Raw genomic sequence first — 57671 nt, forward strand, 5'->3', positions numbered from 1 at the left:
ATTTTGCCATATGCTTTAAGGCGAACGAGACGGGCGCACTGATTCGTAAGATACCTTTAGGGAGCTGCTGTAAACCGCCCAATTGCGCTTCCATTTCATCAATACTCAATAAAATCTGCTGCGCATGGATAAAATACTGGCTGCCAGCTTCAGTCACGCTTACTTTACGAGTCGTACGATTGAGCAGGCGAGTATGTAACTGCTCCTCTAGTTTTGCAATATATTTGCTGACCAGTTGTGGTGAGAGCTGTGTCGTAGTTGCGGCCTTACTAAAGCTGCCCTCATTCACCACCGCTACAAAGGTACGCATCGCATCGATTCTGTCCATATTACTTCCTATTACTAGTTAGTCGTCAAATAAATTATAAACGTTTTGTTGTTAATTATTCAATATTATCTATCTTACTCTTTTGATTTATTGATAGTAAAGTGTGTTCATTCCAATAGATCGAATAACTTTAAATAATAAACATGATGGAGTAATCATTAGTGAAAACGTCAATAATACATAAAGCTTTACTATCGAATGCTGGTGCAGCTGCTCTAATATTACGTATACCAATAGGTTTGATTTTGGCCGCCCATGGTGCGCAAAAGCTATTTGGTTGGTTCGGTGGCAATGGGCTAGCAGGCACTGCGCAATGGCTGAGTAGTATGGGTATGGAGCCTGGTTTGCTAATGGCGATATTGGCAGGCGGCGCTGAGTTCTTTGGTGGTCTTGCCTTAGTCTTGGGCTTACTCACACGACCTGCCGCACTGGTTGCTGCATTTACGATGTTAGTTGCGATCTTCTCTGTACATATCAGTAATGGTTTATTTGCCGCTGATGGTGGTTATGAATACGCCTTAGTCTTGATGGTCGCTTTGCTTGCTTTAGCCGTACAAGGTGGCGGTTCTCTTAGTCTGGATAAAGCATTATCAGAGAAAATAGGGTCGGTTAAATAACGATCGAAGATAAAACCTGCGAAAAATTGTGCTTTTTGAATCTCAATGTTGACACGTACCAGCGCTTTATTTGTCATTGAAATAAAGAGCAATGGGGTAATAGCTAATGGGTAATCAGTCACAGCCAATCAGCCCGTATTGTTTAATAGATAAAAAGGCTATCATAGGGCTCTTTAAATATTTGGGAATCAACGATGAAAAACATTTTTATTATTGGGTTGGCCACTATAGCCCTAGCAGGATGTAGTTTATTAAAGAGCGAAGCTATATCTGCTCCTCAAGTAAAAAATGAAGTGGCGACATCGGGACAGATAGAAACAGTTATCGGTTTGCCTATTCGGCCAGGAAATGTCATGGCTACTAGCGATGGTCGGGTGTTTTCTACCGTGCATCCGAACGATGGTGAACAGGGAGTGCAGTTATTTGAAGTGACTGGCGCCAACAGTTATGAGCCTTGGCCTTCAAGTAAATTTCAGTCACCTAAAGGTCAGTATGGTGAAGCGACCATTGATACGCCACTAGGTATCACCAAAGATGATGCAGGTGGGTTATGGATTGTTGATATGGGTCAGCACATCGGTAAAACTCGTGTTTGGGGCTTTGATATTAAAACCGGTGCATTAATTAGCAAAATCGATATACCTACAGATATCGCACCAAAAAATAGCTTTGTGCAAGATTTAGTGGTTGATAGAAAGAACGGATGGATTTATTTGGCTGATATTCCCAATCCAGCTATTATTGCGATTGATATGAATACCAATGAAATACGTCGTTTTGGCAATCACGTCGCTTTACAACCCGAAGCTGACGCAAAAATGGTAATCAATGGCGTGGATATCATGCTAGGTGGGAAGCCAACAAATAATGGTATCAACCCAATCACGATGTCCGCCGATAATAATACGATTTATTTTGGCGCGATGAATGGTAAGTCTTGGTATAGCTTAGACGCGACCTTATTTAGAGCGAAAGCCAGTGACGAGCAGATCGGCAATAGCATTACCCGTGTTGGTGACAAACCCGTTTCAGATGGTGCCACTACAGACAGTCATGGAAATCACTACTTTACCAACTTAAACGATAATGGCTTAGATGTGCTTGATAATAAAGGACAGCTGACCTCGTTGGTGCGAGACAGTCGATTCGATTGGCCTGACAATGTGTCTTTAGATGCAAATGGATGGTTATATGTTGCAGTAAATCAATTACACAAAACACCACAGTTCACTGGCACTGTCGATCAAGGTCAGCCACCTTACTATATCTACAGAGTGTGGGTAGGTCGGTAATGTAAATACAGGTTATCTTGTTTAGGGAGTGTCCTCAATCTGAACGAAAGCGACTAAATGGGCTAAATCTTGCCAAACTGCATCAAATAGTGCAGATAATGTTGGGATATTATCTGCACTATTTGATGCAGTTTGGCTGCAATTTATCTCATTTTTATCACCATTTTCAAAATGAAGACACACCCTAGTAAACTAAATCATTTATTTTTGATGATATATCAAAAACTATGCTGCGGAGAGAAAAGAAAGTTATTACTGATAAGCCAGCTTGCAGAGCAAGACAAACTGGTGAGTAAAAGCCGACTTTATAGTCTATTTGTCATTTTAAAAAGTCAGGATTCATAAAGGCAGGGTTTGGATAAGTATAAAATCCTTCGCCAGTCGCAGCACCCAGTTTATTTTGATCGATCAACTGCTCTTTTAGATACTTAGCGGCCTTGAATCTGACTGGGTTTTGAGTCGTTTCAGCGGCTAGCTTAGTGATGTTGTAGGCCGTATTGATACCTATCGTATCCAATATGCCAAATGGCCCTACAGGCGCGCCAGTCACTATCATCCACGTCTTATCTATTGTATGCGGATCGGCAACTTCTTTGGCTAGTAATTGCAGGCCTGCGTCTATGAAAGGCGCTAATAAACTGTTCATTATATAGCCGGGTTGCTCCTTATCCAGCGGTAGTGCCACCATGCCAATCGCGGTAGCAAAAGCAACAACATCATCAAATACTTTAGGATCTGTGCCAGGATGTCCCATGATTTCAGCGACATTATGCATCCAAATTTTATTGGCAAAATGTAGGGCTAAAAACTGAGCAGGTCGTCCCGTTGATTCGGCAAACTGGCTAGGAAGTAAGGTTGAGGTATTGGTGGCAAATATCGTTTTCTCTGGCGCTAGTTTGGCAAGCTTTTCATAGAATTCGATTTTAATTTTAGGGATTTCGGGAATAGCTTCAATCATTAGATCGGCATCTTTGACCGCTTCTGCTAAGTCTGAGGTATAGCTAAGATTGTCAAAGGTCTTGTCCAACTGCTCTTGCGTTGCTCCCAAATCTTTTCGAAAAGCCTTGCTCATCAATGGAAACTTTGACTTTGCTTTTTCTAATACCTCATCATTGATGTCATAGACACTGACATTAAAGCCATGGAATGCGGCTTGAAAAGCAATTTGATAGCCTAGGATGCCGCTTCCAGCGACCGTTACATTTTTATACGTCATTGTATTCATTTCCTAAAAGTAGTGGATATAAGTCGCTAGATAAATGTCTAAAACTTATAGACCTATTATTAAGTCAATTTACTTTATTATTCAACCTTCATTTCTATAAAAATATTAGGGTCGGTCCTCAATTAGTTGACCATTACATCTTAGTGATGGTTGAGTTTATTTATGATAATTAATTCTTTCCGGTAATATTTGATAATAATCAAATTTAGCAGGTGCTACACTTAGATAGCTCTTTACTATGAACTGGAGAAACTCATTGCGCGCTATTCCTTATAAATCTATTGTTAGCGCACTATTACTTATAGCTGTCGCAGGTTTTTTAGTGTTTCGCTGGTGGCAAGGACCGCTGTTACCAAGCTATCAAGTATCTTCTATGCCTTTGGTACAGACGGTAGTAGCGACTGGACGTATCGTTGCAGTCTCACGTACTGAGATTGGTAGTGAAGTGGCTGGTGTGGTATTAGAACGACTGGTGCAGGAAGGTCAGCAAGTAGCAGCTGGTGATTTATTGCTAGTTCTTAGCGCCGATGAAATTACCGCTCAAGTGCGTCAAGCAGAAGCAGAACTGGCAGAGCTGGTCAGTAGTAACCGTCCACAGGCAGCAGTGGATTTGGCCAATGCCGAAGTCGCATTGGCGCAAGCTAGCCGTAATGTCGAGCGGAGGCGTGAGTTAGCGGCCATCTCGGCCATTTCTGATGAAGAAATGGAACAGGCAATCCAAGTACAAAAACAAGCCCGTAATGACCTTGAAAACGCCCGCCTCAAAGCAAAGGCATTATCCACTGGTGGTGTAGAGGAGGACTTATTACGTGCCCGTATCGCAGCATTGCAGGCGCAGCTCAATAAAACGCAAGTACGTAGCAAAGTATCCGGCACTATCTTGACTCGTAATGTTGAGATAGGGGAGTTAGTACAGCCGGGTCAGAGCTTATTCACTATCGCTCTCGATGGTAATACTGAGATACGAGTACCGCTTGATGAGCGTAATTTATCAAGCCTAGAAGTTGAGCAACAAGCGGTCGCTATTGCTGATGCTTATCCTGATAAGCCATTCCCAGTACATATCAGCTTTATTGCGCCAAGTATAGATCCACAGCGTGGTACGGTAGAAGTGAGATTGGCTGTCGATCCTATACCTGAGTTTTTGCGTCAAGATATGACGGTATCAGTAAATATCGAAACGGATCGACGTGCAAAAGCCTTGGTGGTTCCTAATGATGCGTTAGCCAATGTCAAAAAAGACAATGCTGACGTTTTGCTATTACGCAATGGTCAAGTACAACGCCAGCAAGTGAGATTAGGATTGCGTGGGTTGTCAGCATCAGAGGTGCTCTCAGGTTTAAGCGCAGGCGATGAGATCTTGGTTGATGCCACTGCCTCACTAGCTGATGGCGCACGAGTTAGAACCATTCAGCAAGCAGCCCCTTTTGCTACTACTGATGCTGACAAGATAACGACGGCAAATGATAAGAGCCAATCAGTGGAGACAGTCAATTGACGGCTTTTTTTGGTAGATTTTGGATTGATGCAAACATTGCCATCAGTTTTTTGCGCGAGGGACGAATACAGTCACTGATGATTACGTTGGGAGTGGCAATAGGTGTTGCGGTTATTATATTTATTACCGCATTGATTCAAGGGTTGCAGACCAACCTTATTGATAGCACCCTTGGTAGTCAGGCACATATTCGCTTAGTATCGCCAGATGAAGTCAACCTAATAGCGCCGCCTGTTGATGATACGCTACAACTGATACAAGAGGACAAGCGTCCGCAGCGCCTGCGTTCAATCAATAATTGGCAGCAAATCACTGATACTTTAGATCAGCTGCCTCTCTTAACAGCAGTGTCACCAAACGTATCTGGGCCTGGTTTCGTACGGCGTGGTGAGGCATTAGAGTCAGTGATACTAGTCGGTACTGATCTGGAGCGCTATCAAAAAATCATACCACTCAGTGAGTATTTAATCAGTGGCGAGCTACGAGTGAGCGCAGATAATGTATTGATTGGCAGTGAGTTGGCTAAAAACTTGGGTGTAGAAGTCGGTAGCAAACTGCGCTTAGATAGCGGTCAAGACGATGATGATAATAGTCGCGATAATAATCTCAATAACAACAGCGCTGTAGTCAATATCGCTGGTATATTCGAGCTTGGCGTACGAGAGCTCGATGCACGCTACGTTTATCTAGACCTAAAACAAGCGCAGTCCTTACTAAACTTGCCGGGTGGTATCACCGTTATTGATCTGACTGTTGAAGACATCTTTGAAGCAGAGGAGATCGCTGCGCAAGTTGGACGTTTGACCTCGCTGCAAGCAGAAAGCTGGATAAAGACCAATGCCCAACTGCTGAGTGGTCTCACTGCTCAAAGCCTATCTAGCAATATGATCGTAGGTTTTGTAGCGATTTCGGTGGCTTTTGGCATTGCCAGTGTGTTGTCGGTCAGTGTGGTTCAGCGTACGCGAGAGATTGGTATCCTACGAGCAATGGGCGCGACCCGACAGCAAATTTTGCGAATATTCTTGATTCAAGGGGCTGTATTTGGTTTGTTAGGCTCGATTATCGGTAGTGGCGTAAGCTATGTATTGGTATGGTCTTTTAATACCTTTGGACCCAATATATTTACGATTCCAATATCGATAAACTTGATCTTAGTGACTATGTCGTTAGCAACGCTAACCGGTATTATAGCCGCCGCTATTCCAGCGCGGCGAGCAGCGGCACTTGATCCCGTGGTGGCTATTCGCTATGTCTAATAATGATTCCACAGACACCCTTAACAGCCGTTCTACTAATTTTCTTAATAAGACGTCAACCCTTATGTCCAGACAATCTCACGAAGTTTTGCGTTTAGAGGCGCTCAAAAAGTCTTATAACATCGGTCAGCCTAATGAGATTGAGGTGCTTCACGGTATTGACTTAACTATTGGTACTGATGATTTTGCAGCCCTGATTGGTCCTTCAGGCTCAGGTAAAAGTACTTTATTAAATGTGCTAGGGTTATTGGATCAGCCAACTAGCGGCGAGCTGTATCTGTTGGGTCAAGCAACCAGTGCTATGAATGATGCCGGTCGCACCGCTTTACGCGGCAGTAGTATCGGCTTCGTGTTTCAGTTTCATCATTTAATTCAAGCTTTCAGTGCCTTAGATAATATCTTGATGCCTCTAACGTTAACACAGGGTCGTCCAGATAAATTCGCTATTCAAAAAGCGCGCGAGCTGCTAGCAGCGGTTGGTCTAGAGCGCTTTGCTGACAGCAAACCTAACGAGCTCTCAGGTGGACAGCAACAGCGTATCGCCATTGCTAGAGCGCTTATAACTGAGCCTGCATTATTGTTAGCCGATGAGCCTACGGGTAATCTGGATACCGTTACGGCCGGAGAAGTGTTCGAGCTATTCCGAAAAGTCCATCAGGAACGTGATTGTGCAGTATTGCTGGTTACTCATGATCCGCGCTTGTCAGCATCCTGTGATCGAACGATTAATTTGGTTGATGGTCGTATTGATAGTGATACGTTGAATAATTAAAAAATGTAGGGTCTGTTCCATATTTGAATGTTCAACAGACCCTAATATTAGCGGCGTGTTTGATTAGATAAGTAACTGCTCATCATTACAATTATAGAGAAGAAAATTTAACCAATTTTATCCTACTATCACAGAGGAAGTTTTTATAAAGTTACAATACGAAAACTTCCCAAGTTAATGTCTACGGATTTGAAAGCATAGGTCAATGTTATCGAAGACTATTATGATAGATCATTAGCATGGATAAGCGATGTTTAATAAAGCTGCTAATATTCTGCCAGAACTAACTCAACAGCACACCGCATAAACCGACAACAGCTATAACACGTTGAATAATCAAGCTGTCTTGCAGATGAGTGTTTTGATAGGTAGCAACACCTTTGCCGACAGTATATAGACTTAGCATGGCAACAATCATACCGATAAAGAAGCCAGCAGTACTACTGTTGGCAGGAACTTCAATGGCATGTGCCGCACCATGGAACATAGCGAGTGCACCAAAGCCAACGATGGCTAAATTATGCCATGTGTTTACTGATGCCTCGTTGCTTTGATTCGGTGCATGGTTAAAGTAGCGGCTCATAAGTGCTAGGGTTAATAATACGATAGACAGTAGGATACCGAATTCAATAAACGTGCTGTTAAGGCTCACACTTAAACTCAAGGCAAATCCTGCTACCAAACCAATGACTAATGAGGCAAAGCCTTTTTTAGAGCTGTGCATTTGGGTAAATAGCAAGCCCATGCCCAGTGCTAGCATCAGATGGTCGAACCCAGTCAAAGGATGCAACATACCAGACAATATTGAAAGGCTAAATGAGCCATCTGCTGCCATCAAATCATGTCCTGGGTGAGCAAATGCCAGTGTCGGTAGCGTTGCCAACCATGTTAGCAGTGCTAAGCCACTGGCATTTGTCGTTTTGTTAGTCAGGTTTTTGCGTGTCATGGTTTGTGAGGTTTTTATGGTCATGATAAATCCTTAATGTGTAAGCCAATCAATATGATCACTGTCTGATAGCCTGCTTATCATTCAGTAGTTTTAAGAGCACCTATTTATGCCATAGCATGTGGCATTATGGACACAGTCTTACGCTATGCTTATCATGCCTCTATCAAGGATAAAGGCAACAATGTCATCAACGCCTTCGCCTGTTTTCATGTTGCTAAAGACCACAGGCTTATCGCCGCGCATTTTTTTGGCATCACGTGCCATCACCTCAAGTGACGCGCCTACGAAAGGGGCAAGGTCGGTTTTATTGATAATGAGCAAGTCCGATTTCATGATACCAGGGCCGCCTTTACGAGGGATTTTATCGCCTGCCGAGACGTCAATGACATATAGTGTCAAGTCGGACAATTCAGGGCTAAAAGTTGCTGCCAAATTATCGCCACCAGACTCGATGATAATAAGCTCAAGACCTGCAAACTGCTGCTGTAATTCGGCGATGGCAGATAGGTTAATTGAAGCATCTTCACGGATGGCAGTATGCGGGCAGCCACCCGTTTCGACACCGCGAATGCGCTCGGCTGGCATGGCCTCATGACGCGTTAAAAATTCAGAGTCTTCTTTGGTATATATATCATTGGTCACCACTGCCATATTGACGTTATCGCGTAGGCATTGACACAATCTCAGCGTCAATGCCGTTTTTCCTGAGCCTACAGGGCCACCAATACCTAAGCGTAGAGGAGAGAGCGTCGTGTCTGAATGTTTGTTTTCGACTTTAGGAGTTAGTGCCATAAATAAATATCCTTAATAAGTGTTAGGGTTTTCAGCCATTAAGAGCGAAATAAGCGGCTGTATTGCCTTTCATGCTGGCAAGACAGGAGCGCTAAATTTGGTAAGTTAGCTGATATTTGTAGCTGTTGATAAAGTAGATTTAGCTTTGATATCGCTATGTCAGAGCTATCTGCCATTAACGGCAGCCTTTGAGCGTACAAAAAGCTTTGCTTGACGCTAGCAGCCAGTGGCTGTACTTGTTGGCTTAATAGCTGTTGCAGCTGCCAAATGATTCGCTGTCCTGCCATTTGCCCAAGCGGTACGGTTTTGACCGCAGCCAGCACCATATTTTCGATTTGACCAAAGGCGTAAGTGGTCATGGCTTGTACAGGGTTAAATTGCCAGTGCGAGCTGATATGGGCAAACAGTGGCAAAAACCCATGGGCGAGTAAGCTATCAGGCACGTTGAGCTCAAGAACATTATCTAGCCATGCGGATAAAGACAGTGCCAATTGACTTGACTCATAGACGAATTCTTTGGTTTCGCGGCTAGCGTGGTAATCTGAACCTAAAGCATCAGCAAGTGCGACGTCTTCAACTATAAGGGCTTCAATCATGAGCGCTAGTAGCGGTAGCTCATAACGACATAATGCCAGCTCCAGATAATCACTCATAAAATCCATGCTACTGCTTTCATCATGAATAAGCCCTGACTCAATAGCAGGTTCTATGCCTTGCGAGTAGGTATAACTGCCAATAGGTAAGTTGCTTGACGCCAGCATGAGCAAACGTCCGGTCACATCTGCATGATTCAAATCATTCATACCTTGTGGTGTACTAGCAGGATGCTGGGAGTGCGTGGCATGATTAGTCATAAGAGTTGCCGTGGGGGTGTGAATGGTCGTGATCGTGATGACTATGATTGTGATTATGACCATGGGAGTGAGAATGTCCGCCTTGATTGCCTTTATAAGCACCAGTCTCTGGCTCAAACGGCGCTTGTAAGGCGTGGGTATGTAGGCCAAGTTGATGTAACATCGCTTCTAAAACATGGTCAGGCTCAAAGTAGAGGGCAGTAGGGGTCAGCATTAAAGGCACATGGCGGTTGCCTAAATGGTAAGCGCCCTTCATAAGGTCAAAGTTATTATCGGCAGTCACTTTGATTAAGCCTTGCTTGGCGGCCATAATCTGTATTAAATTGCCTTGATGGTCTGCTAGCACACTGCCATTCTTAATGGTTTCCGTACGTGGCAAATCAATACCAATGGATTCTTGATGCTGGGTTTCTGCTTTAAAACGGCTACGCTGACGGGTATCGAAATCTAAATATAAAAAGTTTTCTGCCTGTTTTTGCCTATCAATAATCGCCTGTTGTTCAGCGCTGAGGGTTGATAGATCAAGGCGTTGCGTATAAATGTTCATAATTATATTTATAGTCCGTTAAAGTAGATGATTCACAGCTGATGGGAGATTATCAGCACGACAATAAAAAGCAGCTAGAATAAAAAATAGCGCTGTGCCATTGGCAGATGCTCGGCAGGCTCACAGGTCAGCAGCTCACCATCGGCATACACTTCATAGGTTTCAGGGTTGACCTCCATCTGAGGACAGTAGCTGTTAAACTTCATGTCTTGTTTGCGTACCTTGCGAATGTTGTGTACCGCTTTGATGACCTTTTCTAATCCTAATTGCCTATCAACACCTTTATCAATAGCCGCATTTGACATAAAGGTGATGCAAGTCTGCGCCACTGTCTTGGGGAAGCTGCCAAACATACTGCGATAGTGCACAGGCTGTGGGGTGGATATGGAAGCATTGGGGTCACCCATAGGTGCCGCTGCAATCAAACCGCCTTTTATAATTAAATCAGGCTTAACACCAAAAAATGCAGGCGACCATAACACTAAATCTGCCCATTTTCCCAACTCCAGTGATCCTACTTCATCACTAATGCCATGGGTAATAGCGGGATTGATGGTGTATTTTGCGAGATAGCGTTTGATACGAAAGTTGTCATTGCCGCTATCAGAATCCGTAGGACTGAGCATGATATTGTCTAAGGATTGCTCGGTTTTAGCTGATTGATCAGGAGCAAGGTGACCACGCTGGGCTTTCATTTTATCAGCCGTTTGCCACGTGCGAATAATGACTTCTCCCACGCGTCCCATCGCTTGCGAATCACTACTCATCATGGAGATAGCGCCCATATCTTGTAAAATATCTTCAGCGGCGATGGTCTCTTTACGAATACGGCTTTCTGCAAAAGCGACATCTTCAGCAATGGCTGGGCTTAGATGGTGACAAACCATGAGCATGTCGAGATGCTCGTCAATGGTATTAATAGTGAAAGGGCGTGTCGGGTTGGTGGACGAGGGTAAGACGTTGGTTTCGCCAATAGCTTTTAAGATATCTGGAGCATGACCGCCGCCAGCGCCTTCGGTATGGAAAGTATGAATACAACGGTCTTTAAACGCGCCTAGAGTGCTATCTAAATAGCCGCTTTCATTTAACGTATCAGTATGAATAGCCACTTGCACATCGTATTCTTCAGCCACGCTAAGGCAGTTATCAATGGCTTTGGGCGTGGAGCCCCAGTCTTCATGAAGTTTAAGACCGATAGCACCCGCTTCGATTTGCTCAACAATTGGCGCTGGTAAACTAACATTGCCTTTACCTAAGAATCCGATGTTCATCGGAATAGCATCAGTGGCTTTTAGCATGCTGTGAATATGATAAGCACCAGGAGTACAAGTGGTGGCAAGAGTACCTTCAGCAGGTCCCGTACCACCGCCTAACATCGTGGTTATACCAGACATTAGTGCTGTTTCACATTGCTGTGGTGCAATGAAGTGAATATGACTATCGATACCGCCAGCAGTCAAGATTTTACCTTCTCCTGCGATAATTTCGGTAGCCGCGCCAATAGGTAACGTCACGTTAGGTTGAATATCAGGGTTGCCAGCTTTACCGATGCCACTAATGCGGCCCTCTTTGATAGCCACATCTGCCTTGTAGATACCGCTGTAGTCCACAATTAGAGCATTGGTAATAATAGTATCGGCAACTTGGTCACCTATTAGCTGTGACTGACCCATGCCATCGCGGATAACCTTACCGCCGCCAAATTTAACCTCTTCACCGATGCTGACGCTATCAATGTCAGGCTGGTGATCAATATGACTGGTCAAATCATATTCAACCTCAAGCCATAAATTTGTATCTGCCAAGCGTACCTTATCCCCTGTGGTAGGGCCAAAATGCTCGGCATAGATACGTCGGTCAATGCGTTTTTTCGAGGTGTTTTGAGAGGTTTTAGGGTCTACAACGCCCATGACTTTGCCCGCAAAACCATAGATATGCTGTCTACCTGAGATGGCAACCAGTTCCACTTCGCGCGCTTGTCCCGGCTCAAAACGTACCGCAGTGCCAGATAGGATATTGAGTCGATAGCCAAGCGTCGACTCTCGATCAAAGCTCAGTGCTGCATTGACTTCATAAAAGTGATAATGAGAACCGATTTGAATAGGACGGTCGCCGGTATTGATTACTGCTATGGTTTGAACGCAGCGACCAGCATTCAATGCTATATCGCCTGCTTTAATCTTATATTCGCCTGCTTTCATCGTCATTTTTATTATCCTTAATCGTCTTATCTCATTAGCTACAATTTAATTTTAAAGCGTTTTTCGTTTTATACCGTTTTACTAGTAGGCTACATCGTTTCTTAGTGCGATTTATTACTAGAGCAGAGACATCGCCATACACAAGCAAGCTATACGATGGGGTTATGTACCGTCACCAGCTTAGTGCCATCAGGGAAAGTGGCTTCAACTTGGACATCATGTATCATCTCTGCAATGCCTTCCATGACGTCATCGGCAGAGAGATAAGTGGCTCCTTCACTCATCAGTTGCGCCACGGTTTTGCCATCACGCGCGCCTTCCATCAGTAACATGCTAATGTAAGCGATAGACTCAGGATAATTGAGCTTTACACCGCGGTTTTTACGACGTTCCGCTACCATACCGGCTGTAAATAGTAAGAGTTTATCTTTTTCGGTAGGATTTAATTGCATAAAGCTTCCTTAATAATTATTGTGCTTTAAAGACTATGAACCGTTTTTAATCTTCATAAAGTAAATGTGCCAAGTTAAATGTACTAAGTAGAGTCATTCTGGTTTGATTAAGCATTGTTTAAAGATGAGAGTATGCAGGAGCACATGATATTAAGTATCCCAAATTCTCGGTCGATGAGGCTCAAGCGCATACCATTTAGACCTGATAAGCTCGCGAATTTGGTAAAAAGCTTCAAAGCACACACGCACATCTGCCCCTAAATAACGGCAATTAATACCTTGAAAATTATGAGTACAATAAATAGGTAATGACTGCGTATCAATGAGATGGCGTATCTCGGTAATAGTGGTATCTAAATATTGGCCGAGCTTGAGCGGATTATTCTGTAGTTCTGGCGCAATGACCTCTGTGCTAGGTATTGCCCAAAAAGAGCCATGAACATGTTGATTGTTCAGTCCTAATGGTGAGGTAAACCAGCGCGTATTGGCTTGTTGGGAGGTGCACTCACTGACCAATAGATCACTCTCACGCCATATCTCTAAGCGGTTGGCATAATGACCATTAGCAAACGTCTCTTGATACGCTTGACGTCCGAACACAGCAATATCCCAAGTCAATAAACTTGCCGTTTTAGCCAAATAAAAGCGGTTATTGGCAGTAGAGATAGAATGATCGTAATAGATACTTTCTTGAGGGAGCCATTCAAGAATAGCGTGGTCATCGAGGCGGGCGTTGATATGCTGTTCTGCGCTGACAACATCATTAAAACAGTCGTTAGAAGTGTTGCTATGTGCCGATTGAGTACCGTTGTTAAATTTTGATGAGTCGCTGAGTCTAGAGGAACGCAACGATTTGCGCTGCCCGTACCATTTACCGGCTCCAGGGGTGGTAATCACCGCATGGCTGTTAGAGTGTAGGTCAAATTCCAATGTTAAGCGGTCATCATCGGCGATACCAGCAGGAGGATACAACACATAAATATGGCAAATCCCTGCTTGACTGTTATCAGTACTATCAGGCTCAGGATACAGCGCACGCTGCACCATTAATGCCCCAGTATGGGCACGATGATACAGCCGAGTTTTTGCAGTATTAGAGGCGCAGTCGAAATGAAGCTGTAGTGAGGATTGCCAAGTCAAAATTGTATTCCCTTTTAGAAAGTGACCTTTTAGAAAGTGACCTTTTAGATTGCCACCAACTCTTGAATGTTGTTTTTTGCCATGTCACATCCAGCCCCTTGAGCTACCACTTGTCCTCTAGAGAGCACGGTATAGTTATCGGCAAGCTCTTCTGCAAACTCATAAAACTGCTCGACCAGTATAATGGCCATTTCACCTTGATAACCTAAATCCCTAATGACCCGCCCGATGTCCTTGATGATAGAGGGCTGAATACCTTCAGTCGGCTCATCAAGTACCAGTACAGACGGTTCGGAGGCAAGCGCACGAGCAATAGCGAGCTGCTGCTGCTGACCACCAGATAGATCGCCACCGCGCCGATGCTTCATCTCGTCCAGCACTGGAAATATATCATACAAGTGTTTGGGTACTTTGCTTGCTTTTCGTTGAGAGAATTTCGCCATGCCAATCAGAATGTTTTCTTCAACGGTCAAAGTGGAAAAGATATCACGTCCTTGCGGTACATAAGCGAGTCCTGCGCGTACACGCTGCTCAGGCGTCATCTGACTAATGTCCTTACCGTCTAATAAAATTTCACCTGATTTTATTGGTAGGATGCCCATCAAACATTTAAGCAAGGTGGTTTTACCGACGCCATTACGACCCAGTACCACGCTACATTCTCCTACAGGGGCGGCGAGGGTGACATCACGTAAAATGTGACTGCCACCGTAATATTGATTTATGGCATTAATTTCTAACATATAAGCACCTCTATTTTTTAGGTCTATTTCTAAGCACTACTATCAATTATCGACCCAAGTAAGTCTCAATAACGGCCTCATTATTCTGTACTTCATTTAACGTGCCTTCAGCCAAAATAGCGCCATTTGCTAAGACCGTTACTTTCTCACTTATGGCATCAATGAAAGTCATGTCATGCTCAACCACGATTAAAGTATGATTTTTTTTAAGGCGTAGACACAACTCAGCAGTATGTTCGGTTTCGGCATCTGTCATGCCTGCCACTGGTTCATCAAGCAAAATAAGCTTTGGTCTTTGCATCAGTAACATCCCAATCTCTAGCCACTGTTTTTGACCATGAGATAACAGTCCTGCTGGCTTGCTAATCAGCTCTTTTAGGCGTGTTTGATCAAGCGTTGAGTCAAGCGTATCTTGGATTTCTGCGTCAATACGAGTAAACCAGCTTTTTGACACTCGCTTATCCTTTGGCGCGGCCAGCATTAAGTTGTCGAGTACGGTAAATTTCTCAAATACGGTAGGTTTTTGAAACTTACGGCCAATGCCTGCTTCCGCTATTTCTTCGGTAGATAGTTTGGCTAAATTATGTACTTGACCGAAAAATGCACTGCCTTTAGTGGGACGCGTTTTACCCGTGATGACATCCATTAAAGTCGTCTTACCTGCGCCATTAGGGCCGATGATGCAGCGTAGCTCGCCTGCCTCAATGTATAAAGATAAATCATTGAGTGCGCGGAACGAGTCAAACCACACGCTAACGTCTTCTAAATACAGCGCAATGCCATGTCTCATATCTGGCCCTGATTTGGGGACAGGATGCGCCAAGCCACCGCTATCTCCGTAATCTTCAGCCAAAGTAGTGACTGGTCGGGTAGGCGTGTTTTCTGCGACCGTTATGTATGGTGTATTTTTAGAGTTTTTCATTGGATTATTAATACTAGGATTGTTTTTAACAAGCGCATCGTTAGTAACTTTTTGGGAAGTAGCAGTATTAGTTAGTAACATTATTCTTTTTCCTTTTTAAAACGATCAAGTACGCCAATGATGCCGTTAGGGAGAAATAAAGTAACCACCACAAATAATCCACCTAGGATAAGCAACCAAAACTCAGGGTAGGCGACGGTAAAGTAAGTCTTAATTGCATTGATTGCACCTGCGCCTACGATAGCACCAATGAGTGAACCTCTTCCTCCCGCAGCCACCCATACTGCCATCTCGATAGAGTTGACGGGGTTCATCTCGCCCGGATTAATGATGCCAACTTGCGGTACATATAGAGCACCAGCGATACCAGCAATGACTGCAGACAATACCCAAGCAGAAAGCTTGTACCAAAGCGTGCGATAGCCTAAATACTGCAATCGATTTTCACTATCACGGATGGCACCGAGCACGCGCCCATAAGGCTGGCTCATCAGATAGCGTAGTCCAAGATAGGACAGCAGCAGAGCCAAAGCGGTCGTAAAACACAGCACAGCCCTCGTTGAAGAGGCAGTGATGTCATAGCCTAATAACGTGGTAAAACCTGTGAAGCCATTATTACCACCAAAGCCTGTTTCGTTACGGAAGAATAATAAGGCTGCCGCATAGGTCATGGCTTGAGTAATAATCGAAAAATAAACCCCTTTGATCTTGGAGCGAAAAGCAAAATAGCCAAAGATGAAAGCGACCAGACCGGGAACTAATACCACTAGAGCCATCGCCCACCAAAAGTGCTGAGTGCCTGCCCAATACCACGGCAGCTCGGTCCAACTTAAAAAACGCATAAAGTCTGGTAAGCCCGTGCCAGCAGTTTCACGCGTCAAGTACATGCCAAAGGCATAACCTCCTAGCGCAAAATAAAGACCATGACCTAAGCTTAGAATGCCGGCATAGCCCCAGACCAAGTCTAAAGCCAGTGCTACCATGGCGAGCGCCATTATTTTACCAATCAAAGTTATCCAGTAAGCAGACAGGTGAAAACTAGAGGTTTCAGGTAGTAAATGGAGCCAAGGCAATATCAGTAGCACTAAAAAACACAAACCAATCAAAATGGCATTACGTGGGGAATCAGATAATAATTGAGTCAAACGCATGAGGTTCTCCTTAATCCACAAAACGGCCTTTGAGGGCGAATAAACCTTGTGGACGTTTTTGAATAAACAAAATCACAAGAACCAGTAATACAATTTTAGCCATCACAGCACCAATGCCAATCTCTAGCACCGTACCACTGACACCAAGACCTAAAGATGCCAATACCGCGCCCCATACTTGCCCAACACCGCCAACCACGACGACTAAGAACGCATCAATAATATAAGTTTGACCTAAGTCGGGTCCGACATTGCCTACTTGCGCCAAAGCACAGCCAGCGAGACCTGCGAGACCCGAGCCAAGTCCAAAAGCCAACATATCGATGCGAGCAGACGAGATACCCACTGCACGTGCCATTTGCCGGTTTTGAGTGACAGCGCGCACAAATAGCCCAAAGCGAGTCTTGTTAAGTAAGTACACCAGTAGCATAAGAATTATGATGGTAAAGCCAATAATAGCGATACGGTTGAAGGGAAGCACAAGGCTCGAGGACACTTGATAGGCACCGCTCAACCAGTCGACATTGCTGACTTCGACGTTTTGCGCGCCAAATATCATCCGAACCAACTGCATAAGAATCAGACTGACACCGAAAGTTGCCAGTAAGGTTTCAAGCTCACGACCATAAAGCGGGCGAATAATGATTCGTTCGATAATCATGCCGATAATGGCACTGACTAAGAAAGCGACGGGTATAGCAGCAACCAGATACCATCCAGTCATACTAGGAAAATACGCTTGAAAGAGATTTTGCACCATATAAGTGGCGTAAGCGCCAATCATAATGAGCTCACCGTGAGCCATATTGATGACACCCAGTAGCCCAAAGGTAATGGCCAGCCCTAATGCCGCGAGTAGTAAGATACTTGCCGTACTAAGCCCCGTGAATAGATGACCTATCCAAGTACTGATGGTAATGCGCTGCTCAATACTATCCTCAGCATCTAACAGCGCAGATTTGAGCACAGGATCGATATCATCTGCCGCCAATGCTTTTTTAACATCAACTAAGACTTGCGGGCTATCACTATCGGCGAGCACGGTAAGTGCTGCAATTTGGGTAGTAACGTCGCCGTCTCTAAAATCAATTCTTGCTTGTAAAGTACTCAACGCCGTTTTGACGTCGTCGTCTTCCTCATTAGTGGCAGCAGTACTTATGAGTGCTGGATCTAGCTGTTCGATATTGTCCGCTAAGATGGCAACTGCCTGCACACGTTGCGTAGGATCGTTTGACTCAAGCTTAACCTTGGCTTGTCCAAATACTAAGGCTGAGCGTAGCGTATTGGTCAAAGTCACTTGCGCCAAGTCACTCGGCCACTCGGTGGTCAGCTGCTTAGCAGGATAAGTAAATAGCTCATCTTCGCTGTTAAGTAGATAAGTTTGCCCACCATTACCTTGGTATAGCTCATCGTTTTTTATCAGCTCAACTAAAGTATCCAAACTCTCAACTGACCCCGGCCACTGATTGAGCATGGTTTGGCGCTTGGTGAAGTCAGCAGCAACGAACTGTTCGATAGCGTCCCCTTTACTTACCGCAAGATTAGCAGGCGTAGTCAGAGACTGCTTGTTTTGAGCAAGTAAGGTGTCGTCTTGAGCAAGTAAGATCTCTTCACTTACAGCATTGGATGTCGCTGCCACAGTATTAGTAGATAGTTTCTCGCCATGGCTGTGTACTGCTGATGTCTCGTGAGCATGAGCAGCTGATGTGATAGCAATGAGGAGGAGTAAAGATAGTAAGGCGATGACAAAAGTCTTATTAGAATAATTGGCTTGCGCGTCACTTTTATAATAGGAAGGAGAATGTGACATGATGGTTCCTTTTTTGCAGTCAACACTCCTCTAACCTCTACTGAAAACTGTTTTATCAGTAGAGGAGCTAAAGGGTTGCTGGTATTGATACCATTAAGGGGCTAAGGGCTAAGGGCTAAGGATTGCGGTTTAGGTGACCACAACCTTATTTAGGAATGTACTGACTCCATGGCTCAGCACGAATGACTTTTGGCGTTTTGCTGATCACATCGAACTGACCATCGGCACGGATTTGACCGATCATGACAGGCTTCCATAAGTGATGGTTCTCCTCATCCATTTTTAATGTATACCCTGATGGCGCGTCAAAAGTCTGACCTCCCATACTAATACGCACTTTATCGACATTAGTGGTACCTGCTTTTTCGACTGCTTGTTTCCACATATTGATACCCACGTAGGTGGCTTCCATAGGATCATTGGTCACGACCTTTTCAGCATTCGGTAGCTTATGATCTAGCGCATATTTCTTATACTTTTTGGTGAAGCCGCTGTTGACAGGATTTTTAACCGACATAAAGTAGTTCCATGACGCCAAATGCCCTTGCAATAAGCTGGTATCGATACCGCGAAGCTCTTCTTCTCCTACTGAGAATGCCATGACTGGGATATCAGAGGCTTTAATACCTTGATTGGCAAGTTCACGATAAAAGGGTACATTTGAATCCCCATTAATGGTAGAGATAACCGCCGTCTTTTTACCAGTAGAGAAGCTTTTAATGTTGCCCACGATGGTCTGATAGTTGCTAAAACCGAAAGGGGTATACTCTTCCATGATATCTTTTTCAGCGACGCCTTTAGACTTCAAAAAAGCCCGCAGTATCTGGTTAGTAGTCCGAGGATAGACATAATCTGTCCCAAGTAAGACAAAGCGTTCTGCACTACCACCCTCTGGACTCATTAAGTATTCAACAGCAGGAATAGCCTGTTGATTGGGTGCAGCACCAGTGTAGAAAATATTTTCTGACTGTTCTTGACCCTCGTACTGCACAGGGTAGAACATGAGGCCATTTAACTCTTCAACGACAGGCAGCACTGACTTACGTGATACCGACGTCCAACCGCCAAATATGACATCCACTTTGTCTTGAGTTAATAGCTGACGAGCTTTTTCAGCGAATAACGGCCAATCAGAAGCGGGGTCTACGACGATTGGCTCTAGCTGCTTACCCAACACACCACCATTGGCATTAATTTCATCAATGGTCATGAGAGCAGTATCTTTTAATGAGGTTTCAGAGATGGCCATCGTTCCAGATAAAGAATGCAAGATACCAACTTTGATGGTGTCACCATCTGCCGCAGGGGTAGTAGTCGTCTCAGCTGTTTCTGTTTTTGTGGCTGTAGAATTGGTTTCAGCACTAGTTTCCGCAGGTTTCTGACAACCTATAAGGCTTAAGCTACCTACGACAGCTACTGCTAGTAGAGACAAACGTGATGTGAGTTTTGAGTCGATACGATAATTTGTACTTATAGGAGTAGCAGTGATAAGCGTTGGCAATAAAGACATGTATTTCTCCAAAAAGATAAAGTAGCAGCTTGGCAGGCCGAGTTAACAAACCATTCCTAACTGCTATTAATACTTCAATATTTATGCCATTCCAAAATACAAAATAAACGCACCAATATCGGTCTTTTTAGGAGATATTGCACTTTTTTCGCACCATGATGGTTTTTATGATTTTCTATGCACCATCTGTGTCTGGTTAAAAAGTGACTTATACTGTCAATGTCAAATCTGTACAAACAAGCTTGAGAGATATCAATTACGCAGCTACAAGTTTTGTCAGCATAGTTCAAATGCCGATTAACTCCTTTTATTATCAAAAGATTAAATAGGTTGTTGTTGATATTATTGGCTTCATGCCTACTTATTATATTGTGCTTAAAGGCTGGTCTAATATCAAAATGGCATCTCTGCCGACTATTAGATGTCAAAATATTATCGAGGAGGTTACAAAAGAGGGGAAGATAGAGGAGGTATAGGCGGTAACCTATGTGTTAGTGATTTTCTATCAAGTCCATGGTGAGATAAAAGTGAATAGCAGTGCTTGGTGATTCATAAGTGGTTATCTACAAGCTATATTTATAGTTGCAGCTTGGCAAGATAAGCATTCTCCTAAAGTTAATGTTTACGGGATTAATAGCATAGGTCAGAATTCAGGACTATTAGAATTGCGAGTACCCCAAGTAGTATTTCCTGGCAATGTCATGGTAAAAGCCAAGCTTGAATCGACAGACCTATTCTTCATGTAACGTGGAGGGTAAGTGCTGTTATTGTTGCTACCATCTACTGCAAGGCAGACCGATAGATATCCTGCTGAGCCGCTAAACCGATTATTTCAGGAACGACTCAAAAGATATTTTATATCGTGAGAACATGGATGAAATCGAGGAGTTATGCTGTGTTTTTCGGAGATATAACGGCATATGTGAGGCCTTCGTACTCCGTTGAAACACGAGTACCGCCACCTCCTTCAAGTGTCTGACCAATATTGGTCAGTGAGCCGATGATGGTGGTGTTTCCAGTCGCACGCGCAAACTCGCAAGCCGCTGCAACTTTTGGTCCCATAGAGCCCGCAGGAAGATCAAGCTCACTTAAAGCGTCTGGATGCGCCTGCAAGATACCTCGTTGTTTGTCCGTCCCAAAGTCTGTATAAACATACGCCACATCCGTGGCAATCACCAATAACTCACATTCAAGGCTACGGGCAAGTAACGAGGCGCACAAGTCTTTATCGATTACTGCCTCGACCCCTTGCAAACAGCCATCTTCATCAAATGCCGTTGGGATACCACCACCACCTGCACAGATTACAATCGCACCTTTTTCAAGCAGCCACTGTATGGGTTTTAGCTCAAATATCTTTTTGGGCTTAGGGCTTGCAACCACTCGCCTAAAATATTGACCATCGGCTTTAACAACCCAGCCTTTTTGCGCACTTAGCTTTTCTGCTTCCTCTTTTGAGTATACAGGGCCAATAGGCTTGGTTGGATTGTTAAAAGCAGGGTCTTTACGGTCGACTTCTACTTGAGTGAGTAGGGTGGCAATGGATGAGTCTCTCGGCAGGACATTCCCAAGCTCTTGCTCGATGATGTAGCCAATCATACCTTCTGTTTCTGCGCCCAAAACGTCTAATGGGTAAGTATCGACTTCAGTGTAAGCCGCTCCTTGCAACGCAAGCAAACCGACTTGCGGGCCATTACCGTGAGCAATGACTAATTCGTTACCCTCCGTGACCTTGCTGATTTGTTCAACGGCCGTCTTGATATTTTGGCGTTGGTTATGAGCAGATAGCGGCTCTCCACGTTTTAATAAAGCATTACCACCTAAGGCAATTAGTAACCTCATGATATTTTCCTACGCATTGTCTTCAGTTAACGTCATATCAGGGTGTGTCTTCATTTCAAAATAGTGATAAAAATGAGATAAATGGCAGTCAAACAAGGAAAATAGCGCAGATAATATCGAGATATTAGTCAGCTATTTGACGCCGTTTGGCAAGATTTAGCCACTTTTAACTATTTAGATGACTATCGATTGAATTGAGGGCACGCCCCGGTAGCACGCGTTGCTAATGTTATAAATTAGATATTACCAAGCGCCGAGACCAGAACGGCTTTAATCGTATGCATACGGTTTTCGGCTTGCTCAAATGCGATGTTGTAAGGTGATTCAAATACCTCTTCGGTCACTTCGATACCGTCGGCGAGCTGTGGGTATTCTTCAGTTATTTTTTTACCAACTTCAGTATCTGAATTATGAAAAGCGGGTAAACAATGCATAAACTTCACTTTTGGATTGCCAGTGGCTTTTATCAGATCCATGTTGACTTGATAGGCCATTAGCCCATCGATTCGCTCAGCCCAGCTCTCAATAGGCTCACCCATCGATACCCATACGTCAGTATGAATAAAATCAACCTCTTTTGCCGCCGTTTTTACATCATCAGTGATAGTAAGCCGGGCACCTGACTCTTTGGCAAAGTCTGCACAAGTGGCCAAAAAATCTGCTTCAGGCCATAAGTCTTTAGGGGCGCAAAGGCGTACGTCCATACCCATCTTAGCGCCCATTAAATATAATGAGCGGCCCATGTTATTACGTGCGTCACCAAAATAAGCATATTTAATCTGATGGATAGATTTGTCGGTATGCTCACGCATGGTCATTACATCTGCTAGCATTTGTGTGGGATGAAACTCATTCGTCAGGCCATTAAAGACGGGAATATCTGCATATTCTGCTAACTCATTGACAATCTCTTGACCGAATCCGCGATACTCGATGGCATCATACATACGGCTCAACACACGAGCGGTGTCTTTCATGCTTTCTTTGTAGCCGATCTGTGATGAGTTCGGGCCAATAAACGTCACATTGGCACCCTGATCATATGCCGCTACTTCAAAAGCACAACGAGTGCGGGTTGAGGTTTTCTCAAAGATTAGAGCAATGTTCTTGCCCAAAAGATGCTTTTGTTCTGTGCCTGAGTATTTCGCTCTTTTTAGGTCACGAGCCATATCCAAAAGATAGGTAAGCTCGCGTTCACTATGATGCATAAGGCTCAGCAGATCACGGTTGTGAAGATTGAAACTCATGATGGTTCCTTAATTTTTAGTATGTGTTTATTTTGGATGGACTATCACTGTATTTGGCACCGCTATGAGCAGGTAGGATTCAACATGCTCTAATCCGTTGGATCGCGAATGATAGGGCAAGTCATGCAGTGACCACCACCACGTCCACGGCCCAGCTCGGAGCTTGGAATCGTAATCACTTCAATGCCTTGTTTGCGCAGTAACGTGTTGGTATAAGTATTGCGGTCATAAGAGATGACAACGCCTGGCTCAAGGGCAAGAACATTGTTACCATCATCCCATTGCTCACGCTCAACCTCGTAGCTATTGCCACCTGTCTCGACCACTCTCAATTTATCGACCCTTGATGCTTCTTCTACCACTTTCAAAAAATGTCTGTCATCTTCGCGCACATCAATACCGTGTGGCTTGCTCTCATCAGGACGAATATGAAAGGTCGTAATATGATCTGTTACTGCCGGAAATACATTGACCAAATCAATATCGCAAAACGTAAACACGGTGTCCAAATGCATCGCAGAACGTTGTTTAGGTAAGGCTGCTACGATGACATGGTCAACCGAACCATCGATGAATAAAGTCTTGGCCAGTCTGGTAATCGCTTGTTGTGACGTTCGCTCACCCATACCAATCAGCACGGTTTTGTTGCCGATAGGCATGACATCACCACCTTCTAAACTACAGCCACTGAGATCTTCTTCAGTGTCGTCCATCCAAATTTTGAAATCAGCGCCTTTGAAGTCTGGATGAAATTTATAAATAGCAGAAATAAGGAGTGTTTCTTGCTGGCGGGCGGGCCAATACATCGGGTTGAGCGTCACACCACCGTATATCCAGTTTGAGGAATCGCGAGGGAACTGAGTATTGGGCAGTGGTGGCAATACAAACTCAGTCGTACCTGACAATGCGGATAATTTTTTGAGTGATGCCCCAATATCATTCGGTAACTCTTCAGTGGTGACGCCGCCAATTAAAAATGAAGACAGTTTCTTGTGCTCAAGTTTGGTCAACCAATCTCTCACTTCGCCAGCCAATAAAGTACCGACGTGATTATCAGTGATTTTATGATCCATAATCCACTGCATGGCATCATTATTATCAAGGGTTTGTGCGAGCAGTTGATGCATCTCAACCACCTCAATATCGCGATCTCGCATTTTTGTGACCATATCATAATGATCACTTTTGGCCTTGCTCACCCACATGACATCATCAAACAATAAGTCATCACAGTTTTGCGGTGTCAGTCTTTGATGGGCAAGACCTGGAGAGCACACCATAACTTTGTGTAATTTACCGACTTCTGAATGAACACCTAAAGACTTGTCAGACATTTTTTTATCCTTATGCGGTTTGGGTGCAAGTATCTCACCACTGTTTAGAGGACGAACAATCTGAAAAAAGCAACTGATGTGACGATTACGACGAACGGCTTTTTGTGATTACAAATGTAAGGCATTTTATTTAGTATGGTCGCTACAAGCTCAACGTACCGCTGTAGAGGCCATAGGCTGCATAGATGGCACTGACAGTAATGACTGCAAGCACCACTTTTTCGGCTGTATTGAACAGCTGATAGCTGTGCTCTCTGCGTGCTTTTATATAGAGAACCACGCCAGGAAGATACAATAAAGCGGATAGTAAAAAGTACTGAATACCAGCTGCATACAACAGCCAAATACTATAAAACAGTGCGGTTACCCCAATAACAATGTCTTTTTTGGCGCTCTCGGATGCTTTGTAACCCTCTTTGCGATAGGCCACCAAAAACCCATAAGCGGCAGAGAAGAAATAGGGAATCAAAATCATGGAAGTGGACAGATAAAAGATATTGTTATACGTGCTTTTACTAAAGTAGGTGATGACTAAGAATAACTGTGTCGCTGCAGAAGACACCAATAGTGCATTTACCGGCACATCAACGGCATTTGTTTTATAAAAGAATCTCGGCATGGTTTCGTCTTTGGCGGCAACGAATAAAACTTCGGCACAAAATAGCGTCCAAGCCAATAAACCACCGAGCAGCGAGACGACCAAACCGACTGAGATAAAGGTCGCGCCCCACGGGCCAACGGCATACTCCAGCAAATAAGCCATCGAAGGGTTTTTCATCGCTGCCAGCTCAGGGAGGGATCTAACACCCATCGCTAAAAAGTTAACCAGCATTAATAGCACTAACGTAAAAATGAACCCCAATACGGTGGCTTTACCAATATCGGAGCGTTTTTTGGCGCGTGCAGAATAGACACTGGCCCCTTCAATACCAATAAATACCCATACCGTCACCATCATCATGTTTTTAACTTGATCAGGGACTGACCCTAGATCCGTCTCTCTGCCCCAAAAGTCGCTATTAAAAAGATCCATATTAAAGACCGTAAAAATAATGACAATAAAGGTGAACAACGGTATCACTTTGGCGATCGTAATCAACGTATTGACTGAGGTAGCCGTCTGGATACCTTTGGTAATCATGAAGTTGTATGCCCACAATAATACAGAGGCACCCACCAATGCCGTTAGGGTATTGCCATCTCCAAACACATTAAAAAAATAACCCAGCGTACTAAATATCAGCACATAGTAACTAACGTTACCCAACCAAGCAGAGAGCCAGTAACCCCATGCAGAGTTGAAACCCATATAGTTACCAAAACCTGCCTGTGCGTAGGCATAGACCCCACTGTCAAGTTCAGGTTTGCGATGTGCTAAATTTTGGAACACGAAGGCAAGCATCAGCATGCCAACGCCAGTGATGATCCAGCCAATCAAGGACGCACCAGGGCTTGCGGTTTCAGCGATGTTTTGCGGTAATGAAAAGATACCACCGCCTATCATAGAGCCTACGACAAGGGCAATGAGTGCGGTAAAGTTTAGATTTTTCTCGGATGGATTATGCGTTGTTTCAGACATGGTGACGACCTTTTATTCTCTGATTGAGAAATATATGAAAGCAACAAAATAGATTTAGTCTTGAAGAATACTTAAAAACATTGTTTAATATATGAAAACCCCACAATATTAGCATGGATTATTATGGTTTTGTTAGCTCAATGTCCATCATTAAAAATATTTATGTATCTCTACCAGTTAAATAATTGTGATAACTCATGATGAAAATGTTTGCTATGGCAGCAGTTTTTGTACAACTAGTATTCTGAGTCGGTCAAAAAACTTGCAGGATTGTATTGGATGAATCATAGGATGCTCAAAATAAATGCAGTTTCTGATAGTTTATTGAGGTGGTATCGAGTACCATAACCACAATAAAATTATGGATTTATTGGTATTTCTTACTAAGTCGTGTCCTAATCGGCTCAATACCCAATGAATTAACTGTATTGCCGAACATGAGTACCGAACATCTTATATAGATCACTTACCATCCCGCCTTGGCGTAGAGAGTGTCTTGTGCCCATACAGCGCCAATATTGCCAGTCATCGTGATCGACACGAGGTGTGCTTAGTCTGATTTCCTACACTCAACACGCCCTATACTAAAAATCATTAAAATTTTTAAATTGAGGACATGCCCTAATACGGTTAAAAGACGTATGGGTTGGTTATTTTTTGTTTTATTTCCGCATATAAATAATATATAGGAACCGTTATGAAAAAAGCATGGGTTTTGGTTCTATTGCTTGTCGTGGCCGCTGCTGCCGGTTGGTATTACTGGCAACAGCAGCAGCTTGCACAAGCCCTACCGCTAGGAATAGTCAGCTCAAACGGTAGACTGGAGCTTGAGCGGTTTGATATTGCTAGCCTTTATCCAGGCAGAGTTGAGCAAATGCTGGTGGCGGAAGGGGAAGATGTCGATGTCGATCAGCTGCTTGTTGAGCTGTCTTCCTCACAAAGCGAAAGTCAGTTAGTGGCGGCACAGGCAACCGAGCAGCGCGCACATGAAATGGTGTCACAGGCACGGGCAGGTCGTAAGCAAGGAGAGCAGGCAATGGCGCGTGCCAACGCCCAAATCGATGCGCAGATTGAACAGCAAAAAATAGCCAAAATGGAGTTGGATAATGCCCGCAAGATGCGCCGCGAAGATTTGGTGTCAGATTCAGAGGTGACCAAACGCCAAGCGGCATACAATGGCGCGGTTGCGGTCGTGCAGGCGGCGAGAGCAGCGTACGCAGAAGCGCAGGCAGCTGTTCAACAAATCGATGCTCAAGTAGCGGAAGCAAATGCTGGCGTCAATCAGGCCAAAGCTCAAGAAAAATCTGCCGCATCGATGAATGACGATATGTTGATACGCAGTCCTAAAGCTGGCCGCGTGGAATACCGAATTGCCGAGGTTGGTAGTGTGATTGCAGCAGGCAGCAAAATGGTTAGCCTGCTAGATACAGAGGATGTGTCTATGACTCTTTTTTTACCTAATGGGCAGATGAGTGGCTTACAAGTTGGTAATGACGCGAGAGTCGTGCTAGATGGTCTGGATAGTGTGTGGCCCGCAAAAGTCTCGTTTATTGCATCACAAGCACAGTTTACGCCCAAGTCAGTGGAAACACAGAACGAGCGCGAAAAGCTGATGTTTAAAGTGCGTATCAAGTTACCTGTTGAAATAGCCAAAGAATACAAAGGCCTACTCAAAGGCGGCATGACAGGTAATGGTTATGTACGTAGCAATACCGACGTAGTATGGCCGAGTAACCTTGCTATAAACCTTCCCAAAAAAGGCCAATCCTAGTTTCTCATGTTCGAGTATGACAGCAGAAAATGAGGTCATAAATTATTCAGAGGGTTTTACAACCGAAGAGTTATCTTTATGAATAAATTAACGATACAAACTGAGAGATAACGTATGGATAGCCAACATACCGCCGTTGAAATTAACACTGTGTCGCATACATATGGCAAGACGGTTGCTCTTGATAATATTTCCCTAAATATCTTACAAGGGAGCACCGTTGGGCTAATTGGTCCTGATGGTGTTGGGAAATCAACGTTGTTGTCTCTTATTGCAGGGGTCAAGGTCATTCAAAATGGCTCCGTGCAAGTATTCGGTAAGGATATGGCAGAAAAATCTGCACGTGAGGCGCTGTCAAAACATATCGCCTTTATGCCACAAGGCTTAGGGCATAATCTTTATCCAACCCTGTCGGTATATGAGAATGTGGAATTTCATGCGCGACTGTTTGGATTGAATGCGCATGAGCGCCATGTACGAATAGCCCGTTTACTTGAGGCAACTGGGCTAGCACCATTTCCTGATCGTGCGGCTGGCAAGCTTTCGGGCGGAATGAAGCAAAAACTGAGCTTATGCTGTGCATTGGTGCACAATCCTGACTTACTGATTCTTGATGAGCCAACCACAGGGGTAGACCCTTTATCACGCCGTCAATTCTGGTCATTAGTGGCCTCGTTACAAGCTGAACGTCAAGAGATGACGGTCATCGTGTCGACAGCCTATATTGATGAAGCCAAAAATTTTGAATACCTGCTAGCGATGGATGATGGCAAGCTCTTAGCCAATCAGCAGACGCAAACCGTTATGACAGAGCTGAATGTCACGTCACTTGAAGAAGCCTACATCAAGTTATTGCCACCAGAGAAACAAACGAATGCAGGCGCGTTGGTTATCACGCCATTTGTCCCTGATCCTGATGCGCCGCCAGCTATTGAGGCAAAAAACCTAACCAAACGTTTTGGAGATTTTACGGCGGTTGATAATGTCAGCTTTTGTATTGAGAAAGGTGAGATTTTTGGTTTTTTAGGCTCTAATGGTTGTGGTAAATCGACCACGATGAAGATGCTGACTGGATTGATTGATAAAACAGAGGGCTCAGCCAAACTGCTGGGTCAATCTATCGATGCAAATGATATAGCGACAAAAATGCGTGTCGGTTATATGTCGCAGTCTTTCTCGCTTTATGAAGAATTGAGCGTACGTCAAAACTTAGAGCTGCATGCAACCCTTTATCAAATAGAAGGGGAGCGTGGACAGCAAGCTGTAAAGGATGCGTTAGATAAATTTGACCTCAGTGCTGTGGCGGATACAGCGCCAGCCTCATTGTCACTAGGTATCCGCCAACGATTACAGCTGGCAGCGGCTTGTCTGCATCATCCCGAAGTATTGATTTTGGATGAGCCAACCTCAGGTGTCGATCCTGGTGCTCGTGATATGTTTTGGCGACAGCTATTGACGCTTTCACGAGAAGATAAAATCACTATATTTATTTCTACTCATTTTATGAATGAGGCCAGTCGATGCGATCGCATCTCTTTTATGCATCGTGGTCGCGTGCTGGTTGTTGGTACACCGACAGAGCTGACACATAATAAACAAGCAGAGGATCTCGAAGAAGCTTTTGTAGCGTATCTGCTTGAAGATGAAAAAAATAACACTGAACCCACCAGCCAAAACGACACGACTGAAAATACGCCAGCAGAATCAGCGATCATAGCGTCTGAACCTGATAATCAAACCAACAAAACCGACACGCTTAAATATTGGTTTACCACTGTTTGGACATTTGCCACGCGCGAATTTAAAGAGCTATTACGCGATAAAATCAGGCTGTTTTTTGCTATCGTTGGACCCATTATTTTGATGGTCATGACTGGTTGGAGTATCTCTTTTGATGTGCACGATTTACCGTATACGATACTCGATCAAGATCACTCTGTACAAAGTCGACAGTTGACGGAGTACTTTTCGGGCTCAGAATATTTTACATCTACGTCACCCGTAGACTCTATAAAGGCCGCCGAATACGCGCTTAGAAGCTCTGAGACGCAATTGGTCATTGATATTCCAGTGGATTATGGACGTGATTTGTTGGCCAATAGACAACCAGAAGCAAGCTTTTATATTGATGGGACAGTGCCATTCAATGCAGCCAATATTGAGGGCTATGTAGGGGGGATTATGACGATATATATCACAGACCTTCTTCAAGATACTGGCTTGCCTATCGATTTAGACCCTGCCGCTGAAGTGGTTCCACGCTTTATGTATAACCAAGACTTTAAGAGCGTGAATGCGGTCATCCCAAGTGTGTTAATGATGATACTCATGTTGATTCCGGCAATGATGACCACGCTGGGTGTGGTGCGTGAGCGCGAAGTTGGCTCGATATCAAACCTCTACACATCACCAGCCAGTGTGCCTCAATACCTACTTGGAAAACAGCTACCTTATGTCGTTCTGGGACTGATCAATTATCTCATACTTGTGCTCATGGCCATATTTTGGTTCAAAGTGCCCATAAAAGGCTCTTTTTTGGCGATGTCTTTTGGCGCATTGCTGTTGGTCTATGTATCTACAGGACTGGGGCTGCTTGTGTCTAGTTTGGTTCGCACACAGGTTGCAGCGCTGTTTGTCACCGCCATTGTCACTCTGATACCCACCATTAACTACTCTGGGTTGTTGTACCCGCTCTCTAGTATGGACGGCATTGCTTATGCCATTGGGGTCGGGTTCCCCGCATCTTGGTATCAGCGTATCAGTATTGGCGGGTTTACTAAAGGACTGAGTTGGTCCAGTTTTTTGACGGAGTACATGGTTTTGACCGCTTTTGCCTTGGCATTTATCACATTTGCCTCTATTTTCCTGAAAAAGCAGGAGGTATAAGTGCAGACTTTTAAAAATATCTGGACGTTGACCATCAAAGAATTGCGCAGTCTGTTTGGAGACAAGATACTGTTTCTCATGATTGGCTTTGTGTTCTCTGTCACTATCTATACTGTGGCAGAAGGCATCAATACGGATGTACGCAATGCGCCTGTAGGTATTATAGATTTAGACCGTACAGCCCTGACCAGACAAATTCGAGATGCCCTACAACAACCTTACTTTCTGCCTCCTGTCGATGTGAAACGCGAAGATGTCGATGAGTTGATGGACAAAAGCAAGCTTATTTTTGTGCTGGAATTTCCCCCTGGGTTTGAACGAGATGTGCTGGCTGGACGAAAACCGCAAGTTCAGCTGTTAATTGATGCGACCACCATGACTCAAGCAGGTATTGGGCAAGCCTATATTCTCCAAATATTTAATCAGGAAGTGAGTAATTTTTTAAAACAAGCCGATCCACCGTTATTGGTCAAGCCAGTACTGAACATGATATTTAACCCAAACGGAGACAGCTACTGGTACACACCAGTTATGGAAGTCTGCAATATGATTGCGCTCTTGGCAATAGGGTTGTCCGGTGCTGCCGTTATCCGTGAACGCGAACGTGGCACCATCGAGCATCTCTTGGTGATGCCAGTCAATACAACAGAAATCGTGATTTCAAAAATACTTGCCAATAGCTTGGTGATTTTATGTGCCTCCATGTTATCGATGGTTTTTGTGATCCAGTATCTGCTTGGCATTCCCATTAACGGGTCGCTGCTTTTATTCGGTAGTGGTGTAGTGGTGTATTTATTCTCCATATCTTCTCTCGGCATTATGCTATCAACCATGGCGCCGAGTATGCCGCAGTTTGCCTTATTGATGTTGCCCGTTTTGGTTGTATCGTTACTCTTATCTGGCTCTATAGCGCCACGCAGCAATATGCCCGAAGCGGCACAAATGATAAGCGAATATTGGCCCACGACTCAGTTTGTCAGCTTTACTCAAAATGTTTTATTCCGTAATGCTGGCTTGGACATTGTTTGGCCTGAGTTATTAGTCATGACAGGTATCGGCGTCGTGTTTCTTATTTTTGCTTTAGTACGATTTAAAGCGATGCTTGAAAAGCTAGGATAATGTGCAAAACAGACTGGCCCAATTTGGCTCAATCAAAACCAGTCATACGTATACCTATATCCTAAGAGACGTTATAGGGCGTGTTTGATATTCGACCATGGCACTGAATTAAAAATAATGATAGAGAATATAAGGAGAAGAAGCGCATGTTTCCATTATCCAAAATTGTGAGTTTGGGAGCATTGGTCTTGATCTTAAGCGCCTGCCAAAGCACACAGGTTGTACGCCAAAGTGACATTTCTATTCCGACAACGTTTGACGAAAACAAAGCGGCGAAGGGCAGTCCAGAAATTAGCCACTGGTGGCGACAATGGCAAGATCCGCTATTAAGTCGCCTAATAGAGCAAGGCTTACAAGACAGCCCCGATATCCGTATCGCTGAAAGTCGTTTTGCAGAAGCAGTGGCAATCAGTCGTCTTGCCACTGCTGATCTTGGGCCACAAGCTGGCGTCAATGCTTCAGCGGGCCTTATAAATGGTTCGGCTCATCTATCTGCAAATGACAACCTCAGTCGTCTATTGGGTGCTAGTACAGCGCTGCTGGAGACGCACCAAGATATAGATAGCAGTCATGCTAATGCGGGATTCTCTGCTGCGTGGGAGCCAGATATATTTGGCAGAAAACAAAGTGATGCTGATGCCGCCCGTTATGCGGCGTTGGGTGTACAAGAAAAAATATATGGCGCGCAAATGCTACTGGCAGATCAAATTGCTGATCACTATTTTCAAGCCCGTGCCGCCCAGCAGCGTGAAGTCATTACTGCCCGCAATGTAGAGATATTGACGCGCTTTGAGCGATATATAAAAGGGCGTTTTCAAGCGGGTCAAGTCACCATGTATGAAGTTAATAATGTCCAAAGTAAACTCAATGCCATGCGTGCGAAAAAAAGCACAATCAATGCAGAGTATGCAATGCACGTACGTAGCATAGCCGTACTTATCGGGCAAGTACCGCAAGGTTTTGAGCTGCCTTCTACGACTGTAGACATTCTCAATCATCAACCGAGTGCGCCCAGTGGCCAAACGCCCCAAGGGTTGCTAGAACGTCGTCCAGATCTGCGTGCCTATGGCGCACAAGTCAATGCCTATTCTGCCAAACTGGCAAGTGCCAAAGCTGATCTGCTGCCACATTTTTCCATTAGTTTTTTAGGTCAAGGCGGGCGTATTGACGTTGACAGTGATGTGCCAGATTTGAAAGGTTGGGGCAGTATATTGAGTGTGGGCATACAGGTTCCCATTTTTACAAACGGTCGGATTAAGGCCAATATTGACAGCGCAGACGCTCGTTTGCAAACAGCGCTACTTCAATATGATCGACGGCTACTGCGTGCGCTTGGTGAGGTGGATAACACCTATCAGGCGCATCAGGCACTAGAACAGCAACAAAAATTTCTGAATAAGGCCTATCAGCAGTCTGTCAAGCGGGCAAGCGATGCTGAAAAACTATTTCATTATGGTTATCAAACGCTAGATGAAGCTCTGACAGCGCAGCTTGACTCAGAACAAATACAAGAAAACTTGATTTACTCGCAGCTTGCTCGAGCACAGATGCTACTGAACCTTTACAAGTCATTGGGAGGAGGGTGGGTAGAGAATGTTACTGCGAAGGCATCATAAATTCAGGCAGCTTATGAGAGGTTATACTCACTTATAAGAGGATACTGAAAAAATCTGAATCTTCGGAATGTAGTACGAGCATGAGTTAGCTGTGTAATAAATTAATAAGGCTTAAAGAAGTTGTATACCGTGCTCCATTTTATTATGCCAATACATAGGAACAGTGGCTTGAATAGCTACCCCTGTGATGGTGGCGTCATTTAATACTTCAATAAGTATGCGAACAACGCTTTATCTGATTTTAGAGGTATGGTTTCGATGTTTTCATCATCATATCGGTATTCATACGATTAGGGGCAATTGGTAGTACTCTACAGATTGGCTCGATCCCATGTGCCTGCTTGTTAACATCAATAAAATTTACCATCACCGCTGCTTCTGACTTTGAGCTTGCACTGAAGTAAGAGTGGTTCAATCTATAGGCTTTTCGATACCGTCAAAATAGGGAGATAAATACCCTTATTATTAAGGGTTATTAAGGGCTACATAATAAAAATCCCTTGAAGCGTAAGGCTTGCAAGGGTTTTTTAAGGATTATTCAGGACTGTTAATACAATAATTGGTGCGCCACCACCACGCAACGACTAACTTAGTGAAAGCCTTTTTTAATAAGGGTTTTATGGTTATATATATTATTTTTAACAACAAATTTAACAACATACGAATATCGCTATATCTGTTTGGATTGCGATATTATAGTATCTTTACGAAGTACTGTTAGTGCTTTTCAAATACATTATATATACAGCCTTGAGTTTACAGTTCTATCGCGATTGCCCCTTTGATTTAAGGTGCTTTGATATATTGCAAACTTGATACACTCTAAGCAGCGTTATAGACAAACAGCAATATCGATATGAGTATTATGTGATGTACATAATACTCATGTGAGTAATCCTAGAATATACCCAGATATTATTAATTTTTCTAGTTAAAACCTATTCAATAGCGATGACTTTTTGCATCTCATTTTGATGTCCCAAATTAGCATCGGTTAAGTCTCTAGAGTTACTTCTTTTTTCGGTCTGGTCTACTATTTTGGCACCCACTAAGTCACCAACGACGTTGCCAAAGGTGAAGATCATATCGACCAAGATATTGATACCTGCGGTGAGCGCAACAATTTCGATGGGCAATCCCGCTTGTGTAAAGACGATAGACATACCAATTAATCCAGCACCTGGCACACCAGCCGTACCAATCGCGGCCATAGTTCCAATGATGACAATGGTGGCCAATTCAGGTACCGACAGTGACATGCCCATGATTTCTGCTGCAAAGATGACAGCGACACCAAAACGTAATGCCGTACCATTCATGTTTACAGTTGCGCCAATAGGCAATGTCAGTTTGGCAACACGCTCACCAATACCTGCTTTTTCTGCGCATTTAATGGTAATCGGTAGCGTGCTCAGGCTACTGCTGGTCACAAATGAGGTAAAAGCCGCTTCTTTGATATTTTTATAGAATTGAATGACTTTTACGCCAAAGAGCTTCAACATAATCGGGAACACAACCCCCACCAATATGATAACACCAAGGTATGACGTACCAATAAATTTACCCAGCGCAATAACGACATCCAATCCTTGCGTACCAAAGGTATTGGCAGTGATGCCCAATACGCCAATCGGTGCATATAATAGAATGCCGCTTAGTATTTTGGAGACGACTTCGTTACAAGCTTCGAGCAGTCTGAATAAAAAATCACCCATTTCTTGTTGCTTTTCGTCTGCTGAATGGCGCATGAACAAAATAGCCAATCCAGAGATAACCGCGACAAATACGACCGCGAGAATATCACCTTGAGCAAAAGCATTGAAGATATTGCTGGGTACCATATTCAGTAGGGTATCAATGAAAGATGGGCGGGCATGGGCATCCATAGTTACAGCGGTCGGCAACGAAAATCCTGCACCAGGATTGGTCATCTTTGCCAAAACAATACCAACGACCACCGCAATACCAGTCGAGACGATATAAAAGGGGAATATTTTTAGTCCTATCCGACCGAGTTCTTTAGGGTTGGAGTGATTGACGGCGACCATCAAAGAGAAAAGGACAAGAGGTATCACGACCATTTTCAATAAGTTTAAAAACAGGATTCCAAGCGGTGACAGAAAACTACTGTGCTCGCCCAGTACCAGTGCCAAAAAAATACCTATTAAAAAGCCGCCCGTCATTTTTACCATGAATGACATGCTGGTATACCAACGCCAAATTATTCCCATTACTATCTCCTGTTATTTACAATATCTGTTACTGACTTTTAAAAGGATATGTGGAGATGGGCAAGAGAATATTTTGATTTTAGACATTCCATTGTCCAGTCCTGTATGATTCAAACGCTTTGGCTTGATACGGATGCTGTCAGTTTTCAGACATGTGATATTAGAATTTTTCCTTAAGGTAAAGATACTAAACACCAACAATCACTGAAACAAGCGAATTAATTTATGGCGAGCATTCCTTTTTTTCTTACTAATGGAGGAGTTCACGATTATTTTTAACGAATGCTTAGGCGGTTTACTCGATATATAGTCGATCAATTTAAAGCAGATACAGGACGGTTGGGATAGGTTTTACAGCCTTTGGAATGTTTGGCGCACAGCAAGCAAGGCAGGATTATACCAGCAGAAAACAAGATTACCATTTGTGCCACCGTCATTTTGAATTGACCGTGTTTCAAATTGGATATATATAACCACAATTACTATTTTGGATTTAAAAATAAGTTATGAAAACGGATACTAACAGTTCGCTAGATTTTAGAAAATATCCTTCAACCAAAGCTTTACAATGTTTTGAGACAGCGGCTAGACACTTAAGTTTTACCAATGCGGCGCAAGAGATGCACATGACTCAAAGCGCCATCAGTAAGCAGGTAGCGCAGCTAGAGGAAGTGCTAAATATTGCTCTGTTTTATCGAACACCGCAGAAAATCTCGTTGACACCTGCTGGCAAGACGTATTATTTGGATGTGCTCGATATACTAAAACATATCGAGATGGCAACGACCAATTTAGTGTCGCACAGTGATAATACCGAGGTATTGAGAATTGTCTCGCACCCAACGTTTTGTTCACGTTGGTTGATACCTGCGTTGAGTGGATTTAATGAAGCACATCCCCTAATTAATTTAGAGATCAAAGAACAGGTTGGACCATTTTTTTCTGAAGACCAAAATGTCGATATCGCGTTTTTGTATGGTACTGGTATTTGGGGTGGAATGGAGGCGATTAAGCTGTTTGATGAATACAGTGTGGCCGTCTGCCATCCTGATTATTTAAAAGACGAAAAACCCTTCACGAGCAATGTCGCTAGTTGTACCTTATTGCATCTCAATTCGCGCTTAAATGCATGGTACGAATACTTTGAACAACAAGAGGTCAGTGTTGATAGTACATTCATAGGCCCGCGTTTTGATACGTTTCAGGCATGTATATCAGCGGCATTAGTGGGATATGGCATCGCGCTTGTACCGCTACGCTTGGTAGAACGTGAGTTGCAGTCAGGTGCGCTGGTCACCGCATGGGATTATGCTGCAAAAGGCAGAGGGTCTTATTATATGACTTATCCATTATCACTTGGTGAGTCACACAGAATAAAAGTCATTATAAATTGGATATCTGCTTACCTTGAAACCTAGGGCAGGTTGAACCGTTAAAAAACGAGTCGTGATGATTGGTTAGATAAATATTTACCGCTAATCGATAGTGGTCAGCGCAAGCGTCCAACGCAATAAAAACTATTGAAAGGCTTCATAAGACTTTGATTGAACATGTATTTATGCTTGGGTTTTTTCTATCTTGGCCTTGGTTTTTTCTCACAATAACGAAAAGGAATGAAAGCACAACTATTATTCGTTTGCTGAGTGCATCAGGTTTTGCTGAAATGAGGGTCACATTTAAGGAAGATAAGAGACTCTTAATGGATAAGCTATACAACGTCACTGATGCTTTTACGATGGTGCATCCCATCACCTTAGCCAAAGGTAAGAATGCAAAAGTTTGGGACAATAACGACAAATGCTACATCGATTTTGTGGGTGGCATTGGGGTCTTAAACTTCGGACATTGCCACCCTCATATCGTGACGGCCATTATCACTCAAACCCAATCGCTCATTCATTATGCTTACAATGCAGCTGCGCACATCCCCTATCAAACCTTCATGCCGCGATTGTGCGAGCTCATTCCTATTAGTGGCGAGCTATCAGGCATGCTCACCAACTCTGGTGCAGAGGCTACTGAAAATGCCATAAAAATTGCGCGTCTCAAGACCAAGCGTACTGGGGTTATTGCTTTTGATGGCGGGTTCCATGGTCGTACGTTGGCTGCTGTTAATCTAAATGGCAAGGTTGCCCCTTACAAGCGAGGGTTAGGACCGTTAGCCGGCAGTGTCTATCACATTCCTTTTCCCAGTCCAGACAATGAGGTGAGTGACCAACAGGCAATCGATGCGCTAAATCGTTTGTTTGAAGTAGAAACTGATATCAATAATATTGGTGCGATTATCGCAGAGCCCATACAAGGGGAAGGCGGGTTTCAGTTAATGTCACCCTCTTTTGCTCAGTACCTGCGCGCCTTTTGTGATGAGCACGGTATCTTGCTAATTATGGATGAGATCCAATCAGGCTATGGACGTACTGGTTCACCTTTTGCCTTTTCACATTTGGGCATTGAGCCAGATATGATACTACTTGGTAAAAGCATCGCAGGCGGCTTGCCCTTAGGTGCAGTCGTAGGGAAGGCCAGTGTGATAAATGGCTTGCCTAAAGGCAGTTTGGGTGGTACGTACTCTGGTAATCCAGTGGCGTGTGCAGCGGCAAATGCCACGATAGATATCATGCAAGAGGATGAGATATGGGCATCTGCCAAGCACTATGCGCAAGTGATTGAAACAAGTATCGCGCAATGGCAGGCGAAAGATGTTTCTCCTTGGTTGTATGGTCTCACAGGTATTGGAGCGATGCGTGGTATTGAGCTGCGTCATGTGGAGTATGGCTCTCATCCTAGTGTGATGGCTCATATACTAACCCAAGCGCGAAAACAAGGCTTACTGCTCATGCCAAGTGGCAAACACCGTCATATCATTCGATTGTTACCGCCACTGACCATTGAGCCTGAAACGCTACAAGCTGGCCTTGATATTTTAAGAGACGTCTTAAATACGATTCCTGATCAAGATCCAGCTGACTGGTCTTAAGCACAAATTATTAATAAATGAGTTACCAGCAATAGGCTTTCTCAATAGCTATAAAAAGGATAAATATCTATGAATAATAACGGTTTTATGAGTAGTGATGATATTCGCCATCAGTTTTCTGTGGCCATGTCAGCGATGTATCAAGCAGAAGTTCCGTTATATGGCGATCTTATTGATTTGGTCACTGACGTGAACACCGAGGTTTTAGCTGCTCAACCTGATATCAAAGCACAGCTTGAGCATACTGGGGAAATGGATAGGCTAAGTATGGAGCGCCACGGCGCCATTAGAGTGGGTACTGCCGCTGAGCTTAGTATGATGCGTCGATTGTTTGCGGTGATGGGTATGCACCCTGTTGGCTACTATGATTTGGCCCCAGCTGGTGTGCCTGTACATTCCACCGCATTTCGAGCGACTGATGCAGAGTCATTAAGCAAGAGCCCCTTTCGAGTATTTACGTCATTATTACGCTTAGATCTTATTGGTGATGAAGCACTTAAAGAAGAGGCCGTAGCAGCATTAGCACGCCGCAACATCTTTACTGATACTGTCATCGAGCTTATTGAGTCTTTTGAAGAGCAAGGTGGGTTGAGTGAGCAAGCAGGCCAGCAGTTCGTCGTTGAGGCACTAGAAACGTTTCGCTGGCATGATAGTACTCCTGTGTCAAAGGCGCTGTATGAAAAACTGTTGCAGCAACATGGCCTCATCGCTGATGTGGTCGGGTTCAAAGGCCCACATATCAATCATCTGACGCCTCGAACGTTGGATATTGATACTGTACAGCACAGAATGCAAGCGAGAGGGATACCGCCAAAAGCGATCATCGAAGGGCCACCAAAACGAAATTGCCCGATTTTATTAAGACAAACGAGCTTTAAGGCACTAGAAGAAGCAGTTCGCTTTAAGAATACGTTGGCTGATGCAAGACAAAATAGCTATGAGCAAGGCCAACATACGGCACGCTTTGGTGAGATTGAGCAGCGCGGCGTGGCATTGACGTCAAAGGGTCGAGCACTATATGACAAACTGCTGAGTGACGCTCGTAACCAGCTAGGTGTGACCCCAAATGAAGTCAATGCCTCACAGTATTATCAGATTTTAGAGGCGACATTTGCCGCATTTCCTGATGATTATCAAACGCTGCATAGCGAAGGCTTGGCGTATTTTTATTATCAACCCGTGGATAACAGTAATGATGACTTGCAGCTCACGAGCTTGGAGATGGCTGAGTCCAAATCCGCGCTTGTCGAGCTGATCGAAAAAAACGTGATACGTATTGAGCCTATTGTTTACGAAGATTTTTTACCTGTGAGTGCGGCAGGAATTTTTCAGTCGAATCTACGTGATGATAAACAAAGTAGCTATGAGGGAAATTCAAATCAACAGGCGTTTGAAAAAGCACTGGGTACTCACGTTCAAGATGAATTGGCTTTGTATGAGACGACCCAAGATCAGAGTCTACAAGATTGTTTTATTGCCTTGCAAAAGACAGCATAAGCGTTAAACACATATAGTCGGCTCAAAATAGCAAAATATCTGTGTCACTATTGATAAAAATAGCGGCAGCTATTAATGCGTTTTTATTTACTATCGTAGGGAACATATCTGGTGAATAATTTTTCAGACCTCTCACAAGGGGTGGTTGATATTATCATACAAAAGTTGCAACAAGATCATGGTTACGGCCTCATCCAAATCAAGACTGACGCTGAGAGCTTAGAGCATTGGGGCAAAGACTGGACCAAGCACTTTGCGCCTGCTGCTGCTGCCATTGTTTTTCCAAAAACTACCGAGCAAGTGCAATCTATCGTACTCCTTGCCAACGAGCACAACGTTGTTCTGACTCCAAGTGGCGGTCGTACTGGTCTATCAGCTGGCGCCGTGGCTGCTAATGGTGAAATCGTCGTTAGTATGGATAAAATGAACCATATCGGACAATTCTATCCGGCCGATCGCATGGTTGAAGTTGAGGCCGGTGTCATCACGCAGCAGTTGCAACAGTTTGCAGAGTCCAAAGACTTATACTACCCTGTCGACTTTGCCTCAGCAGGCTCAAGTCAAATCGGTGGCAACATCGGTACCAACGCAGGCGGTATTAAAGTCATTCGTTACGGCATGACCCGTCAATGGATCATGGGGCTGACTGTGGTCACTGGTAAAGGTGATATCTTGCAGCTGAATCGCGGTATGGTAAAGAACGCCACAGGTTATGATCTGCGTCAACTGTTCATCGGTAGCGAAGGAACCCTAGGGTTTGTCACCCATGCACAGATCAAGCTTGAGCGTCAGCCGCAAGACTTAAACGTCATGGTGCTCGGTATGGACAGCTTTAACGATGTGATGAATGTACTATCGGCTTTTCAAGCACAAATTGACTTAACGGCATTTGAGTTCTTTGACGACGTGGCGATTGACAAGTTAATGGCACATGGTCAAGTACAAGAGCCGTTTGAGTCGCGTACCAAGTTTTATACATTGCTAGAGTTTGAAGCGCCATATGAGCCGATCATGGATAAGGCGATGGCAATATTTGAGCACTGCATGGAGCAAGGTTGGGTCGTCGATGGGGTGATGAGTCAAAGCCTCGCGCAGGCAGAAGAGCTGTGGAAATTGCGCGAATACATCTCTGAGACCATCTCAGTATTTACCCCTTATAAGAACGATGTCTCTGTACTGATAAGCCATGTGCCTGAATTTATAGAACAGATTGATCACATTGTCAGCAGTAACTATCCTGACTTTGAAGTGTGCTGGTTCGGTCATATCGGCGATGGCAATTTGCATCTGAATATTCTAAAACCTGAAAACATGAGTAAGGATGATTTCTTTGCAGAGTGTCAGATCGTCAATAAGCACGTGTTTGAGACGGTACAGAAGTATGGCGGCTCAGTCTCTGCTGAACATGGCGTGGGTATGACCAAAAAGCCTTATTTGCACTACAGCCGCAGCGAGACTGAGATTGATTACTTACGAGAGGTCAAAAAAGTCTTTGATCCCAATAATATTATGAACCGTGGCAAGATTTTTGATATGTAGATAAAATCCTAAGATCGATGGCATAGCTTAAGTAAAATGCTAAGTAAGAAACATTACTCACGCTATATGCAACATAGATCAGTTCTATAACGTTTTGCAATTGGATGACTGTCGAAATTTATATTCGATTTTTCGATAGCTATTGGTCTAGCTTTTACCAGCTTCGTCTCTTCAAATACAGTATCAATAGCGGTGGTTTGAATAAGGTCCATATTTGTACAGGCACTAGTTAATACAGTTAATGCTAAAATTAACTGTATTTCAAAGTTTTTATATAGCACTTGCTTCATTCTATTATGCAGTAAACTTTTAAGAAGTACTTAAAACTCATTAACTGTGTCAATCACAAACTGACGAGAAGCCTCACCCTCTATCATACGATACTGAATTTGGCGTGTTTTACCTTGTGGATTGGCATTGCTATCCTCTTCTAAATAGAGTGGAAAACGTCTAACCAATACATTCTCAACCAATGCAAACGCATCATGGCCCATATAACCTTGTTTGAGTGTGTCAGTCAGCTCTGGATAAGAGACTTCACTCCATGACAGCCCTTTATTGCTCGAATAAGCAATCACGTCACCATATGAGCCGCTACCCACACTTTGAGTGAACACCAGAATTTCATGGTATCCATCGCCATTAATATCACCCACGTCAGCACTAACAACAGGATCGCTAATTGGTCGCTCGATAATGTCTTCGCCCACTGACTGAATCTGCAAGATATAACCACCATTGCCGTCGGAGGTGCTGGTCACTTGAGTAGAAAAATCACCATAATTGAGTGATGTAGCGTATTGCGAGTTGTCCAATTGTCGAGTATCCAGCGTACCGCTTAATTTTTGATATACGCCACCAAGCGTTGCACCGCCGCTACAATAAAAAGCTGTTTTTTGTAGATGGGATGTTTCACCTTCAATGGATAAGCTATTGTCATCAAAGCGCAAATAAACGGGGTTATTATCTACCCAAAATTGATACCGTCCATCATGAGCTTTATGAAGTACGGTGTCTAATGTACAAGTAGGTTTCTTTTTGTCTATGCGAGAACGAATAGACAAACTAATAGCATCTTGACCAGCATCACGTACGCTGATCGCAAACCAGTCGTAACCCTCGTTACGCTTTGTATAGCCATCTGTGATGTAATCGCCCGTTATATTGTTAGTATACTTATCGGTTGCGGTTGTCGTCGGTAGGTCATTTTGTAAAACCGTTGTTGACTCAAGGCCCTGTGTATTGGTGTTCTGGCACGCAGTCATACTTAGTAACAGCATGCTTAGCAGTAACGTTTTTCTCATCATAATTTTTAGTCTTTCACAAGGTTGTTATGTGGGCAATTCATAATAAGTTCATTACAGCCCACATCATTTAGCAATTTAAGAAAACCATTATCCATTCTTGGCGTGGAATATTGGTTTGTACCCATTTGCTCTCGATGGGATTCAAGTAAGGGCACTAAGGTAGAGGAATTTAAAGCCTTTGACCGTGTCTATTGAGTAACCTTCTTACTTGTTTATGAAAAGTTGATGCTTAGGCATAAGCTGCGTTTTATGCTCGAGAAAAGCAGTGCTTTTTCATATAAAGTGACAATAACGTTGCATTCTTTTTTGCTTTCCCGTTGCTAAAATAGAGTAGTACCTGATGCTTTCAAAACGATTCAAATTATCATTCGTAATACACCAGATTTATCTTTACAATCTCACCTCATTTACACTAGCAGATAGATTTAAGGTGAGCATTCCATGCTTTTAAGTATAGTTTACATTATTGGTATTACAGCAGAGGCGATGACAGGTGCACTAAGTGCAGGACGACAAAATATGGATTGGTTTGGCGTTATGCTTATCGCGAGTGTAACGGCGATAGGTGGTGGTAGTATCAGAGATATCCTACTTGGTAATTACCCCTTAACTTGGGTAGAACATCCTGAATATTTATTAATTGTTTGTGTGGCTGGGCTTATAACGACCTGGTTGGCTAAATGGGTCGTTAAATTTAATGGCGTTTTCATGCGTTTGGATGCTTTGGGGCTAGCGGCCTTTAGCATTATTGGTTGCCAAGTAGGGCTTAACATGGGACTTCACTATGGTGTTTGTGTGGTTGCTGCCATTGTAACAGGCGTATTTGGCGGGTTGCTGCGTGATTTAATATGTCGCCAAACCCCATTGGTTTTACATCATGAGTTATACGCTTCAGTTTCCTTGATCGTTGCGTGTTTATATTTAACACTCCAGTATTTTACTGTTAGTAGCAATATCAGTGTCATTGTTAGTTTGGTTGCTGGTTACTTAATCCGTATGGCAGCGGTTAGAGCAAAGTGGCGATTACCCGTATTCCATTTTTTAGAAACTTCCAAATAAAATAGTGACCCTACCATTATAAGAATTTCTACGAGCGAGCTGTGTTATTTTAGAGAGTCGTTATTATCTGTGAACACCTCATTTTTAACACAGCTATTTGACGCAGCTATTTAATACAGTCTGGCTGCAATTTATCTCATTTTTATCGTCATGTTCAAAATGAGGACACGCCCGAATACTACTATACAGTGAGCGTAATTTTACCCACTGCTTTACCTGATTCAAGATGGTCATGCGCGCGTGCTACCTCCCAAATAGAGTAGTTACTATCATCTATGATAGGCGTGATTTTGCCACTATCAACCAGCTCTGCAATCATTGTCAGGATACGACCGTGCGATTCATGGTTGATGCCATGAAATAATGGAATGAGCACCAAAACACCATGAAAGGATAAGGCTTTGAGAGCAACTTGCAATGGATCAGCAATGGGTAAAATAGTGGCGACATGGCCATTGAATCTAACGGCTTGAAAAGATTTTTGAATATTATCACCAGCCACCGTATCGAAAATTTTGTCAAAACCCACGCCGTCAGTATACGTCGCCACATAGTCATCAACCTCCGCTGTTGTATAATCCACTAGATGATCCGCGCCTAGTGTTTGTGCTAGTGCACTATTAGCAGGAGAGTAGGTAGCGGTGACTGTCGCGCCAAGTACTTTTGCTAGCTGAACGGCAATATGACCAACGCCTCCTGTTGCACCATGAATCAAGACGTTATCGCCTTCTTTGACATTCATTTTTTGTACGAGTGCCTCATAAGAAGTGAGTGCGACCAACGGCAGGGCTGCGGCTTGCTTCATGCTGAGTGTTTTAGGCTTTTTAGCCATCAAACGCACATCAACCAACATGAATTCAGCAAGTGCACCATCAATACCGTTAAGGCCACCAGCCATACCATAAACTTCGTCACCAACACTAAATTCAGTGACGTCGGCACCTATCTCGCTCACAATGCCAGCTACATCACCGTGTAGTATCTCTGGCAAATTCTCCGACCAAGGCAGCTCGACTGAGCGCAGCATGGTATCAATAGGATTCACACTAGTGGCTTTCACTTCCACAACCATGTGACCTAGTGTTGCCGTTGGTTTTGGTTTTTCTGCCAATTGAAAAACTGCAGTTGTACCGATTTCTTTAATGATCATCGCTTTCATGTTATTACCCTTTACTGGTGTGGATGTCTTACTGTTTGTTTCAGGACAATCAGTTTAGACGTTGCTAATCCAGCAAACCATTACCCAGTAAACAAATTACTTTTGCTTTTTGAGCAAGCCATAGTTACAGTTAAATGGAATACCTATCAACTTAATAAAGGAGTGGCGATGAGCTCAATAAATCGACTGGCATACTTCAATAGTGTTGTCGAAACCGGTAGCATTTCAGAGGCTAGCCGTATCTTTGATGTACAGCCGTCCTCTATTTCACGGCAGTTAGCAGTGCTTGAAAAGGAGTTGGGGGTACGTCTACTCAATAAAACGACCAGAAACACCAGTTTGACTGAAGCGGGGCACAAATATTACGAATACTCTCAGCGAATTGTGTCAGAGTTTGATAATGCCAAAAGAGCCGTTAATGACTTACAAATAATGCCACAAGGTAAGCTGAAAATCAGCATGACAGTCGGTTTTGGTGAAAGCATGGTATTACCATTAATACCGAAATTTATGTCGTTATATCCAGATATTGATATAAAAATTGAGTTAACAGAGCGGGTTGTAGATCTTATAGAAGAAAATATTGACGTGGCTATTCGAAGTGGACGCTTATCTGATTCGACCATGATTGCCCGACGCTTGGTATTTAATGATTTTTTACTGTGTGCAAGCCCACAATATTTAAAAAATAATGGCACGCCTCTTAGGATTGATGATCTAGCTAATCACCAATGTATCCGATATGGTTATAACGGTTGGAAAGATTGGTTTTTGATAGCAGAAGATCGTAAAAAGTTGATGATTAATAGTCAGGTTTCAGTGAACTCCGTGAATGGTCAGAAGCAGCTGGTATTGAATCATACAGGTCTGACGCTAATACCACTGTGGGCTGTTAAAAGTGAATTGGCGAACGGGTCATTGGTTCAAGTCATGCCAGAGCATATTTTTAGTCCTTATGAAGAACTCAGTGCCACTTACGCTATTTATTTAAAGCGAGATATGGTCTCACCAAAAACACGCGTTTTTTTAGATTTTCTGGTAGAGCACATGATAGCGATTTGAGTTTGGGTCTACAGCTTGATCGCACGAATTTTTATAGTCGATGACTGCTAAATGCACTTTCATGAAGGTTGATGTTCTTAAAGACCGAGTATGAATAGTTTATGAAAAAATAGGAGACCGCCCAATACGCGTATTATTTCATATACGATATAGGCCTAAGCACTCATGACTTGATGAGTGCTTCTAAATTTAAAATGACTACTATTCTTAAATATCAGCCTATGGAGATTTCATGACATCTAAAATATTTATCAGTGGCTCAATTATGCTGGCCCTTGCTGCACTGTCTGGACTGATGGAAAGCTTATTTTACGGTGACATTGGTTCTGATGGCGTGCTCCAAGAAAGCTTGTTTTTACCTCTGGCTTTTATTTTTTTAGCCTTATCACTAATCCTTTATTGCTTATCATTAATCATGCACATAAAAACGAGCGTGACAGGTATTCAAATGAACTAGGGCGTGTCTTCAATTCACTCGATAGTCATCTAAATGGGATAAAAATGGCTAAATCTTGCCAAACATCGTCAAATAGCTGGTTAATATCCCGATATTATCTGCGCTATTTTCCTTGTTTGACGGCAATTTATCTCATTTTTATCACCATTTCTGAAATGAAGACACGCCCTAAACACATTCTCTACAACCACATTCTCTACAACCACATTTATTGTTCCCAAGAGAGCAATTATGATAAATGGATTTGAGGCAAAAAACCTAATTCGCGAGATGCGTATATATTGAAAACATTAGGATGCTTTTTTCAACCAGTCTAACCAGAGGTATCTAAAGAGTTCATCAAAGCAGTCACCACTAAATTGTTTACATTTTTGAGTGAAAAAACCACCTCGTCATAATCTGAAGGTAGCTCCGCAATGGGCACCTTCACAAAACCATCCTTTCTTGTTGTGCTTTCGCTCCATGCAAATCCTACACCTAAGTTTTGGTAAACCGCATCGTAAACACTTTCTTGGGTGTTTACGATATACGTAGGGGTTATCTCTAAATTAATTTTTGCTAGTGCCTCATTTATAAGTTTTTGAGTGGTAGAGCCGTGCGTGCGGAATATAACGGTTTCCGATGCCAACTCAGTCAAGCTTATAGACTCTCTTGATGCAAAAGGGTGGTTCGGTGAGCATAAGGCAACAAGCCTTTGGGTAGCACACTTCTTAAACTGCAACCTATCATCCTTTGGCACATTTGCAAGAATGCCAACATCTACTTGACCGTTAACGACTCTACTGAACGTTTCATAGAAATTACCAAAATAGATCTCAGTCTGTAGCTTGGGATAGCGCTTACTAAACTGCCTGATAATTTCAGTTCCCGGTAGGGGGCTGCATAGAGCTACCTTTAATATAGCCGCTTCAAAGATTTTACTTCTTTGAATCAGCTGCTCTAGATCATCTTCAACTGCTCGTATTTTACTCGTCAATGACCCAAGCTCTAAGCAGTAATCTGTTGGCACAAGGTGTCTGCCACGCTGTATAAATAGCTTAAACCCAAGATTGTTTTCAAGCGTAGATAGTGCTTGGCTAATGGCAGATTGAGACACGCCCAAACGTCTAGCTGCCTGCGTGTAATTACCTTCCTCAAGCACAGAGTCTAAGATGTTTAGTTGATTATAAGTATAAGGTTTTTTCGTCATATGACCGCCGTCTTTCGTATCGGTTTCAGAGATAGTCAGGCTTATCTCTGGGAAGTACGAGAAGTTATACACGATAAATAAGACTGAATGATTAAATATATAAGCTAACCTTATATATGACACCAAACTGTCATATTCATCTTCTATATTAGTTACATGTAAACGATTAAAGCATTGAACAATTTACCTAAATGTATTTGCTTGAGCTATCACTCACTGCCAATACCAAAATATAAGTTTGGGCTTGAATTATGTTAGAACTAAGAAATGTGACTAAGAAGTATGATGGCAAAGTTATTTTTGAGGATATCTCCCTAAAAGTGAATAAGGGTGAGATTGTTTCAATATTGGGCCCATCTGGCTGTGGGAAAACCACGTTGCTACATATTATTTTAGGTCTAACCGATATTAGTTCTGGTCGACTTGCCTATGATAAGGAAGACATCACACGTGTGCCTATGAAGCACAGAGGTTTCAATATTGTATTCCAAGACTATGCGTTGTTTCCTAACTTGAATGTAAAGCAGAATATTGAATATGGGCTACGTAATAGACCTAACGTTAGCACACAAGCGGAGGTTGATGAGCTGGTTGACCTTTTGGAGATTAAGGCTCATTTGAACAAGCGAATCAGCCAGCTCTCTGGTGGGCAAAAGCAGCGTGTTGCATTAGCGCGTACTTTAGTGATGAAGCCTAAAATTTTATTATTAGATGAGCCTTTATCTGCCTTAGACGGGGTTATTAAAGAGACCATTAAGGCACGTATTCGTGAGATTGCAGAGCGTTATGAGCTAACCACTTTGATTGTGACACATGACCCTGAAGAAGCGATGACACTCTCTGATCGCATTTTGTTGTTATCAGACGGCAAAGTAGCTCAATATGCTAAACCATCAGAAATCATCAAAAACCCTGCCAATGATTTTGTCAAAAGCTTCATCCTAAATCAGCTAAACATCAAACGTCGTAATATCTTGAGCCTATTTGAAGCGGACAATGCGCCAGCTGATCCATTAGAAAAATACACTCAAATGAGACCTGTGCTAGATGGCAGCTCAGTCACTGAAGATATCAATTCCATAATCCAGCGCACAGCCGCTAAATCCATTAAAGATACCTCCAAAGGTTAATAAAGGTTAATCGCACTAGGCCAACGCTGGTCTCTCAAAACTTACTTATTTCGCGCGTAGGTCATTATGAAACTTAATAACTCACCGCTAATGAAAGCTTCGTGGCTTTTCATTGGTGCGCTATTTCTCGTCTTTATGTTTGTGCCTTTGGGCAAAATGTTGATGCTGTCATTTAATGTGGCTGATGGATTAGGTATAAGCCACTATGTCGATATCATCAGCAGTAATGACTTCAGACAAGTGATGTTAAATAGTTTTTTTGTCGCCATTGTTAGTGCGATGAGTGCCACCTTTTTGGCATTTATCCTTGCCTATACGGTGCACTGGACTAACTTGCCAAAGGGCTTTAAACAAACCATTAAGCTTGCGTCACTGTTCCCTATGCTATTGCCAACAGTGACTTATGGGTTTGCCATTATTTATACCTTTGGTAAGCAAGGTCTGCTCACCAAGATAATTGGATGTCAGTTGTTTGAAGACATATATGGTTTCTATGGTATGTGGCTTGGCTACACCATCTATACCTTGCCAATAGCCTTTTTACTGCTTAACAATACCTTTCAGTATTTGGATAAGAAGTTCGTAATCGTATCAGAACTGATGGGCGATTCACGCTTACGCCAGATAGATATGACGGTCATTCGTCCTTTAATTGGTACGTTTGCAGCCGCTATCATTCAATGCTTCTTTTTGGCCTTTACTGATTTTGGTATTCCAGCCTCTATTGGTGGTCAGTACAAGGTCATCGCCACTGAGCTTTATACCCAAATACTGGGTGCATCTCCCTCGTTTGAAAAGGGCTCTGTGGTTGCCTTGTTTATGCTGATTCCGTCTGTTTTGAGCATTCTACTGCTTTGGTATGTGGCTCGATTTAATGTCAGATATGACTCAGTAGAGCATTTTGACTTGCCCACCTCTAAAGTCAAAGACAGGATTCTGGGTGTGTTGTCCAGTGGCATTTTGATTTCACTATTATTCGTATTTGCTGTGATCTTCATCATTCCATGGATTAAGACATGGCCTTACGAGATGGCGTTTAGTACAGACACATTTACTAAGGTGATTGAGTCCTCGAACCTAATGCGAGTGTATAAGAACTCACTTATGGTCGCCACACTAACAGCTATTTTTGGAACTATTATTACCTATGTTGCCGCGTTGATATACGAGCGCTCAGGGTTATTCAAGATAGGAAAGCTGACGATCGAAAGCTCAGCTTTAGTGACCAATACAGTGCCAGGTATGGTTATTGGTATTGCTTACCTGATGGTTTTTTCAGGGTCATCGATATCGAATACCATCTTTATTATTGTGATTAGTAATATCATTCATTACTTCTCGACACCTTATCTCATGAGCAAAAATGCACTGTCAAAAATGAACTTAGGCTGGGAGACCACAGCTTCTTTACTTGGAGACTCATGGCTGCAGTCTTTACGCCGAATTGTTGTACCCAACTCAATATTTACACTTATCGAAGTGGCCTCGTACTTTTTTATCAGTGCGATGGTCAGCATCAGTGCAGTGATATTTATTTCAGGTGCGAAGACGATGGTGCTGACTACAAAGATTGTTGAACTACAGCACTTCGCCCGCTTTGATGAGATTTTTATCTTGTCGCTGATGGTGCTACTCACAAATATCACGGCATTAATATTCTTCGCAGTGGCGCGATACCTTTATACCAGAAGCATCAATGGCACAACAAAAATAAAAGTGAAAAAAACCACAGTGACGACGGTCGCTTAGATATTTCAACACAGTTTAGGCGTTGATGTTACGAAAACTAATTTAACCTTTAATCACTCAAATAATCAGGGAAAACAATGAATTTATTTAAAACGATAATAACGGGATTAACTTGTGGAGTTTTAGTAGCAGGTTGTGGGTCGCAAGGCTCGGGAGATACGGCTGGCGAGGAGGTAATTATTTATAGTAATGCTGATGAAGAGGCAGTCGAGGTTATTCAAGAGGTGCTTGATGAGGCAGGCTTTGAAGGTCAATACATATTTCAATCATTCGGAACAGGTGAGCTTGGTGGACGACTATTAGCAGAAGGAAAAAATATTGAAGCTGATATGGTGACAATGAGCTCGTTTTATATCGAAAGTGCTCAAGCAAAGAACCCAATGTTTAAAGCGTTAGCATTTGCAGCAAACCCACAGATTGCGACGCCTAATTACTATGCACCAATCCTCAGCTTTACGGGCGCCATTTTACTCAATACCAAAGAGATGGCAGCCAATAATCTCCCCATACCTACCAGTGCCAAAGATTTAGCAAATCCTATTTATAAAAACCAAATTTCTATGGTTGATCCAAATGGTTCATCAACCGGTTGGTTGTTTGTACAGGATATTGCTGCTGAATATGGCACCGATGCTGAAGGTCAACAAATCATGAATGCTATTCGTGAAAATGCAGGACCTAATTTAGAGCTATCTGGCTCTGGTCCTCTTAAAAAGGTAATGGCAGGTGAGGTGCCTATCGGTTTCGGTCTACGTCATCAGGCAGTCGCTAATAAGGCAAAAGGTTTACCAATTGATTTTGTTGATCCTAGTGAAGGTAATTACACATTGACTGAATCGGTTGCTGTTATTGATAAAGGAGAGAAAACCAATCCTAAAGCAATGAAAATGGCTGAATTAATTGTCACTAAAGCTCGCCCAGGTTTATTAGAGGTTTATCCAAATATTCTGTATGACGGTGAGACAGTAGCTGCTGAGAATCAGATTGATAATTCTAAGACCTATCCAGAGCCATTAACTGCTGAGCTGTTAGATAAGCACCGTGCTTTTTTCCATGGTGAGTAATTTTAGTTGAATCAAAATAATGCCCATTCATGCTTAGCTATATTAGCTCATAGGTTAAGCAAGTAGAGGGCTAATTAATAAAGATGTATGGGAAGAGCAGATATGACAATGAGCAAAATACTTTCTGATAAAACATACGATGTCGTCGTCGTAGGTGGGGGCATCGTTGGGCTGGCAAGCGCCTACGCCGCCGTTAAAAAGGGGTTGAGTGTTGCGGTTGTAGAACGCCAATCTCAGAACAAAGATGCTTCTGTTCGTAATTTTGGGTTTGTGACCGTTAGTGGTCAGCGTCGAGGTGAGCATTGGCAACGCGCCATGCACTCGCGTAATGCTTGGGCCGAAATTGCCCCAAAAGCAGGTATTCAGGTAGAGCATATCGGTTTGCATATGTTAATGCAGAGACCTGAATCGGTAGATGTTGCACACGCTTTTTTAAAGACGGAAATGGGTGAGGGATGCCGACTACTGACACAGCCTGAAATTAATGAAGCCGCGCCTTATCTAAACAAGGGAGAAGGGGTGTTATATAGCCCGCATGAGCTCAGAGTAGAATCTAATACTGCAATCGCTAAGCTGGCTCATTGGTTACAAGAGACGCAGAATGTGGATTTTTACAACCATACTACGGTGACTTCAGTGGAATTACCAAAAGTGCATACCAGTCGTGGTGTCCTTAACGCTGAGCACTGTGTGGTCTGCCCCGGAGCGGACTTTACTGGCTTATATCCAGACGCACTCGCTAAGACCAAAGCTAAAATGTGCACACTAAATATGATGCGAGTCATGCCCAAAAAAGCTTTTAGATTAAATGCCGCTGTCATGTCAGATTTAAGCTTTGCCCGTTATGATGGATTTGCTCAGTTACCTGAAGCTACGGTACTAAAAAGCTTACTTGACGATATTCAAAGTGCAGAGCGTCAAGCAGGTGTCCACCTAATTGTGGTTCAGTCTGAAGATGGATCACTAATCATCGGCGATAGTCATGATTATAGTGATAGAGAACTGCCGTTTAGAGACACCCGAATTGATGATCTAATCATTAATGAATTTAAGCAGGTGATGGATATTGGCGAGATAGATATTACTCAGCACTGGTTGGGTGTATATCCAAGTGCAGATGACGTGGTATTTAAGGCATCACCTGAAAAATGCGTAGTGGTCGGTGCAGTCACCAGTGGTACAGGGGCATCAACAGGTTTCGCATTTGGCGAAGAATTAATTGAATTGGTATTGGAATCAAAGCAATGAATACAGTAAATAATAATATAATAAGCAGTAGCTCACATAGTGATAGTTTAAACAGTATTAAAAATAAATTTTTTGATATTAAGCTCTGTGTGTTTGATATGGCTGGCACAACAGTAGATGAAGGTAACCTAGTCTATAAAACCGTACGTAATGCCATCAATGAAGTACTGATGCGCGCTGGCAAATTAGATAAGCAAGTTAGTCTTGAGTTATGTTTAGAATATGGTGCAGGGAAAGAAAAACGCAACGCCATCCGCGATATTTTAAACAGGTTAGATTTATCTGATGCTGATATTGAATCGTTAACGGGTACTGCATTTGTAGCCTTTAAAGTCAATCTTGAAACTGCTTATAACAAGGACACCTTATCTGAGTTTGAGGGCATGTCAGAGTTTTTCGAGCAGTTGAAGGCGAGCGGTCGTCATGTGGTGTTAAATACAGGATATGATGCTAAGACTGCTAATAAAATTTTGACTGTCTTAGGGTGGTCTGTGGGGGATCAAGTAGATGCACTAGTAACAGCCGATGACGTAGACAATGGCCGCCCAGGTCCTGATATGATTACTCTTGCGATGAAGCAGTTCAATATTGATAACTCACAGCAGGTGCTAAAAGCGGGGGATAGTGGTATCGATATTGAGGAAGGTAGGAATGCAGGGTGTGGGCTGGTTTTAGGTGTGCTATCTGGTGCACAAAATGAGCAGCAGCTGGTGAAATATTTACCTGATGCAGTTTTAGACAAGCTGACTGATTTAAAGGCGCTTATTTAACTTAAAGCTAGGTCTAAGCTTCAAAATATACAACAGAACAGTAAAGCCATAAAAGTAATGACTTTTATGGCTTTTTTAATTTGGAGAAAACATCGCGGTTTCTGTGTAATTGTCGTTTAGATTAAATGTTACTGCCTAAAGGCTGTAGCTTTAGACAGGTATTTGATATTGGAATACAAATGATTGAATATAAATCTAACAACACACCAAGCGTGCTCAATTGGCTTTTAGCGGACGCTAATCGAGCACTCTATCATTTAGCATTGCGCTTGCTGTATCTGCTTGCTGTGTGTCGTTTGTGTACATAGCTAGGTTATGGTTCGTCGACCGGATCTATCGTCTCTAGCCTAGCCGGACTGGTATCATAAAGAATGGCTTTAACCAGCGATATCCCCATTAGTACCATCACAAAACTAAAGGGCAAGGCACCAATAACCATCGCCGTTTTAATCGCCCCCAGTCCTCCGCTTATCAGCAGTACGCCAACAACCAAGGCTAGTATTACGCCCCAAAAGATAATATGTGGGCGGCCTTTTGGACCCTCGTTACCACCTGAATTGATGGTGTTGATAACTAAAATTGCCGAATCTAAAGTCGTGACTAAGTAGGTCAATAGTAAGACCAGAACTAAAATTGCCATTACCCAAGCAAAACCTGGTGATAGCATCACATCAAGCATTGCCAATAATTGAGATTCTTGACCTACGCTTGAGATGGCGTTGGTGCCACCTAGCGTTAAGTCAATCGCGGTTCCACCCACCATTGAAAACCAAATAAAACACATCAGAGCAGGTAGGATAACGGTGCCGAATAGGTAAGTACGGATGCTACGACCACGTGAAATGCGAGCAAAGAAAACACCAACAAAAGGACCAAAAGCAATCCACCATGCCCAATAAAACACAGACCAGTCTTTTTGCCATGTGGCAAGTGTGTCACCGACCACCGTACCATCTGGCTGCCAAACCGTAAATAGCAGCTCAGGAAGCGCGACGACATAGTCAAACACACCTAAGAAGAAAGATTGTAAACCAAAGAATGTCGAACCGAATACTAAGAAAAAGGCAAACAGAATAAGACTTAACCCCATGTTGATGTTAGACAGCCATTTCACCCCTTTACCTAGCCCAGAAAGCGCAGATAGGGTTGCTATACCAACGATAACGACCAGTGCGACAATAATGGCTGCCGTTGACGATGTGCCATCAGCATTCATCAACCATTCGCCCAAACCAACACGGTACATACTAGAAACGAATTGCTCAACCCCAAACCCTAATGTCTGCGCAACGCCCAAGATAGTTGCAATAACGGCAACGATGTCAATGGTATTACCGAGCTTACCTGATAGTTTTTGGCCGAATAATGGCGCAAGACCTGAGCGAATGGTTAGCGGTAATTTACGTCGAAACGAAAAATAGGCCATCGATAATCCGACTAAGGAATAACAGATCCATGCGCTGAATCCCCAATGTAGAAAGGCCCATTTATAGGCATATCGTACATTGTCGGCACCAGAGCCCGTTGCCAACCCTTGGATGACTTCAGGGTTATTGGCAAAGTGATACATCGGCTCTGCGGTCGCAAAAGTCAACATACCAACACCGATACCTGCGCCAAAAATCATCGAAAACCATGAAAAGTTGGAGAACTCAGGTTTATCTCCGGTGTCCCCTAAAATCAACCTCCCATAGCGCGGGACAACGGCCAGAATCAACGCCAAAATCAAGAAAAAGGCGACACATAAGATATACCATGTCGAAAAGTGATTGAGTAAGAAAGTATTGATCGACCCTAATATCGTCGTTGAATTATCAGGAAAGATGACAGCCCAAACAATGAGCAGACCCAGTAAGATTTTAGCGGTAATCGTAACGTCTTTATTAAACCCCTCATAAAAACCTTTTGTCGCCACTTTAATCGGCAATTTGGTTAAAGGTTTTCTGCTGCTATTTTTCATATCTAATCCTTTAGATGGTTTTCCTTTTGCTCAAATGAGCATCAAGCTGCACTGTCCTTCGAGCAGCTTAATCCCTATCATTCAGGGCGTGTCATCAGCCAGATACCAACCAACTTGCATCATGGTTAGCAGGGCACTCCAACTGATGACACTGCCTCATTTAACTTGGTAAAAACTCTTGACTCCAACTATCACTCAAATCTCCACTGGCAATACTGGTGTCAATGTCTGCCTCGCTATAGCCAAGCTCTAGCATGATCTGACGGGTGGATTGTCCAAATTTTTCAGGTCTAGAGAGTGCATACACGATGCTGTTCGACGGACGAATAGCATAGGGATCAAGCTGTGTCACCGTATGACCACTTGGATGATCTTCGTAAATTGAAAAAGAATAACTACCACGATCAGTACCTGATGTACCATCTGCTGTGCGGCTGTATTCAGCACGTAACGCATTAATATCTGCACAGACGACAGCTGCAATATCAGCAGCTTGCAGACGTTCAACCCAGTCATGAGCAGGCGCTTTTTGAAAAATATTAGACAAGAATGCCGCACGTTCACTTTTATCCAATTCACTGAAACCTTGTAAGTCTTCAACGTTTTCGAAGTTTTTTACATCGACTTCATACGCGTTTAATAACAAGTAGTTCCCTGAAGAGGTATAGTAAAAGCGCGTCAATTCATCATGGCCATTGGTTTCGCGACCTGATGGCTCATTGAATAGCCCGCGTTTTTCAAAATCATAGCAATAGGGGATTTGTAGTAGGGCGCTATTGGCGACCAATGAAGTACGACCACGTCCAATGCGGCCTGTACGATATTTTTGATAGAGCGCCACACCAATACTCATGGCACCACCAAAGCCGCACATGACATCAATGGTACCAACGTGTGCATGTTCTTCAGGAGTATCCATAGCACCGCCGCAACGCAACATGATGCCAGTAGACGCCTGTACCACATCGTCATAGCCTATGAAATCACTACTCGGACCCTTACGGACACCGCTAAAACAATCAAGCTTACAGAATATAGCGTCAGGATTTAAGGCTTTTAAGCCTTCAGTATTCAAGCCCATTTTTTTGATTTGTGTGTCTGTTGCATTCCAAACAATAACGTCAACGGAACGAACCAACTTCTCAAACACTTCTCGTCCTGTGCCCTTGCTAATATCCGCAAGTATGGAGCGTTTTCCGACCATTTGAGACATGCCATAGATGACGGTATTCCAGCTGTCGTATAATGGAGAAGCAGAATCAAGCTTGATAACTTCTGCACCAAAACGCGCCAAATAACAGGCCGAATGCGGGCCTGCAATAACATTACAAAGATCCAGTACTTTAATACCGTCTAACCAACCGCTTTTTTCATCAACATTATTGATTGAAGGCAACTTGGTTTTGATTGACTTTAATTTTTTCAATGCACCTTCAAAGTCGATAGGCAGCGGTGCTTTCGGTTGTAACATCAACTCGCCACATTCTTCTAACCACACAATTGGGCCTGGCTGAATCATCTTGCCATAAGTGGGGTCATCAACTTCAATCATGAGTCCTGTTGTTTCTGCATGATCATCATGGATCCACTCTTGTAGCCAACGCTGCGGTGCACCAGGTATACCGCGTTTACCAAAAATCTTCTGCCACTCTTTTGACGTACGTAATAAAAATGCCACTTTCATTTTTTCGGCAATACGATCTGCCCAATGTTTTGGCATGGGATAAACCCCAAGCGATGTATCAGATTTCCACTGACTAGAAGGCAAATAAGTGTCTTCCTCCTCAGTCAATCCTTCCTCAAGTAATTCGTCGTATAAC

At 43.3% G+C, this 57671-nt stretch carries 45 protein-coding genes (2 of these 45 cut by a window edge); 21 read left to right on the top strand and 24 right to left on the bottom strand.

Annotation, left to right across the window (positions count from 1 at the left end; translation table 11 throughout):
* Positions 1-328 carry the beginning of a LysR substrate-binding domain-containing protein gene (locus tag ACMFL8_RS06855; protein ID WP_413190485.1) on the bottom strand. It extends 590 nt beyond the left edge of the window, so the window shows 328 of its 918 coding nt (coding positions 1-328); it begins with the start codon at positions 326-328; its stop codon lies beyond the left edge, outside the window.
* A 161-nt stretch (positions 329-489) separates the two neighbouring features.
* On the opposite strand from ACMFL8_RS06855, the gene ACMFL8_RS06860 reads away from it, so the two are divergent.
* Positions 490-945, top strand: a complete 456-nt coding sequence (locus tag ACMFL8_RS06860) for a DoxX family protein (RefSeq protein WP_194621142.1) — start codon at positions 490-492, stop codon at positions 943-945.
* Positions 946-1139: 194 nt separating this feature from the next.
* Positions 1140-2237 (top strand): L-dopachrome tautomerase-related protein, encoded by a 1098-nt coding sequence (locus ACMFL8_RS06865; RefSeq protein WP_413190486.1) that lies wholly within the window; start codon positions 1140-1142, stop codon positions 2235-2237.
* Between the two features lie 319 nt (positions 2238-2556).
* On the opposite strand, the gene ACMFL8_RS06870 is transcribed toward ACMFL8_RS06865, so the two are convergent.
* A complete protein-coding gene (locus ACMFL8_RS06870; protein ID WP_413190487.1) occupies positions 2557-3453 on the bottom strand; it encodes a 3-hydroxyacyl-CoA dehydrogenase in 897 nt (298 codons plus the stop codon).
* 265 nt (positions 3454-3718) lie between these two features.
* On the opposite strand from ACMFL8_RS06870, the gene ACMFL8_RS06875 reads away from it, so the two are divergent.
* The 3 genes from ACMFL8_RS06875 (at position 3719) to ACMFL8_RS06885 (ending at position 6988) form a co-directional block, all read left to right on the top strand.
* Positions 3719-4960, top strand: a complete 1242-nt coding sequence (locus ACMFL8_RS06875) for an efflux RND transporter periplasmic adaptor subunit (RefSeq protein WP_413191380.1) — start codon at positions 3719-3721, stop codon at positions 4958-4960.
* Entirely contained in the window at positions 4957-6216 is a 1260-nt protein-coding gene (locus tag ACMFL8_RS06880) for an ABC transporter permease (protein ID WP_413190488.1), read from the top strand. The genes ACMFL8_RS06875 and ACMFL8_RS06880 overlap by 4 nt, the downstream gene beginning before the upstream one ends.
* A 64-nt stretch (positions 6217-6280) precedes the next feature.
* Positions 6281-6988, top strand: a complete 708-nt coding sequence (locus ACMFL8_RS06885) for an ABC transporter ATP-binding protein (protein WP_189582290.1) — start codon at positions 6281-6283, stop codon at positions 6986-6988.
* A gap of 283 nt (positions 6989-7271) precedes the next feature.
* Here ACMFL8_RS06885 and ACMFL8_RS06890 read toward each other — a convergent pair whose 3' ends face one another.
* The 16 genes from ACMFL8_RS06890 to arcD all read right to left on the bottom strand — a co-directional run bounded on the left by ACMFL8_RS06890 (position 7272) and on the right by arcD (position 26061).
* Positions 7272-7958, bottom strand: a complete 687-nt coding sequence (locus tag ACMFL8_RS06890) for a HupE/UreJ family protein (protein WP_413190489.1) — start codon at positions 7956-7958, stop codon at positions 7272-7274.
* 117 nt (positions 7959-8075) lie between these two features.
* Entirely contained in the window at positions 8076-8729 is a 654-nt protein-coding gene (gene ureG / locus ACMFL8_RS06895) for an urease accessory protein UreG (RefSeq protein WP_413190490.1), read from the bottom strand.
* A gap of 38 nt (positions 8730-8767) precedes the next feature.
* On the bottom strand, positions 8768-9583 hold the full coding sequence (locus ACMFL8_RS06900) for an urease accessory protein UreF (protein ID WP_413190491.1): 816 nt from the start codon (positions 9581-9583) through the stop codon (positions 8768-8770).
* The gene (gene ureE, locus ACMFL8_RS06905) at positions 9576-10130 is read right to left on the bottom strand and encodes an urease accessory protein UreE (RefSeq protein WP_413190492.1); all 555 of its coding nucleotides are present in this window, start codon (positions 10128-10130) and stop codon (positions 9576-9578) included. The genes ACMFL8_RS06900 and ureE overlap by 8 nt, the downstream gene beginning before the upstream one ends.
* Positions 10131-10204: 74 nt before the next feature.
* A complete protein-coding gene (gene ureC, locus ACMFL8_RS06910; protein WP_413190493.1) occupies positions 10205-12337 on the bottom strand; it encodes an urease subunit alpha in 2133 nt (710 codons plus the stop codon).
* Positions 12338-12480: 143 nt separating this feature from the next.
* Positions 12481-12783: an urease subunit gamma gene (gene ureA, locus ACMFL8_RS06915; protein WP_010200554.1), complete on the bottom strand. Its 303-nt coding sequence runs from the start codon at positions 12781-12783 to the stop codon at positions 12481-12483.
* A gap of 150 nt (positions 12784-12933) precedes the next feature.
* Positions 12934-13923 (bottom strand): urease accessory protein UreD, encoded by a 990-nt coding sequence (locus ACMFL8_RS06920; RefSeq protein WP_413190494.1) that lies wholly within the window; start codon positions 13921-13923, stop codon positions 12934-12936.
* A gap of 44 nt (positions 13924-13967) precedes the next feature.
* The gene (urtE, locus tag ACMFL8_RS06925; protein WP_413190495.1) at positions 13968-14666 is read right to left on the bottom strand and encodes an urea ABC transporter ATP-binding subunit UrtE; all 699 of its coding nucleotides are present in this window, start codon (positions 14664-14666) and stop codon (positions 13968-13970) included.
* A 46-nt stretch (positions 14667-14712) separates the two neighbouring features.
* A complete protein-coding gene (gene urtD / locus ACMFL8_RS06930; RefSeq protein WP_413190496.1) occupies positions 14713-15669 on the bottom strand; it encodes an urea ABC transporter ATP-binding protein UrtD in 957 nt (318 codons plus the stop codon).
* On the bottom strand, positions 15669-16739 hold the full coding sequence (urtC, locus tag ACMFL8_RS06935) for an urea ABC transporter permease subunit UrtC (protein WP_010200558.1): 1071 nt from the start codon (positions 16737-16739) through the stop codon (positions 15669-15671). The genes urtD and urtC overlap by 1 nt, the downstream gene beginning before the upstream one ends.
* A gap of 10 nt (positions 16740-16749) precedes the next feature.
* Positions 16750-18549 (bottom strand): urea ABC transporter permease subunit UrtB, encoded by a 1800-nt coding sequence (gene urtB / locus ACMFL8_RS06940; protein ID WP_413190497.1) that lies wholly within the window; start codon positions 18547-18549, stop codon positions 16750-16752.
* A 145-nt stretch (positions 18550-18694) separates the two neighbouring features.
* Complete coding sequence (gene urtA / locus ACMFL8_RS06945) at positions 18695-20005, bottom strand: urea ABC transporter substrate-binding protein (RefSeq protein WP_149408792.1); 1311 nt, start codon at positions 20003-20005, stop codon at positions 18695-18697.
* A 942-nt stretch (positions 20006-20947) separates the two neighbouring features.
* The gene (arcC, locus tag ACMFL8_RS06950; protein ID WP_413190498.1) at positions 20948-21901 is read right to left on the bottom strand and encodes a carbamate kinase; all 954 of its coding nucleotides are present in this window, start codon (positions 21899-21901) and stop codon (positions 20948-20950) included.
* A 236-nt stretch (positions 21902-22137) separates the two neighbouring features.
* Positions 22138-23148, bottom strand: coding sequence for an ornithine carbamoyltransferase (locus tag ACMFL8_RS06955; RefSeq protein WP_413190499.1), 1011 nt, complete (start codon positions 23146-23148; stop codon positions 22138-22140).
* 89 nt (positions 23149-23237) lie between these two features.
* A complete protein-coding gene (gene arcA / locus ACMFL8_RS06960) occupies positions 23238-24482 on the bottom strand; it encodes an arginine deiminase (RefSeq protein WP_413190500.1) in 1245 nt (414 codons plus the stop codon).
* 142 nt (positions 24483-24624) lie between these two features.
* On the bottom strand, positions 24625-26061 hold the full coding sequence (gene arcD / locus ACMFL8_RS06965) for an arginine-ornithine antiporter (protein WP_413190501.1): 1437 nt from the start codon (positions 26059-26061) through the stop codon (positions 24625-24627).
* Between the two features lie 697 nt (positions 26062-26758).
* Between arcD and ACMFL8_RS06970 the strand changes: the two genes are divergently transcribed.
* From ACMFL8_RS06970 to ACMFL8_RS06985, 4 genes are all read left to right on the top strand, one after another.
* Entirely contained in the window at positions 26759-27832 is a 1074-nt protein-coding gene (locus ACMFL8_RS06970) for an HlyD family secretion protein (protein ID WP_413190502.1), read from the top strand.
* Between the two features lie 114 nt (positions 27833-27946).
* On the top strand, positions 27947-30718 hold the full coding sequence (rbbA, locus tag ACMFL8_RS06975; protein WP_413190503.1) for a ribosome-associated ATPase/putative transporter RbbA: 2772 nt from the start codon (positions 27947-27949) through the stop codon (positions 30716-30718).
* Positions 30719-31837, top strand: a complete 1119-nt coding sequence (locus ACMFL8_RS06980) for an ABC transporter permease (RefSeq protein WP_413190504.1) — start codon at positions 30719-30721, stop codon at positions 31835-31837.
* 146 nt (positions 31838-31983) lie between these two features.
* Entirely contained in the window at positions 31984-33453 is a 1470-nt protein-coding gene (locus tag ACMFL8_RS06985; RefSeq protein WP_413190505.1) for an efflux transporter outer membrane subunit, read from the top strand.
* 938 nt (positions 33454-34391) lie between these two features.
* On the opposite strand, the gene ACMFL8_RS06990 is transcribed toward ACMFL8_RS06985, so the two are convergent.
* Entirely contained in the window at positions 34392-35684 is a 1293-nt protein-coding gene (locus tag ACMFL8_RS06990) for a dicarboxylate/amino acid:cation symporter (protein ID WP_413190506.1), read from the bottom strand.
* A 506-nt stretch (positions 35685-36190) separates the two neighbouring features.
* On the opposite strand from ACMFL8_RS06990, the gene ACMFL8_RS06995 reads away from it, so the two are divergent.
* The 4 genes from ACMFL8_RS06995 to ACMFL8_RS07010 all read left to right on the top strand — a co-directional run bounded on the left by ACMFL8_RS06995 (position 36191) and on the right by ACMFL8_RS07010 (position 41697).
* Positions 36191-37102 (top strand): LysR substrate-binding domain-containing protein, encoded by a 912-nt coding sequence (locus ACMFL8_RS06995; protein ID WP_194621121.1) that lies wholly within the window; start codon positions 36191-36193, stop codon positions 37100-37102.
* Positions 37103-37383: 281 nt separating this feature from the next.
* The gene (locus tag ACMFL8_RS07000) at positions 37384-38661 is read left to right on the top strand and encodes an aspartate aminotransferase family protein (protein ID WP_413190507.1); all 1278 of its coding nucleotides are present in this window, start codon (positions 37384-37386) and stop codon (positions 38659-38661) included.
* Positions 38662-38730: 69 nt separating this feature from the next.
* The gene (locus ACMFL8_RS07005; protein ID WP_413190508.1) at positions 38731-40158 is read left to right on the top strand and encodes a VOC family protein; all 1428 of its coding nucleotides are present in this window, start codon (positions 38731-38733) and stop codon (positions 40156-40158) included.
* Between the two features lie 141 nt (positions 40159-40299).
* Positions 40300-41697: an FAD-binding oxidoreductase gene (locus ACMFL8_RS07010; RefSeq protein ID WP_413191381.1), complete on the top strand. Its 1398-nt coding sequence runs from the start codon at positions 40300-40302 to the stop codon at positions 41695-41697.
* Positions 41698-42017: 320 nt separating this feature from the next.
* Here the strand turns inward: ACMFL8_RS07010 and ACMFL8_RS07015 are convergent, their stop codons facing one another.
* A complete protein-coding gene (locus ACMFL8_RS07015; protein ID WP_413190509.1) occupies positions 42018-43004 on the bottom strand; it encodes a hypothetical protein in 987 nt (328 codons plus the stop codon).
* Between the two features lie 441 nt (positions 43005-43445).
* Between ACMFL8_RS07015 and ACMFL8_RS07020 the strand changes: the two genes are divergently transcribed.
* Positions 43446-44063 (top strand): trimeric intracellular cation channel family protein, encoded by a 618-nt coding sequence (locus tag ACMFL8_RS07020; RefSeq protein ID WP_413190510.1) that lies wholly within the window; start codon positions 43446-43448, stop codon positions 44061-44063.
* A gap of 181 nt (positions 44064-44244) precedes the next feature.
* Here ACMFL8_RS07020 and ACMFL8_RS07025 read toward each other — a convergent pair whose 3' ends face one another.
* Positions 44245-45222, bottom strand: a complete 978-nt coding sequence (locus ACMFL8_RS07025; RefSeq protein ID WP_413190511.1) for a zinc-dependent alcohol dehydrogenase family protein — start codon at positions 45220-45222, stop codon at positions 44245-44247.
* A 168-nt stretch (positions 45223-45390) separates the two neighbouring features.
* On the opposite strand from ACMFL8_RS07025, the gene ACMFL8_RS07030 reads away from it, so the two are divergent.
* Together ACMFL8_RS07030 and ACMFL8_RS07035 are read left to right on the top strand one after the other, a co-directional pair.
* A complete protein-coding gene (locus ACMFL8_RS07030) occupies positions 45391-46284 on the top strand; it encodes a LysR substrate-binding domain-containing protein (RefSeq protein ID WP_413190512.1) in 894 nt (297 codons plus the stop codon).
* A 232-nt stretch (positions 46285-46516) separates the two neighbouring features.
* A complete protein-coding gene (locus tag ACMFL8_RS07035) occupies positions 46517-46741 on the top strand; it encodes a hypothetical protein (protein WP_413190513.1) in 225 nt (74 codons plus the stop codon).
* Positions 46742-47054: 313 nt separating this feature from the next.
* On the opposite strand, the gene ACMFL8_RS07040 is transcribed toward ACMFL8_RS07035, so the two are convergent.
* Positions 47055-47930: a LysR substrate-binding domain-containing protein gene (locus ACMFL8_RS07040; RefSeq protein WP_413190514.1), complete on the bottom strand. Its 876-nt coding sequence runs from the start codon at positions 47928-47930 to the stop codon at positions 47055-47057.
* Between the two features lie 251 nt (positions 47931-48181).
* Here ACMFL8_RS07040 and ACMFL8_RS07045 point away from each other — a divergent pair, with 251 nt between their 5' ends.
* The 5 genes from ACMFL8_RS07045 (at position 48182) to ACMFL8_RS07065 (ending at position 53891) form a co-directional block, all read left to right on the top strand.
* Positions 48182-49060 (top strand): ABC transporter ATP-binding protein, encoded by an 879-nt coding sequence (locus ACMFL8_RS07045; protein WP_413190515.1) that lies wholly within the window; start codon positions 48182-48184, stop codon positions 49058-49060.
* Positions 49061-49126: 66 nt separating this feature from the next.
* On the top strand, positions 49127-50809 hold the full coding sequence (locus tag ACMFL8_RS07050) for an iron ABC transporter permease (RefSeq protein ID WP_413190516.1): 1683 nt from the start codon (positions 49127-49129) through the stop codon (positions 50807-50809).
* Positions 50810-50886: 77 nt separating this feature from the next.
* Positions 50887-51873, top strand: coding sequence for an ABC transporter substrate-binding protein (locus ACMFL8_RS07055; RefSeq protein ID WP_413190517.1), 987 nt, complete (start codon positions 50887-50889; stop codon positions 51871-51873).
* 102 nt (positions 51874-51975) lie between these two features.
* Positions 51976-53121: a TIGR03364 family FAD-dependent oxidoreductase gene (locus ACMFL8_RS07060; RefSeq protein WP_413190518.1), complete on the top strand. Its 1146-nt coding sequence runs from the start codon at positions 51976-51978 to the stop codon at positions 53119-53121.
* Positions 53118-53891 carry an HAD family hydrolase gene (locus ACMFL8_RS07065; RefSeq protein WP_413190519.1) on the top strand — a complete coding sequence of 258 codons (774 nt, stop codon included), beginning with the start codon at positions 53118-53120 and terminating at the stop codon, positions 53889-53891. The genes ACMFL8_RS07060 and ACMFL8_RS07065 overlap by 4 nt, the downstream gene beginning before the upstream one ends.
* A 313-nt stretch (positions 53892-54204) precedes the next feature.
* Here ACMFL8_RS07065 and ACMFL8_RS07070 read toward each other — a convergent pair whose 3' ends face one another.
* Positions 54205-55851, bottom strand: coding sequence for a BCCT family transporter (locus ACMFL8_RS07070; protein ID WP_413190520.1), 1647 nt, complete (start codon positions 55849-55851; stop codon positions 54205-54207).
* A 160-nt stretch (positions 55852-56011) separates the two neighbouring features.
* A protein-coding gene (locus ACMFL8_RS07075; RefSeq protein WP_413190521.1) for a CoA transferase crosses the window boundary here: on the bottom strand, positions 56012-57671 show its 3' portion. It continues 848 nt past the right edge of the window; 1660 of the gene's 2508 nt are visible here — the last part of the coding sequence; the start codon falls outside the window, past its right edge; it ends in the stop codon at positions 56012-56014.

The sequence above is a fragment of the Psychrobacter sp. AT9 genome (assembly GCF_047272965.1).
Classification (GTDB): Bacteria; Pseudomonadota; Gammaproteobacteria; order Pseudomonadales; family Moraxellaceae; genus Psychrobacter; species Psychrobacter glaciei.

What these genes read in the sequence shown, in the direction of transcription:
- ACMFL8_RS06865 (WP_413190486.1), top strand. Translation starts at nt 1,140, where the DNA reads ATGAAAAACATTTTTATTATTGGGTTGGCCACTATAGCCCTAGCAGGA.
- ACMFL8_RS06870 (WP_413190487.1), bottom strand. Translation starts at nt 3,453, where the DNA reads ATGACGTATAAAAATGTAACGGTCGCTGGAAGCGGCATCCTAGGCTAT.
- ACMFL8_RS06885 (WP_189582290.1), top strand. Translation starts at nt 6,281, where the DNA reads ATGTCCAGACAATCTCACGAAGTTTTGCGTTTAGAGGCGCTCAAAAAG.
- ACMFL8_RS06890 (WP_413190489.1), bottom strand. Translation starts at nt 7,958, where the DNA reads ATGACCATAAAAACCTCACAAACCATGACACGCAAAAACCTGACTAAC.
- ureG (WP_413190490.1), bottom strand. Translation starts at nt 8,729, where the DNA reads ATGGCACTAACTCCTAAAGTCGAAAACAAACATTCAGACACGACGCTC.
- ACMFL8_RS06900 (WP_413190491.1), bottom strand. Translation starts at nt 9,583, where the DNA reads ATGACTAATCATGCCACGCACTCCCAGCATCCTGCTAGTACACCACAA.
- ureE (WP_413190492.1), bottom strand. Translation starts at nt 10,130, where the DNA reads ATGAACATTTATACGCAACGCCTTGATCTATCAACCCTCAGCGCTGAA.
- ureC (WP_413190493.1), bottom strand. Translation starts at nt 12,337, where the DNA reads ATGACGATGAAAGCAGGCGAATATAAGATTAAAGCAGGCGATATAGCA.
- ureA (WP_010200554.1), bottom strand. Translation starts at nt 12,783, where the DNA reads ATGCAATTAAATCCTACCGAAAAAGATAAACTCTTACTATTTACAGCC.
- urtE (WP_413190495.1), bottom strand. Translation starts at nt 14,666, where the DNA reads ATGTTAGAAATTAATGCCATAAATCAATATTACGGTGGCAGTCACATT.
- urtD (WP_413190496.1), bottom strand. Translation starts at nt 15,669, where the DNA reads ATGTTACTAACTAATACTGCTACTTCCCAAAAAGTTACTAACGATGCG.
- urtC (WP_010200558.1), bottom strand. Translation starts at nt 16,739, where the DNA reads ATGCGTTTGACTCAATTATTATCTGATTCCCCACGTAATGCCATTTTG.
- urtB (WP_413190497.1), bottom strand. Translation starts at nt 18,549, where the DNA reads ATGTCACATTCTCCTTCCTATTATAAAAGTGACGCGCAAGCCAATTAT.
- arcC (WP_413190498.1), bottom strand. Translation starts at nt 21,901, where the DNA reads ATGAGGTTACTAATTGCCTTAGGTGGTAATGCTTTATTAAAACGTGGA.
- ACMFL8_RS06955 (WP_413190499.1), bottom strand. Translation starts at nt 23,148, where the DNA reads ATGAGTTTCAATCTTCACAACCGTGATCTGCTGAGCCTTATGCATCAT.
- arcA (WP_413190500.1), bottom strand. Translation starts at nt 24,482, where the DNA reads ATGTCTGACAAGTCTTTAGGTGTTCATTCAGAAGTCGGTAAATTACAC.
- arcD (WP_413190501.1), bottom strand. Translation starts at nt 26,061, where the DNA reads ATGTCTGAAACAACGCATAATCCATCCGAGAAAAATCTAAACTTTACC.
- ACMFL8_RS06970 (WP_413190502.1), top strand. Translation starts at nt 26,759, where the DNA reads ATGAAAAAAGCATGGGTTTTGGTTCTATTGCTTGTCGTGGCCGCTGCT.
- rbbA (WP_413190503.1), top strand. Translation starts at nt 27,947, where the DNA reads ATGGATAGCCAACATACCGCCGTTGAAATTAACACTGTGTCGCATACA.
- ACMFL8_RS06985 (WP_413190505.1), top strand. Translation starts at nt 31,984, where the DNA reads ATGTTTCCATTATCCAAAATTGTGAGTTTGGGAGCATTGGTCTTGATC.
- ACMFL8_RS06990 (WP_413190506.1), bottom strand. Translation starts at nt 35,684, where the DNA reads ATGGGAATAATTTGGCGTTGGTATACCAGCATGTCATTCATGGTAAAA.
- ACMFL8_RS06995 (WP_194621121.1), top strand. Translation starts at nt 36,191, where the DNA reads ATGAAAACGGATACTAACAGTTCGCTAGATTTTAGAAAATATCCTTCA.
- ACMFL8_RS07000 (WP_413190507.1), top strand. Translation starts at nt 37,384, where the DNA reads ATGGATAAGCTATACAACGTCACTGATGCTTTTACGATGGTGCATCCC.
- ACMFL8_RS07005 (WP_413190508.1), top strand. Translation starts at nt 38,731, where the DNA reads ATGAATAATAACGGTTTTATGAGTAGTGATGATATTCGCCATCAGTTT.
- ACMFL8_RS07015 (WP_413190509.1), bottom strand. Translation starts at nt 43,004, where the DNA reads ATGATGAGAAAAACGTTACTGCTAAGCATGCTGTTACTAAGTATGACT.
- ACMFL8_RS07020 (WP_413190510.1), top strand. Translation starts at nt 43,446, where the DNA reads ATGCTTTTAAGTATAGTTTACATTATTGGTATTACAGCAGAGGCGATG.
- ACMFL8_RS07025 (WP_413190511.1), bottom strand. Translation starts at nt 45,222, where the DNA reads ATGAAAGCGATGATCATTAAAGAAATCGGTACAACTGCAGTTTTTCAA.
- ACMFL8_RS07030 (WP_413190512.1), top strand. Translation starts at nt 45,391, where the DNA reads ATGAGCTCAATAAATCGACTGGCATACTTCAATAGTGTTGTCGAAACC.
- ACMFL8_RS07035 (WP_413190513.1), top strand. Translation starts at nt 46,517, where the DNA reads ATGACATCTAAAATATTTATCAGTGGCTCAATTATGCTGGCCCTTGCT.
- ACMFL8_RS07040 (WP_413190514.1), bottom strand. Translation starts at nt 47,930, where the DNA reads ATGACGAAAAAACCTTATACTTATAATCAACTAAACATCTTAGACTCT.
- ACMFL8_RS07045 (WP_413190515.1), top strand. Translation starts at nt 48,182, where the DNA reads ATGTTAGAACTAAGAAATGTGACTAAGAAGTATGATGGCAAAGTTATT.
- ACMFL8_RS07050 (WP_413190516.1), top strand. Translation starts at nt 49,127, where the DNA reads ATGAAACTTAATAACTCACCGCTAATGAAAGCTTCGTGGCTTTTCATT.
- ACMFL8_RS07055 (WP_413190517.1), top strand. Translation starts at nt 50,887, where the DNA reads ATGAATTTATTTAAAACGATAATAACGGGATTAACTTGTGGAGTTTTA.
- ACMFL8_RS07060 (WP_413190518.1), top strand. Translation starts at nt 51,976, where the DNA reads ATGACAATGAGCAAAATACTTTCTGATAAAACATACGATGTCGTCGTC.
- ACMFL8_RS07065 (WP_413190519.1), top strand. Translation starts at nt 53,118, where the DNA reads ATGAATACAGTAAATAATAATATAATAAGCAGTAGCTCACATAGTGAT.
- ACMFL8_RS07070 (WP_413190520.1), bottom strand. Translation starts at nt 55,851, where the DNA reads ATGAAAAATAGCAGCAGAAAACCTTTAACCAAATTGCCGATTAAAGTG.